The organism is Pseudomonas sp. MIL9 (assembly GCF_016887925.1).
Lineage (GTDB): Bacteria > Pseudomonadota > Gammaproteobacteria > Pseudomonadales > Pseudomonadaceae > Aquipseudomonas > Aquipseudomonas mohnii.
Genome location: NZ_JAFEHE010000028.1, coordinates 1 through 57,671, shown reverse-complemented (window position 1 = coordinate 57,671; position 57,671 = coordinate 1). Strand labels below are relative to the sequence as shown.

At 56.4% G+C, this 57,671-nt stretch carries 49 protein-coding genes and 3 pseudogenes (1 of these 52 running past the window's edge); 29 read left to right on the top strand and 23 right to left on the bottom strand.

The features are described from left to right. The 8 genes from JQF37_RS26100 to JQF37_RS26065 form a co-directional block, all read left to right on the top strand. On the top strand, nucleotides 1-825 hold the 3' portion of the coding sequence (locus JQF37_RS26100) for a cystathionine gamma-synthase family protein (protein ID WP_130208798.1). It extends 453 nt beyond the left edge of the window; 825 of the gene's 1,278 nt are visible here — the last part of the coding sequence; the start codon falls outside the window, past its left edge; the stop codon is at nucleotides 823-825. Between the two features lie 150 nt (nucleotides 826-975). Continuing rightward, entirely contained in the window at nucleotides 976-2,406 is a 1,431-nt protein-coding gene (locus tag JQF37_RS26095) for an amino acid permease (protein WP_130208796.1), read from the top strand. Nucleotides 2,407-2,466: 60 nt separating this feature from the next. Then, entirely contained in the window at nucleotides 2,467-3,357 is an 891-nt protein-coding gene (locus tag JQF37_RS26090) for a LysR substrate-binding domain-containing protein (protein WP_130208794.1), read from the top strand. A 16-nt stretch (nucleotides 3,358-3,373) separates the two neighbouring features. Next, nucleotides 3,374-4,753 (top strand): threonine synthase, encoded by a 1,380-nt coding sequence (gene thrC, locus JQF37_RS26085; protein ID WP_130208792.1) that lies wholly within the window; start codon nucleotides 3,374-3,376, stop codon nucleotides 4,751-4,753. A 22-nt stretch (nucleotides 4,754-4,775) separates the two neighbouring features. Beyond that, nucleotides 4,776-5,213 (top strand): Lrp/AsnC family transcriptional regulator, encoded by a 438-nt coding sequence (locus tag JQF37_RS26080; RefSeq protein ID WP_130208790.1) that lies wholly within the window; start codon nucleotides 4,776-4,778, stop codon nucleotides 5,211-5,213. Nucleotides 5,214-5,746: 533 nt separating this feature from the next. Beyond that, nucleotides 5,747-6,031: a hypothetical protein gene (locus JQF37_RS26075; protein WP_204149853.1), complete on the top strand. Its 285-nt coding sequence runs from the start codon at nucleotides 5,747-5,749 to the stop codon at nucleotides 6,029-6,031. 144 nt (nucleotides 6,032-6,175) lie between these two features. Beyond that, entirely contained in the window at nucleotides 6,176-7,225 is a 1,050-nt protein-coding gene (locus JQF37_RS26070; RefSeq protein WP_130211610.1) for a homoserine dehydrogenase, read from the top strand. Nucleotides 7,226-7,229: 4 nt separating this feature from the next. Further along, on the top strand, nucleotides 7,230-8,642 hold the full coding sequence (locus JQF37_RS26065; protein ID WP_130211611.1) for an aldehyde dehydrogenase family protein: 1,413 nt from the start codon (nucleotides 7,230-7,232) through the stop codon (nucleotides 8,640-8,642). A gap of 112 nt (nucleotides 8,643-8,754) precedes the next feature. On the opposite strand, the gene JQF37_RS26060 is transcribed toward JQF37_RS26065, so the two are convergent. Both JQF37_RS26060 and JQF37_RS26055 read right to left on the bottom strand, forming a co-directional pair. Continuing rightward, nucleotides 8,755-9,189 carry a DUF2721 domain-containing protein gene (locus JQF37_RS26060; protein ID WP_189340536.1) on the bottom strand — a complete coding sequence of 145 codons (435 nt, stop codon included), beginning with the start codon at nucleotides 9,187-9,189 and terminating at the stop codon, nucleotides 8,755-8,757. 67 nt (nucleotides 9,190-9,256) lie between these two features. Continuing rightward, nucleotides 9,257-11,647: an arylsulfatase gene (locus tag JQF37_RS26055; RefSeq protein ID WP_204149850.1), complete on the bottom strand. Its 2,391-nt coding sequence runs from the start codon at nucleotides 11,645-11,647 to the stop codon at nucleotides 9,257-9,259. 326 nt (nucleotides 11,648-11,973) lie between these two features. On the opposite strand from JQF37_RS26055, the gene JQF37_RS26050 reads away from it, so the two are divergent. Continuing rightward, nucleotides 11,974-13,089, top strand: coding sequence for a formylglycine-generating enzyme family protein (locus JQF37_RS26050; protein ID WP_130211614.1), 1,116 nt, complete (start codon nucleotides 11,974-11,976; stop codon nucleotides 13,087-13,089). A gap of 131 nt (nucleotides 13,090-13,220) precedes the next feature. Here the strand turns inward: JQF37_RS26050 and JQF37_RS26045 are convergent, their stop codons facing one another. From JQF37_RS26045 to JQF37_RS26030, 4 genes are all read right to left on the bottom strand, one after another. Beyond that, nucleotides 13,221-13,463: a hypothetical protein gene (locus JQF37_RS26045; RefSeq protein WP_130211615.1), complete on the bottom strand. Its 243-nt coding sequence runs from the start codon at nucleotides 13,461-13,463 to the stop codon at nucleotides 13,221-13,223. Nucleotides 13,464-13,729: 266 nt separating this feature from the next. Beyond that, on the bottom strand, nucleotides 13,730-14,107 hold the full coding sequence (locus JQF37_RS26040) for a c-type cytochrome (RefSeq protein WP_130211616.1): 378 nt from the start codon (nucleotides 14,105-14,107) through the stop codon (nucleotides 13,730-13,732). A 254-nt stretch (nucleotides 14,108-14,361) separates the two neighbouring features. After that, on the bottom strand, nucleotides 14,362-15,261 hold the full coding sequence (locus JQF37_RS26035) for an EamA family transporter (protein WP_204149849.1): 900 nt from the start codon (nucleotides 15,259-15,261) through the stop codon (nucleotides 14,362-14,364). Between the two features lie 182 nt (nucleotides 15,262-15,443). Further along, the gene (locus JQF37_RS26030) at nucleotides 15,444-16,523 is read right to left on the bottom strand and encodes an SDR family oxidoreductase (RefSeq protein WP_204149848.1); all 1,080 of its coding nucleotides are present in this window, start codon (nucleotides 16,521-16,523) and stop codon (nucleotides 15,444-15,446) included. 72 nt (nucleotides 16,524-16,595) lie between these two features. Here JQF37_RS26030 and JQF37_RS26025 point away from each other — a divergent pair, with 72 nt between their 5' ends. Next, nucleotides 16,596-16,985: a MerR family transcriptional regulator gene (locus JQF37_RS26025; protein WP_204149847.1), complete on the top strand. Its 390-nt coding sequence runs from the start codon at nucleotides 16,596-16,598 to the stop codon at nucleotides 16,983-16,985. Between the two features lie 197 nt (nucleotides 16,986-17,182). Further along, entirely contained in the window at nucleotides 17,183-17,761 is a 579-nt protein-coding gene (locus JQF37_RS26020; protein WP_198131866.1) for a DUF4337 domain-containing protein, read from the top strand. A gap of 22 nt (nucleotides 17,762-17,783) precedes the next feature. On the opposite strand, the gene JQF37_RS26015 is transcribed toward JQF37_RS26020, so the two are convergent. Next, nucleotides 17,784-19,379 (bottom strand): winged helix-turn-helix domain-containing protein, encoded by a 1,596-nt coding sequence (locus JQF37_RS26015; protein ID WP_204149852.1) that lies wholly within the window; start codon nucleotides 19,377-19,379, stop codon nucleotides 17,784-17,786. 259 nt (nucleotides 19,380-19,638) lie between these two features. Between JQF37_RS26015 and JQF37_RS26010 the strand changes: the two genes are divergently transcribed. Together JQF37_RS26010 and JQF37_RS26005 are read left to right on the top strand one after the other, a co-directional pair. Further along, entirely contained in the window at nucleotides 19,639-20,400 is a 762-nt protein-coding gene (locus tag JQF37_RS26010) for an SDR family oxidoreductase (RefSeq protein WP_204149846.1), read from the top strand. An 82-nt stretch (nucleotides 20,401-20,482) separates the two neighbouring features. Then, nucleotides 20,483-20,896, top strand: a complete 414-nt coding sequence (locus JQF37_RS26005) for a cupin domain-containing protein (protein ID WP_204149845.1) — start codon at nucleotides 20,483-20,485, stop codon at nucleotides 20,894-20,896. Nucleotides 20,897-20,980: 84 nt separating this feature from the next. Here the strand turns inward: JQF37_RS26005 and JQF37_RS26000 are convergent, their stop codons facing one another. Continuing rightward, entirely contained in the window at nucleotides 20,981-21,874 is an 894-nt protein-coding gene (locus JQF37_RS26000; RefSeq protein ID WP_204149844.1) for a LysR family transcriptional regulator, read from the bottom strand. Between the two features lie 126 nt (nucleotides 21,875-22,000). Here JQF37_RS26000 and JQF37_RS25995 point away from each other — a divergent pair, with 126 nt between their 5' ends. After that, nucleotides 22,001-23,197, top strand: coding sequence for an MFS transporter (locus JQF37_RS25995; RefSeq protein WP_204149843.1), 1,197 nt, complete (start codon nucleotides 22,001-22,003; stop codon nucleotides 23,195-23,197). 81 nt (nucleotides 23,198-23,278) lie between these two features. Further along, nucleotides 23,279-23,476, top strand: coding sequence for a DUF2986 domain-containing protein (locus JQF37_RS25990; protein WP_204149842.1), 198 nt, complete (start codon nucleotides 23,279-23,281; stop codon nucleotides 23,474-23,476). Nucleotides 23,477-23,603: 127 nt separating this feature from the next. Here the strand turns inward: JQF37_RS25990 and JQF37_RS25985 are convergent. After that, nucleotides 23,604-23,930, bottom strand: a pseudogene (locus tag JQF37_RS25985) (SDR family NAD(P)-dependent oxidoreductase); the annotation flags it as partial. On the opposite strand from JQF37_RS25985, the pseudogene JQF37_RS25980 reads away from it, so the two are divergent. Continuing rightward, nucleotides 23,928-24,380, top strand: a pseudogene (locus tag JQF37_RS25980) (helix-turn-helix domain-containing protein); the annotation flags it as partial. The pseudogenes JQF37_RS25985 and JQF37_RS25980 overlap by 3 nt on opposite strands. 131 nt (nucleotides 24,381-24,511) lie before the next feature. Here JQF37_RS25980 and JQF37_RS25975 read toward each other — a convergent pair. The 8 genes from JQF37_RS25975 to JQF37_RS25940 form a co-directional block, all read right to left on the bottom strand. Next, nucleotides 24,512-24,910, bottom strand: coding sequence for a hypothetical protein (locus JQF37_RS25975; RefSeq protein ID WP_204149841.1), 399 nt, complete (start codon nucleotides 24,908-24,910; stop codon nucleotides 24,512-24,514). A gap of 205 nt (nucleotides 24,911-25,115) precedes the next feature. Next, nucleotides 25,116-26,021: a LysR family transcriptional regulator gene (locus tag JQF37_RS25970; protein ID WP_204149840.1), complete on the bottom strand. Its 906-nt coding sequence runs from the start codon at nucleotides 26,019-26,021 to the stop codon at nucleotides 25,116-25,118. Nucleotides 26,022-26,027: 6 nt separating this feature from the next. After that, nucleotides 26,028-27,230, bottom strand: a complete 1,203-nt coding sequence (locus tag JQF37_RS25965) for a low temperature requirement protein A (protein WP_204149839.1) — start codon at nucleotides 27,228-27,230, stop codon at nucleotides 26,028-26,030. Between the two features lie 72 nt (nucleotides 27,231-27,302). Next, nucleotides 27,303-28,076: an SDR family oxidoreductase gene (locus tag JQF37_RS25960; RefSeq protein ID WP_204149838.1), complete on the bottom strand. Its 774-nt coding sequence runs from the start codon at nucleotides 28,074-28,076 to the stop codon at nucleotides 27,303-27,305. A 502-nt stretch (nucleotides 28,077-28,578) separates the two neighbouring features. Next, nucleotides 28,579-29,181: a protocatechuate 3,4-dioxygenase subunit alpha gene (pcaG, locus tag JQF37_RS25955; RefSeq protein WP_103404972.1), complete on the bottom strand. Its 603-nt coding sequence runs from the start codon at nucleotides 29,179-29,181 to the stop codon at nucleotides 28,579-28,581. 12 nt (nucleotides 29,182-29,193) lie between these two features. Beyond that, a complete protein-coding gene (gene pcaH, locus JQF37_RS25950) occupies nucleotides 29,194-29,913 on the bottom strand; it encodes a protocatechuate 3,4-dioxygenase subunit beta (protein WP_047530324.1) in 720 nt (239 codons plus the stop codon). A 126-nt stretch (nucleotides 29,914-30,039) separates the two neighbouring features. Beyond that, nucleotides 30,040-30,969 carry a pca operon transcription factor PcaQ gene (gene pcaQ / locus JQF37_RS25945; protein WP_204149837.1) on the bottom strand — a complete coding sequence of 310 codons (930 nt, stop codon included), beginning with the start codon at nucleotides 30,967-30,969 and terminating at the stop codon, nucleotides 30,040-30,042. A gap of 186 nt (nucleotides 30,970-31,155) precedes the next feature. Next, on the bottom strand, nucleotides 31,156-32,079 hold the full coding sequence (locus JQF37_RS25940; RefSeq protein ID WP_204149836.1) for a LysR family transcriptional regulator: 924 nt from the start codon (nucleotides 32,077-32,079) through the stop codon (nucleotides 31,156-31,158). Nucleotides 32,080-32,213: 134 nt separating this feature from the next. Between JQF37_RS25940 and JQF37_RS31550 the strand changes: the two genes are divergently transcribed. The 4 genes from JQF37_RS31550 (at nucleotide 32,214) to JQF37_RS25925 (ending at nucleotide 35,967) form a co-directional block, all read left to right on the top strand. Then, nucleotides 32,214-33,011 carry an MFS transporter gene (locus JQF37_RS31550; protein ID WP_239142535.1) on the top strand — a complete coding sequence of 266 codons (798 nt, stop codon included), beginning with the start codon at nucleotides 32,214-32,216 and terminating at the stop codon, nucleotides 33,009-33,011. Between the two features lie 45 nt (nucleotides 33,012-33,056). Next, on the top strand, nucleotides 33,057-33,527 hold the full coding sequence (locus JQF37_RS31545; protein WP_239142534.1) for a hypothetical protein: 471 nt from the start codon (nucleotides 33,057-33,059) through the stop codon (nucleotides 33,525-33,527). A 67-nt stretch (nucleotides 33,528-33,594) separates the two neighbouring features. After that, nucleotides 33,595-34,353 (top strand): creatininase family protein, encoded by a 759-nt coding sequence (locus JQF37_RS25930; protein WP_204149835.1) that lies wholly within the window; start codon nucleotides 33,595-33,597, stop codon nucleotides 34,351-34,353. Nucleotides 34,354-34,866: 513 nt separating this feature from the next. Beyond that, a complete protein-coding gene (locus JQF37_RS25925) occupies nucleotides 34,867-35,967 on the top strand; it encodes an acyltransferase (RefSeq protein WP_204149834.1) in 1,101 nt (366 codons plus the stop codon). Between the two features lie 251 nt (nucleotides 35,968-36,218). On the opposite strand, the gene JQF37_RS25920 is transcribed toward JQF37_RS25925, so the two are convergent. Both JQF37_RS25920 and fos read right to left on the bottom strand, forming a co-directional pair. Then, on the bottom strand, nucleotides 36,219-37,592 hold the full coding sequence (locus JQF37_RS25920) for a transposase (RefSeq protein WP_204149833.1): 1,374 nt from the start codon (nucleotides 37,590-37,592) through the stop codon (nucleotides 36,219-36,221). 104 nt (nucleotides 37,593-37,696) lie between these two features. After that, entirely contained in the window at nucleotides 37,697-38,107 is a 411-nt protein-coding gene (gene fos / locus JQF37_RS25915) for a fosfomycin resistance glutathione transferase (protein ID WP_059181040.1), read from the bottom strand. A 453-nt stretch (nucleotides 38,108-38,560) separates the two neighbouring features. Here fos and JQF37_RS25910 point away from each other — a divergent pair, with 453 nt between their 5' ends. The 4 genes from JQF37_RS25910 (at nucleotide 38,561) to JQF37_RS25895 (ending at nucleotide 43,996) form a co-directional block, all read left to right on the top strand. After that, on the top strand, nucleotides 38,561-39,277 hold the full coding sequence (locus JQF37_RS25910; RefSeq protein ID WP_204149832.1) for a hypothetical protein: 717 nt from the start codon (nucleotides 38,561-38,563) through the stop codon (nucleotides 39,275-39,277). A 1,122-nt stretch (nucleotides 39,278-40,399) separates the two neighbouring features. Then, nucleotides 40,400-41,581 carry an LssY C-terminal domain-containing protein gene (locus JQF37_RS25905; protein ID WP_204149831.1) on the top strand — a complete coding sequence of 394 codons (1,182 nt, stop codon included), beginning with the start codon at nucleotides 40,400-40,402 and terminating at the stop codon, nucleotides 41,579-41,581. 143 nt (nucleotides 41,582-41,724) lie between these two features. Continuing rightward, a complete protein-coding gene (locus JQF37_RS25900) occupies nucleotides 41,725-42,858 on the top strand; it encodes an LssY C-terminal domain-containing protein (RefSeq protein WP_204149830.1) in 1,134 nt (377 codons plus the stop codon). Further along, complete coding sequence (locus JQF37_RS25895) at nucleotides 42,845-43,996, top strand: hypothetical protein (RefSeq protein ID WP_204149829.1); 1,152 nt, start codon at nucleotides 42,845-42,847, stop codon at nucleotides 43,994-43,996. The genes JQF37_RS25900 and JQF37_RS25895 overlap by 14 nt, the downstream gene beginning before the upstream one ends. A 525-nt stretch (nucleotides 43,997-44,521) precedes the next feature. Here the strand turns inward: JQF37_RS25895 and JQF37_RS25890 are convergent. Next, nucleotides 44,522-44,953 (bottom strand): RidA family protein, encoded by a 432-nt coding sequence (locus JQF37_RS25890; RefSeq protein ID WP_204149828.1) that lies wholly within the window; start codon nucleotides 44,951-44,953, stop codon nucleotides 44,522-44,524. Nucleotides 44,954-45,333: 380 nt separating this feature from the next. On the opposite strand from JQF37_RS25890, the gene JQF37_RS25885 reads away from it, so the two are divergent. Then, complete coding sequence (locus JQF37_RS25885; RefSeq protein WP_204149827.1) at nucleotides 45,334-45,915, top strand: TetR/AcrR family transcriptional regulator; 582 nt, start codon at nucleotides 45,334-45,336, stop codon at nucleotides 45,913-45,915. Between the two features lie 190 nt (nucleotides 45,916-46,105). Next, nucleotides 46,106-46,942: an NAD(P)-dependent oxidoreductase gene (locus JQF37_RS25880; protein ID WP_204149826.1), complete on the top strand. Its 837-nt coding sequence runs from the start codon at nucleotides 46,106-46,108 to the stop codon at nucleotides 46,940-46,942. 1,108 nt (nucleotides 46,943-48,050) lie between these two features. On the opposite strand, the gene JQF37_RS25875 is transcribed toward JQF37_RS25880, so the two are convergent. Both JQF37_RS25875 and tnpB read right to left on the bottom strand, forming a co-directional pair. Continuing rightward, nucleotides 48,051-49,595, bottom strand: a complete 1,545-nt coding sequence (locus tag JQF37_RS25875) for an IS66 family transposase (RefSeq protein ID WP_130211639.1) — start codon at nucleotides 49,593-49,595, stop codon at nucleotides 48,051-48,053. A 16-nt stretch (nucleotides 49,596-49,611) separates the two neighbouring features. Then, nucleotides 49,612-49,971: an IS66 family insertion sequence element accessory protein TnpB gene (gene tnpB / locus JQF37_RS25870; RefSeq protein WP_223272752.1), complete on the bottom strand. Its 360-nt coding sequence runs from the start codon at nucleotides 49,969-49,971 to the stop codon at nucleotides 49,612-49,614. Between the two features lie 223 nt (nucleotides 49,972-50,194). Between tnpB and JQF37_RS25865 the strand changes: the two genes are divergently transcribed. From JQF37_RS25865 to JQF37_RS25850, 3 genes are all read left to right on the top strand, one after another. Then, a complete protein-coding gene (locus JQF37_RS25865) occupies nucleotides 50,195-50,944 on the top strand; it encodes a hypothetical protein (protein WP_204149825.1) in 750 nt (249 codons plus the stop codon). Nucleotides 50,945-51,123: 179 nt separating this feature from the next. Next, on the top strand, nucleotides 51,124-55,047 hold the full coding sequence (locus JQF37_RS25860) for an amino acid adenylation domain-containing protein (protein ID WP_204149824.1): 3,924 nt from the start codon (nucleotides 51,124-51,126) through the stop codon (nucleotides 55,045-55,047). A 251-nt stretch (nucleotides 55,048-55,298) separates the two neighbouring features. Continuing rightward, complete coding sequence (locus tag JQF37_RS25850) at nucleotides 55,299-56,513, top strand: MFS transporter (protein ID WP_204149822.1); 1,215 nt, start codon at nucleotides 55,299-55,301, stop codon at nucleotides 56,511-56,513. 410 nt (nucleotides 56,514-56,923) lie between these two features. On the opposite strand, the pseudogene JQF37_RS31540 reads toward JQF37_RS25850, so the two are convergent. Further along, a pseudogene (locus JQF37_RS31540) lies at nucleotides 56,924-57,133 on the bottom strand (hypothetical protein). Nucleotides 57,134-57,671: the final 538 nt, after the last annotated feature.

Here is a 57,671-nt window from a genome sequence, read left to right as displayed (position 1 = left end):
ATCGCCAAGGGTTGCCAACTGGTGTACCTGGAAACACCCACCAACCCGACCCTCAAAGTATTGGACATCCAGCGCCTGGTGGCTGCTGCCAAGCGTGTCGGTGCCGTTGTGGTGGCGGATAACACGTTCGCCACGCCGTTGAACCAGAACCCGCTGGCGCTGGGTGTGGACGTGGTCATTCACAGTGCGACCAAGTTTCTCAGCGGGCACGGCGACGTGCTGGGCGGCCTGGTGTGCGGCAGCGAAGGGCTGATGGCCAAGGTGCGTCACTACCGGGAAATCAACGGTGCAACGCTCGACCCGTTCTCCGCCTACATGATCATTCGCGGGATGAAAACCCTGGTGCTGCGCATGCGTCAGCAGCAACGCAGTGCCCGGGCCCTGGCGGAGTACCTGTGCACCGAACCGTTGGTGGAGTCGGTCAATTATCCCGGCTTGCCCGGCCACCCGAATCACGCGGTGGCGTGCGCGCAGATGTCCGGCTTTGGTGCAATCGTCAGCTTTGTCGTGATGGGCGGCATGGACACGGTCAAGGTGCTCTTGCCACGCCTGCGTTTCGCCCACTGCGCAGGCAATCTCGGTGCGGTGGAAACCATCTATGGCCCGGCCCGGACCACCAGTCATGTGGAGAACACGCTGGAGGAGCGACTGGCCCTGGGTATCTCCGAAGGATTGGTGCGGATTTCTGTCGGCATCGAGGACACCGACGACCTGCTCGACGACCTTAAACAGGCTTTTGCCTTTGTCAGAAGTTCGGGCAACTCAGCGGTACAGGAAAACACTCAACTTTCAATCAATGAAACGTGTGCAGGGATAGCAGGTTGAAGATTTAACGTTAATGCCTCACTGCAAGGATTTAAGTGGGGAGTTCATGAAGTGGAATAATAATAAAACCTAGTGGCGACTTTTTTTACTCTGCCCTGTTAGTCGTAGCAGACGTTAATTCGTGCCCTAATAACTTTCATGAGAACAACCATGTCCATAAAAGAACAACAACTTGATACGCGCTCGGGTTTTAAACAGGAAATGCAGACCCGCCATATTGTCATGCTGGCATTAGGCGGCGTCATTGGTACCGGGCTGTTTCTCACGTCCGGGTATACGGTCAACCAGGCCGGTCCCCTGGGCGCGGTGATTGCTTACATCATCGGCGCACTCATGGTTTACATGGTGATGATGTGCCTGGGCGAGCTGGCGGTGCAGATGCCGGAAACCGGTTCGTTCAGTACGTACGCCACCCGGTTTCTCGGGCCGGGTACCGGGTATACGGTGGCCTGGTTGTATTGGCTGACCTGGACGGTGGCCATCGGTTCCGAGTTCACCGCCGCCGGTATTTTAATGGTGCGCTGGTTCCCGGAAACGCCTGTATGGATCTGGAGCGCGTTATTTGCAGTTATGGTGTTTCTGACCAATGTGGTTTCGGTTCGCCTGTTTGCCGAGACCGAGTTCTGGTTGTCGCTGGTTAAAGTGGTGACCGTGATCGTGTTCTTGATGATTGGCGGTGGCGCCATTCTCGGTCTGTTGCACATTGAGCAAGGCCACAGTATCGGCTTGAGCAACTTTACCCGTGAAGGGCTTTTCCCTACCGGGTTCATGCCGATCGCAATGACATTACTGGCTGTCTCCTTTGCCTTCTCCGGCACTGAATTGATTGGTATTGCCGCCGGGGAAACCAAAGATCCACAGCGCAACGTGCCGCGTGCCATTCGCACGACCGTGCTGCGCCTGGCGATCTTTTTCGTGGGGACCATTTTCGTTCTGGCGACCCTGTTGCCCCGTGAACAGGCCGGTCTGGTAGAGAGTCCATTCGTGACGGTGTTTACCTACATCGGGATTCCATACTCGGCCGACATCATGAACTTCGTGATCATCAGTGCCTTGCTGTCGGCCGCCAACTCCGGGTTGTACGCCGCGTCGCGGATGCTCTGGACGCTGAGTGACCAGGGGCACCTGCCCAAGCAGTTCTCGGCCCTGACCCGCATGGGCACGCCGCTCAACGCGATTATCGTCAGCATGGCCGGTGGCGCTGCTTCGTTGCTCAGTAGCGTGTTTGCGGCCGATACCATCTATCTGGCGCTGGTGTCGATCTCCGGGTTGGCGGTCGTGGTGGTGTGGATGAGTATCGCGGCGAGCCAGATTGCTTTCCGCCGTCACTATGTGGCCAATGGCGGTGATATCCGCGACCTGAAATTCCGCGTCCGGGGCTATCCGTGGGTGCCGTTGGGCGCGCTGGTCTGCTGCAGTCTGGCGTGTGTCGGGATTGCTTTCGATCCTGAGCAACGGGTGGCGTTGTACTTCGGTTTGCCCTTCATCGCCTGGTGCTACTTCGTGTATTACATTACGCGCAAAAGCCGCGAGCGACGCTTGTCGGCTGCCCCCTTGGCACAACCGTCCGATGCGTTCTAGCCAGCGTCGACGGGATGGGCAAGCGTGCTCGGTGGAGGGGGCGTCCAAGAGGTTCAAGCCATGAAGCAAAAGACGTTACCCCCACTGAACTGGCTGCGGGCATTCGAGGTGTCTGCCCGCTGTTTGAACTTCACCCATGCCGCCGAAGAACTGTGTTTGACCCAGGGCGCCGTGAGCCAGCAGATCCGCCAACTGGAAAGCCACCTTGGGGTTGCACTTTTCAAGCGCCTGCCCCGTGGCCTGGGACTGTCGGAGGAAGGCCAGGCATATCTGCCGGTGGTGCAGGACGCGATCACGCGACTGGCCGTGGGGACCAACGAAATTTTTGGTCAACACAAACGCCGGCCGATCAAGGTGCGCGGCAGCCTGGCGTTTTTCGTGCACTGGCTGGCGCCCAAACTGCAGGCGTTCAGCCAGGTGCATCCCCATGTGGATATCCGCTACATCAGCAATATCTGGGTCAAGGAGCTGGATGGCGAAGACGACATGGAGATTCGCTGGGGCCACGGTCAATGGCCTGGGCTGGTGTCGCAGCGACTGACCTGGGACACGCTGTTCCCGGTCTGTTCGCCGGGCCTGATGGCGAAGTCACCGCTGATCGTCCCTGCGGACGTATCGAACCATCCGCTGTTGCATGTGCTGGGTTACGAGGAGGGTTGGGGCTACTGGTTGAACATGGTCGGCGCGCACAGCGTCGACTTCTCGACCGGCATGCAATTCGACACGTTGATTTCTACCCTGCGCATGGCCGAGCTGGGGCAGGGGATTGCCCTGGCGCGGTCCTCGATGGTCGATGACATGCTTCGGGATGGGCGATTGGTCGAACCCTTTACCCAGCGTATCGACGCCAGCGAGTCTTTTTACCTCGTGCGCGATTCCGGGGCCGAGCAGCACCCCGACGCGGCGATATTTTCCACCTGGCTGGTCGAGCAGGCCCATCGTTTCAAATAAATCGCCGGAGCCAACCATGCGTTATGTGAGTACCCGGAATTCGGCCGTGCAGGTCGATTTCGAAAAGGTCGTGTTGTCGGGAGTCGCCGAGGATGGAGGGCTGTTCGTACCGCTCCAATTGCCGCTGTTTGAATCACAGGACATTGCCAATTGGTCGACCTTGTCCTATGACGAGCTGGCCTACAGAGTGATCAGCCCGTTTGTGGGTGAGGCGATCGCCGAGGCTGACCTCAAGCGCCTGTTGAAAGAGGCCGGCAGCCAGTTCAGTCATCGCTCCCTGGCACCTTTGCATCAGGTCGATCGTAACGAGTGGGTGTTGGAGTTGTTCCACGGGCCGACTCGCTCTTCGAAGGATTTCGCTGCTCAGTTGCAGGCACGGCTGGTGCAGCACTTTCTGCGTAAACGCGGGCGTAGCGGGGTGGTGATCGGTGCCACCAACGGCGATACCGGGCTGGCGGCCATCGAAGCGTTCAAGCACTGCGAAGAAACCACCGTGATGGTGTTTTACCCCGAGGCGGGCGTGCCCCAGGACCAACTCCGGCATCTGCAGGCCGTGGCACACCCGAGGGTTCATCAGTTTGCCGTCAATGGCAGCTTCGACGAGTGCCAGAGCATTGTCACGCGGCTGTTGCGACAGTGGTCCTATGCGCAGCACGAGGCGATCAGTTTCAACTCCAGCAATTGGGTCAGTGTGCTGGCGCAACTGGTGTTTTATTTCCACGCGGTGCTGCAACTGGGAGGCGGTCAACGACCGATCGGTTTCAGCGTGCCAGCCGCGAGTTTTGCCGAGGTGTATGCCGGCTACATCGCGCAGAAAATGGGTCTGCCGATCACCCAGCTGATCGTGGCGACCAACCAGAATGACGCGTTGCATCAGTTGTTTCAAAAGAACCACTACAGCCGATCGCGCGCCAACAAGACGTTGTCGCCGGCCATGGACCTGTCGGTTTTTGCCAATCTGGAACGTTTTGTGTGGGAACTCTACGGGCATGACGATCAGGCGGTAAGTGCCCTGATGGCGGGTTTCGAGTCCAGCGGCGAGATGGTCATCGCCAAAGAGTTCTGGTTGCAGGCGCGGATGATCATCGACTCCTACGCGGTCAGTGATGAGCAGACGCTGAAGGAAATCACCTCGCTGTATCGCGACACCGGTTACGTCATCGACCCGCATACCGCCACCGGCGTCCTGGCGGCCAGGTTGTATCGTCGAAGCCTGGTCGCGCCGATGGTGACCCTGGGGGAAATCTCACCGGCCAAGTCAGCGGCGCTGTTGGGTGAACTGGGCATCAGTCTGGCGGTGCCGCAACGCGAGGTCGCGGCACAGGGCCATGTGCAGCTTCACCGGATTGAGCCGGACGACCTCGATACCATTCATGCGCTGCTGAACGCGCTGTGACGACGCGGTAACAGGAGGCCAAGTGAAGCGAATTCTGGACCCTCTCGATGAGCACATCATCGCGCAGCTACGGCTCAATGCCAGGGCTGCACACGCCGAGTTGGCGGCCAAGGTCAACCTGTCGCGCAACGCCGTGCGTCAGCGTATCGAGCGACTTGAACGGGACGGTGTCATACAGGGCTATACGGTGAAAACCGGCGAGGGGCGACAGGCCGCCTCGGACATCAACGCGGTGATTTTCGTGTACCGCTACGACCGGATGCGCGGCGCAGAAGTGCTGCAAGCGCTGCGGGAAATTCCGGAGGTCCTCCAGTGCGATGTGATGAGCGGCGAGTTCGACTTGATGCTGCGAGTCGGCGCGTCGAGCCCGCAACGGGTGCACAAGGTCTGGACTGAAATTGCCGCATTGCCTGGCGTGGAAAACACCGTGACGTCCTTCGTATTGTCGTCAGTCGTATAGCCCGTTTTGCGTGCTGCCAAAAGCCAACCTGCGTTGGCTTTTTTTATGCCTTCATTGATTTGGAGGTCGCTTCATTTTTGTAGGAGCCAGCCTGCTGGCGATGGTCGTTAACGATTACGCGTATGGCCTGGATAAACGCGGCGCACTGGAGTCCATCGTCGGAACGCCGCCCGGAGCCGGCTCGCTCCTACAGGATTGCGTTACCTGTGCCTGGGTACATTCCCGTGTGGGAGCCAGCCTGCTGGCGATGGTCGTTAACGATCACGCTTATGGCCTGGATAAACGCGGCGCACTGGAGTCCATCGTCGGAACGCCGCCCGGAGCCGGCTCGCTCCTACAGGATTGCGTTACCTGTGCCTGGGTACATTCCCGTGTGGGAGCCAGCCTGCTGGCGATGGTCGTTAACGATTACGCGTATGACCTGGATAAACGTGGCGCACTGGAGTCCATCGTCGGAACGCCGCCCGGAGCCGGCTCGCTCCTACAGGGATTGCGTGAGCTATGCCAGGGCACCGCCCCCTGTGGGAGCTGGCTTGTCGGGTCGCCGCATCGCAGCGATGGTCGTTAACGATTACGCGTATGGCCTGGATAAACGCGGCGCACTGGAGTCCATCGTCGGAACGCCGCCCGGAGCCGGCTCGCTCCTACAGGATTGCGTTACCTGTGCCTGGGTACATTCCCGTGTGGGAGCCAGCCTGCTGGCGATGGTCGTTAACGATTACGCGTATGAGCTGGATAAACGCGGCGCACTGGAGTCCTTCGCCAGCAGGCTGGCTCCTACAGGTATTGCGTTTTCGGTGTTTCCCGGGATCGCGTGAAGATCCTTCTTCATGCCTGAAACTTTGCTCCGGCGCTGGTCAAAACGCCCACAAAATAGAGCAATTTGGCCTATTTCACTGCCCTGGCCCGACCCCTAACCTAGTGCTCAACAACCCATCACCCGGATCAGGGGGCATAACAAAATGACTGAATACAAATTGGCGCTGGTTGGCTTTGGCGGTGTTAACCGGGCGTTGGCTCAGCTGATTGCCGAACGTAACGAACGGTGGAAAACCGAGCTGGGTTTCACCCTGAAAATTGTTGGCGTGACCGACCTTTTTCTCGGTTCGGTCGTTGGCCGTGAAGGATTGGACGCCGGCGTGCTGGCCCGATTGCCAGCCGCCAACGGTGCCTTGGCGCAGCTGGCGGGTGGTGAAGTCAACGCCCTCAATGAAGCGGTGATCAAGGATTCGGGAGCGGACATCATTGTTGAAGCCACCTTTACCAACCCGGTGGATGGTGAACCGGCGACTTCGTTCTGCCGTTGGGCGCTCGAGGGTGGCAAGCATGTCGTCACCACCAACAAGGGGCCCATTGCCTTGCACGGTAGCGAGCTCAAGGCACTGGCCCGACGCAACAACGTCGCCTTCGAATACGAAGGTTCGGTGATGAGTGGCACGCCAGTCATTCGCCTGGCCAGGCAGGCGCTGGCGGGCAGTTCCATGGTCGGTTTCGAGGGGATTCTCAACGGCACATCCAACTTCGTTCTCACCTCCATGGAAGGTGGTCTCGGGTTCGCGGAGGCCGTCGCCAAGGCGCAGGAACTGGGTTACGCCGAAGCCGACCCGACTGCCGATGTCGAGGGGCATGACGTGCGCCTCAAGGTGGTGATCCTGGCCAACGAACTGCTGGACGCCAGGCTCACGGTCAACGACGTTACCTGCAGCGGCATTTCGTCCCTCAGCCTTGGCGACATCGAACAGGCCCGGCAGGACGGCGCTCGCTGGAAGCTGATCGGTGCGGCCAAACGTCATGCCGATGGCTCGGTCAGCGCCAGTGTCGAACCACGTCTGTTGAGCAACGATCATCCGTTGGCCAGTGTCTGCGGCGCGACCAATGCCGTGTCTTTTACCACCGGGCTGCTTGGCGCCGTGACGGTTTCGGGGCCGGGAGCCGGTCGCACGGAAACAGCGTTCGCGTTGCTGTCGGACATCATCAGCATCCATCAATCCCGTGCACACAACCAGGAGTAAGCCTGTGAAACTATCGCGCCTGGCCCTGGATATCGTGGAGCCGCCCATTGAAGTCTTGAACCCCTTTGACGGCGCCGTCATTGGCAGCGTAACCAATGTCTGCGCATCGCAGGTTCCGCAATTGCTGGAGCGCGGGCGTCAGGGTGCCCGGGCTTGCGCCGCGCTGGCGCGTCATCGTCGGGCACGCATTCTCGAACAAGCGGCCATGAACATCGAGCGTGACGCCGGGGCGTTTGCCAGGCTGATCGTCGCCGAAGCCGGAAAGACCCTCAAACAGGCGGAAAAAGAGGTCAAGCGCTGCATCAACACCCTGAAGTTGTCGGCCGAGGAGGCCAAGCGCAATGCCGGCGAAGTGGTGCCTTTCGACGCGTATGAAGGCTCCGAATCGCGTCAGGGCTGGTTTTCTCGCGAGCCCTTGGGCCTGATCGTTGCGATCACGCCGTACAACGATCCGTTGAATCTGGTGGCACACAAACTCGGTCCGGCCATCGCGGGCGGTAATGCGGTGATTCTCAAGCCGTCGGAGCTCGCGCCGTTGTCGGCCATCAAGCTGGTGTCCTGTCTGGTCGCGGCAGGTTTGCCGGAAACAGTGGTGACAGTCGCCACCGGCGGTGCGGAACTGGGCAAGGCGTTGGTCGCCTCCCGTGAAGTGCGGATGATTTCCTTCACCGGCGGCTTTGTCACCGGGGAGCAGATCGCCCGCACGGCCGGCTTGAAGAAACTGGCCATGGACCTGGGCGGCAATGCGCCGGTGATCGTCATGGGTGATTGCGACCTTGAAGCCGCCGTCGAGAGTTGCCTGTCCGGCGCCTTCTGGGCGGCGGGGCAGAATTGCGTAGGCACTCAGCGCTTGCTGATTCAGGCATCGATTTATGAAGCCTTCCGGGAGCGTTTCGTCAGCCAGGCCCGAGCGCTTGTAACCGGCGACCCGATGCTGGCCGATACCGATATCGGGCCGATGATTACGGCGCAAGCGGCACAGAATGCCGAGCAAGTCGTGAATGAGGCGTTGCAAGCGGGCGCGACTTTACTGTGCGGTCATCGACGCCAGGGATCGTGCTACGCGGCGACTGTACTGGAAAACGTCGACCATTCCAGTCGACTCTGGCGCAATGAAGTGTTCGCTCCGGTGGTGGTCTTGCAGTGCTTTGAATCGTTCGACGAAGCCATCGATCTGGCCAACGAACCCGAATACAGCTTGCATGCGGGGATCTTCACCAATGACCTGGCGACGGCGATGAGCGCCGCACGGAGGATCGAAGCCGGAGGGGTGATGATCAATGACTCTTCCGACTACCGCTTCGATGCGATGCCGTTTGGCGGTTCGAAGTACGGCAGCCTGGGGAGGGAAGGGGTGCGTTTTGCCTATGAGGAAATGACCCAGCCCAAGGTGGTGTGCTTGAACACATTAGGGTAGGTGATTCACGAAGGTCTGGTCAGGTCGTATTGCGTTGGGCAGGTTTGGTCACCTGCCCAACGCGTTTTGCTGTATCGATCTTTGAGGACCTGGCAGGTGACATTTGAATCGGCTAAAGGTGTTCATCCGCCGAACTGACACTGGTTTTTGCCTCTTGGGCGAATCGATACAGACCCACACCGAGGAAGTAGGTGGCAACGACGAACAGTAGACCGGCACCATAGGCGTACTTGAAGCCGATGAACTCGGTCAAGAAGATGATGGCGAGCAGCAAGGTGGCGCACAGTCCGCCACGTAAAGATGACAGGATGCCGGCGTTCAACAATTCAGCCCGCCGCCGCAATCGCTCCAGATCGGCCTTGAGGTGCGCACGCCTCAGATCGTCTTCGGGGATCGCATTGAGTACCCGTGTACGTTCAATGACAGCTGATAACCTCGAAGTCATTAACGAGACGAACGCCGCTATTGCACCGAGGAAAAACGTAGGGGCAGTGGCTTGTGCAAAGATGTGCGACAACCGCACGGCGTCAGGGATGAATTCGTTCAATTGAGGGGCCCCCCAGGTTCGTCGGCGCACGTGCAACCTGAATCACCCCGTATATTGAATTCATGCCTTACTCTTTGCCGCTCTCAATGGCTTGCCGGGCCTGCTTCAGTTTCTCGATATCGGCCTGGCTCAGCTCGGGGCGGTCAATCTTCAGCGTCAGTCTGTTCAGCTTGCCGGTGAAAGTGAAGGGCGGCATATAGTCAGCGTCGTTGACCCCGGTGAGGGTGTCAGATCCGATATCCAGGCTTTCATCCCAGGCCAGGGTGAAGGGAAGACTGTGCTCCATTTTGTGTTGGTCCACCACCTTGCCATCCACCTTGAGCGTGCCCATGCCGCCGAGACCGACGCCCGAAAAACTGTTGAACGCCAGCGTTGCAGCGCCAAGGCCGTCATACTTGAAGTCGAACTCCAGCACATGTTTGCCCGGTGTGAGCGCGTCGGCGCCCGCCCAGCGTACCCGCTCCAGATCGATCAGGTTCCACAGGAACACCGGTTTGCTCTTGAGCAGGTAGAAGCCATAGCCAGCGAAACGTCCGCCCTGGGTGATCAACATGCCTTCGGCACCGTTATCGCCAACTTCCACCTCGGCTGTGAAGGCGTAGGAGGTATTCAGCACGCTCGGCGCATCACCATTGGGTGTGCCCGTCAGAGGATGTGCCCAGGTGAACACGTTGCGCCCGGCCGTAATGCTCGGCCTTGGCGATATCATCCGCGGCAGCACTGAAGTGTCGAGCGGCAGTACCTGATATTTGCGGGCTTCATCCATGAACATGGCCTGCAGTTGCTTCAGTTTCTCCGGGTTCTGCAACGCCAGATCGGTGGACTGTGAGTAGTCCTCGTTCAGGTTGTACAGCTCCCATTGCATCTGCATGGGATCGGAGGCTTTGGCGGTCATATTCCAGGGTGCCCGCACCACTTTGGTACTGGCCATCCAGCCGTCGTGGTAGAGCGCGTGGTCGCCGAGCATTTCGAAGTATTGAGTCTTGTGGGCAGAGGGCGTCTGGGCGTTTGCCTTGTCGAAGGTGTAAAGCAGGCTGTTGCCTTCGATGGGCTTCTGGGCAATCCCATCGACCCTGTTCGGCGCACTGATGCCGGTAGCCTCCAGGATGGTTGGCACAACGTCGATGACGTGGTGGAACTGGGTACGGATGCCACCCTTGTCAGTGATCCGCGCGGGCCAGGAAATGGCCATGCCCTGACGCACGCCACCCAGGTGCGAAGCGATCTGCTTGACCCATGTAAAGGGCACATCAAAGGCCCAGGCCCAACCAGCCGCCATGTGGTTGTAGGTCTGGTCGCTGCCCCAGGCGTCATAGTATTTCTTCAGTTGCAACTCGACCGGTATTTGCACGCCGTTGAACATGGCGACTTCATTAGGTGTGCCGAACATCTGCCCTTCAGCGCTGGTGCCATTGTCGCCGGTGATATAGATGATCAGGGTGTTGTCCAGTTTGCCCATGTCCTCGATGGACTGGATCACGCGGCCGATCTCGTGGTCGGTATAGGCCTCGTAAGCGGCGAACACCTCGACCTGGCGGATATACAGCTTCTTCTGGTCGGCGCTCAGGCTGTCCCAGGCGGGCAACAGATCGTTGGGCCAAGGGGTCAGTCTGGTATCCGGCGGAATCACACCGAGCTTTTTCTGGTTGGCAAAGATGGTCTCGCGCAGCTGGTTCCAGCCGCCATCGAAGAGGTGCATGTCGCTGATCTTCTTGATCCACTCCTGCGTAGCGTTATGGGGCGCGTGGGTGCCGCCGGGTGCGTAGTAGACAAAGAATGGACGGTCCGGGGTCAGGGCGTTCATGCGCTGCATGTAGTCGATCGCATCGTCGGCCATTGCCGTGGTCAGGTTCCAGCCAGGCTTGCCCTCGAATGGATAGATTTGGGTGGTATTGCGAAACAGGTTGGGCTGCCACTGATTGGTATCGCCACCGATAAAGCCATAGAAGTACTCAAAACCCATGCCGGTTGGCCATTGACCGAAGGGCCCGGCCTGGCTGGCCTGGAAGGCGGGGGTGTTGTGATCCTTGCCGAACCAGGAGGTGTGGTAACCGTTATCTTGCAAAATGCGGCCGATCGTCGAGGTGTTTTTTTCGATGATGCTGTCATAGCCGGGATAACCGGTGGCCGTTTCGGAAACAGTCCCGAAACCGACTGAGTGGTGGTTGCGTCCGGTAATGAGTGCCGCGCGGGTCGGTGAGCACAGCGCGGTGGAGTTGAATTGGGTGTAGCGCAGGCCGCTGGCAGCAATGCGATCCATGGCTGGCGTCGGGATCACCCCGCCAAAGGTGCTGGATACCCCGTAGCCGGCGTCATCGGTGATGATCAGCAGCACATTCGGCGCGCCCTTGGGCGGCACGATGGTCGCTGGCCAGTAGGGTTTGGAGCTTTGCGCAATGTCCGTGATCGTGCCCGCGAACGGTACGTCGGGCGCCGGCAGCTGGTCTCCGGAAATCACTCGAGTGGAGCTGGTTCCGCCAGGGGGACCATCGAATTGATCCGCCTGAGGGTTATGGGTGTCGATCCCGAGGATAAGGCATAGCAGCAGGAGGCAGGCCGTTCGCCTTGCGGGGGCTGAGCACAGAGGGTTCATCATTGGGCTCCTGTAGGGAACACAGTGCTGCAAGTCGGTGGTCGCTCGGGTAAGAAGCGTGGGCAGTTAAAAGTGGGCCGTGTTTGTTTTGCGGTTGTTGATTTTTATCAACTCAATCAATTTTTCCAGGTGTGCTCAGTCAACCATCCGCCGCACAATCCTTGCAGTTCGGGAAACCCGGGAATGCATCGATGCAGATCAAGAACAGACGCTGGGGCATTGCCATCGCAGCCGTCGGACTCTTGTCCGTCGGCGTGGCGTTTGCGGTTTATCAGCACATGCGTGATCCATCGCCGATGACCCTGGGCGATGGAAAAAATGGCCCTCGGGAGATGGTCTGGATGCCTGCCGGTGAATTCTTGATGGGCAGCGACAGCAAGAAGGCGAAGCCCAGCGAGGGGCCAGCCCACAAGGTCAGGGTCGATGGTTTCTGGATTGATCGCCATGATGTCACTAATGCCGATTTCGCCCGTTTCATCGCGCAAACGCACTACATCACCACGGCCGAACGCAAGCCTGTATGGGACGATTTGAAAGTACAGCTACCCGCGAGTACTCCAGAGCCAGACGACAGTGTGATGGTACCTGGCGCAATGGTTTTCACCGGTAGCGACCGACCCATCCCGCTGGATGATTTCAGCCAGTGGTGGGCATTTGTACCCGGGGCGAACTGGCGTCATCCGTTGGGCCCGGACAGCACCATCGAGGGCAAGGAAAACCACCCGGTCGTCCAGGTTTCTTATGAAGATGCAAAGGCTTACGCACAGTGGGCACATAAACGTCTGCTGACCGAGGCTGAATGGGAATACGCGGCAAGAGGCGGACTGGAACAAGCGGAGTACGCATGGGGCAATGATTTCACGCCGGGAGGCCAAAAAATGGCCAACACCTGGGATGAGGTACAACCGTTTCCAGTGACCGGCTCAAGCAATAAATTCAAGATCGGCACCAAACCGGTAGGCAGCTACAAATCCAATGCCTATGGGCTGTACGACATGTCCGGGAACGTTTGGCAGTGGGTCGCCGACTGGTATCGTTCCGATGCATTTGAAGTTGAACTCAAACGACGATCGGCGGATGAAGTGGCGCTTAATCCAGCGGGGCCGGCCGAAAGCTATGACCCCGCTCTCGGGCCCACGGCCCATGCACCGCAGCGTGTGGTTCGGGGTGGATCATTTCTCTGTAGCGACAGTTACTGCACGAGCTTTCGCACCAGTGCCCGGCAGGGTGCGGATCCTGTGAACGCCATGTCTCATCTCGGGTTTCGCCTGGCGATGAGCAATGATCAGTGGAGAAAGATCCACTGAATAAGTTGCTCCAGACGAAGCGGTGGCGGGTCCGATCGGTAGCTTCTGGCTGTTTGCTGCCTGACACGAAGTGCTGATCGACCCAGAGCGGACGTCGAGGGTGAGCTTCTGAGAATGGTCGCTAAGACGATTTACGCGGCAAAAGTAAGCACTCTTGCCTCTTGAGTATCCGCTATGAACGCATTGACTTGCTCTTGCGGATGCGGGGAAAGTTCTGGGTATTCATCTGCAAGGTATTCGATGACCGTATCTTCTTCCCAAGGGCCGAGCGATGTCATGTAGTCAGGGTACTGATTTTGAATTTCTCTCCATGATTGGTAAGGATGCTTGGAGAGCAACATGACCGTTCGGGTGTAGATAATATGAATCTGCACGAATCTATTTCCGTATGTTGACGTCTGGGACACCGCCAGGCGAGTTTAAATCCTTTTCAAGATTGCCTTCCTGTTGGCAGCTTCTGCCTGAAGAAAAGTGGTGGGCTGGACGTCCGCTTCTGGCCGCTTTCTGCCTGTCGCGGTGCCGCTGAGGGACTCTGCATTAACACCGTGAACACCAGGACAACATCCGGCCACAGCCAGTAAACTACGGGCCGGAGCTGGATCAGGGAAAGGTGTTAGCACAGGACCAGGCACTTCAAAGGTCATCGATTTTGTGAAATCACACCACCCATGTATTGATTTAAATCGCGCAAATCCTTAACGCTCCATGAGTGCGGCGATAGCTTTACTCCATTCTCACGCAAGGTTCTTGGAATTAAGTCGCCATTTGGGCGAAGTATTATCGAAGATACAATCACGCCCGGATAATCAGTTAATCGTTTTTTGAAAGCGGACGTTGTTAGATCGGGTGTAGACGGATTGCTTTTATTAGCCAGCGGTCCTGTTGCTTTGAGATCCATTCCGTGGCACATGCTGCATCGCTGTAGATAGAGATTTTTTCCATTAGCATTATCCGCGAAGGATAGTGATGTTTGAGTCAGCGATAAAATTCCTAGCGAAGCGATGAATAATATTTTCATTGTTTTTATCTTCCTTGATGGGGTCAGCGTCGATTGGACGCGATTTGGAGCGCGGCAAAGATATCAGCCATCGCGTCGGCACACACGGTCATTCCTGATGCCCGTTAAATCAACACGTTTTCCCGGCGCATCCCGGTGACCATTCTTGGCCGATTTCTTCCTGTCACGATGGGCAGAAATCGGCCAGGAGCAGTCTGCCGCTCAAAACACTTAAAAACCACTGATTGTTAAAGTAATCAGGATCCGAAAATAGCTCACTCGGTCGAAGTGACGGATGCTTTGCTGCCCAAGCGGATCAGTTCATTGGAGAAACACAGGCCGACGATGATCAGTGCCGCTCCCGCGTACAGGCTTTCGCGCGGTACTTCATTGAGCGCCACAAACGCCAGCAGTGCGGCGAACAGTGGCTCGGTCAGCTCCAGCGCTTGCACTTGGGATGGCTTGAGATACTCGATGGCCTTGGTGGTGCAGAAGAAGCCCAGGATTGTCGGCAGCGTGGCCAGCGCCAGCAGCGCGGCGATCGCCAGCGGCGACAGCTCGCCCATCGCGAAACCATCGGCCGCAGCCGGCATCAGCAGGTACAGGCTGCCAAAGAACAACAATTGTCGGGTGAAGTGCAGCCCCCCCGACACACCCATTCGCTTCATGGCAACCGAAAAGGCCCCATAGCCGCAGCCGGCCATGCAGGCGAGCGCAGCACCTTGCAGGGTAAAGCCCTGCTGCAGGTCGCCGCCGAAGATCACCGAGATCCCGGCGATAGCCAGTGCGGCGCCAACGGTGGCGTTCGCGGTGATGGCATCCTTGAGGAAAATGCGCCCCAGAAGGATCGAGGAAATTGAGGCACTGGCCATCAGCACCACCACCACACCTGCCGCGGCGTAGTGTCGATAGGCGGACGTTTCGAAATGGAACAGCACAAAGATGCCAAGGAATGCGCAGATAGCCGCCTGAGTCCATTTGGTCGACGTCGCCGGGCGCTTGAGGAAAAACAGTAAGATCGAGAGAAGCACGCAACCCAGTACGGTCTTGATGACAGCGACACTGCTGGCGGTGAAACCATTGCTCATGAGTACTTTGCTGAGTACACCGATCGTTGCGTTCAGTGCCGCAGCGGAGAGTGCAAATATGACGCCTTTGCTGAAAGTAGATTGCATGGATGACGATCCCTGTCGCTGAATTGTCGTTCGATAGAATGCCGCCCTGCATCGACGGCGCAAAGTTTGAGGATACGAAGATCCCGCCAATCCCGGTATTTATTCCGGCATGAATCTGCATGACTTACCTTAGGTAAGTCCAATTAAATCTAGGCTAACGGCTTTGTCGCCCCCAAGAAGGGTCAGCAGGCCTTGCCCTTCGCCATGCAATACGAGTTGACGAACATTGCAGTGTGCTGCAAAGACTGGCGTATATCCGGTTTGGCTATTCCATGCCTGTTGGCAAATTGCTCGACCGCCGCTGTATCAAAACGAGTGGTCTGGATAAAGTCCAAGGCTTCGGGTTTTGAATTCAAAAAACGCGCGACGGGAGGAATACTCAGTAGCAACTTCAGAAAACGCAGCGAAATGTAATGCTTGGGAGACTTTAAGCCCAAAGGTTGCGCCACCTGTACCAGGAGTTCTCGCAAGTTGGGAGTCTGGTCATCTAGCGCCAGCAGTTCCTGACCCACCATGGCAGGATCAAAGGCACAAACCGCCATCAGTTCAACCAGGTGATCCACGGTAACCAGCGGTAGCCAGTGCTCGGCGGTACCGGGCACGGCAGTCAGCTTTCCCTGTGCAAGGTTGCGTATCAGCTCCACCAGCGGCTGACCGTCAAGGATATGCCCGGTGCGGCTGTGGCCACAAACCGTCGCGGGGTGGACAACGGTCATCTCCCCGCCCTTGGCGGCCATGACCTCCAGGGTCGCAAAATGCGCCTCCAGCTTGCTCCCCTCGTAACCACCGACATGCCGGTAGACGGCGGGCCAATTCGTCAGCTCCGGATAACGAGGATCAATCCCGATGCGTTGCAGATGTTCATGATTTTTCAGCATGTAGCCGCCGATCATCACTAACCGGCTTTTTTGCTCAGCCGCCAACAGCGCCACGCGCTTTGCCCCTTCTACATTCACCGCACGAGAATGCTCCACTGAAAGCCCCCAGGCGAAGTGGGCGCCCAGGTGGAATATGACGCTGGCGTGCCTTAGCACTGCTCGGTCAGCAAGACTGAGCCCGAGGTTGTCCCGTTCCAGATCGCCAGCGACGGCAAATACCCGGGTTGCATTCCCTCCCAAATTGTCGACTTGCTCCCGCAGTGTAGCCAGTCGCTCTGGGCGACGCATCAACACCCGAATGGTGTGACCTTTTGCACTCAGGTGCGCCACCAAATGTTGACCGATGAAGCCGGTACCCCCCGTGACAAAGCACTCCACGCTCATTTCCTGCTCCTGGTTAAGGTGAGAAATCAAGCGTAAACTATCGACCCAACTCTATAGTCAAGCGGTGTTTTCATGAAAATCGGCGAACTCGAGGCCCGCAGCGGTGCCAGCCGCCATACGCTGCGTTACTACGAGCAAATCGGCCTGATCTCAGCGCTGCGGGGAACTAACAACTATCGCGTTTACACAGCGCAAACTCTGCAGGATCTGGTCTTTATCCAGCGCGCGCAAAGCATGGGGTTTTCCCTGGGGGAAATAGGCGAGATTCTGGATGCGCAGCGCAACAAGCTGATCGATTGTGCTGACGGCGCTAAGTTAATTGAAAAGAAGATGGCAGAAATCAAAAAGAAAATCGCCGACTTCCAAAGCATTTATCGGTATCTGGATGAAGAGCGTGCAAACCTCGAAGCCAGTGCTGCCAAGCAACTTGAGCTTCAGCAGCTGAATAACTCTTCCAACTGAACTATCAGCATCCGGGAAGCGGAAGCTGCAGCCTGCTTCCGGTTTCAAGCCCGTCGCTTACGCATTTTCTAAAACCTTCTGGCCAGACCCCGGACAGTAAGCGTCCGCCCGAAAGCCCCTCGCTGGATCTACTAGACACATGATGTCTGCTTTAGACTGCCTGTCCACCGCCACTCACTCCTCCTAGATCGACACCCATGCCTGAAGAGTTCGAAGTTCCCAGTCCACACGAGCAGCATATCGAGCACGCCACCCATCATGCGCACGTACAAGGCGACGGCTTTGCCAGCAAGATTGCGGTGATGACGGCGATCATGGCGACCGTCGGCGCCATGATGAGTTATCAGGCCGGCTCAACGGAGAGTGAGGCGGCCATGGACAAAAACAACGCCGCCATCCAGAAGACCGAAGCCGCCAACGAGTGGAATTACTACCAGGCCAAGTCCAGCCGGCAGAACCTGTCGGAGCTGGCGAGCCATCTCCCAGGGCTGGATTCCGCCCACTACGCCGCTGAGGCGCGGCGCTACGGGGAGCAGAAAGAGGAGGCGCGCAAGAAGGCCGAAGCGCTCGAGCAAGGGGCGCGCGAGTGGGACGAAAAGTCAGAGCGGGTGCTGCATCAGCATCATCGCTGGGCCCAGGCGATGACGGCAATCCAGATCGCCATTTCGCTGGCGGCCATTACCTTGCTGACGCGCAAGGAATGGCTCAAGCGGGTCTCGTTTGGGGCCGCCGGTGTTGGCGTCATGTTGGGTTCACTGGCCTGGCTGCACCTCTAAGCGCGGCCTGAATGTTCCACGGTCATTCAGGCAAACCGGCCAACCGCAGTCCATCGACGAAGCGCGCGAAATCTTCGGGTCGCTGGATCGGCAGCCAGTCTTTCAGGTTGCCGAGGCGCAAAGCGGGATCCAGCTCCCGGAGACGCTGCATCGCCAGCCTCGCTTTATCCATTCGTCCGCTGAGGGCATGACTGGCCGCGATCACTGCCACCGGGGGCAGGAAACCGGGCAGGTTGCCCAGCGCCTTTTCCGCCCATTGCGTCGCGAGATCGAAGCGTCCGGTGAAAAAATGCGCGAGCGCCATTCCGATCTGCATCCTGAACATTTCCGGATCCAGCGGACTCAAGCGAACGGCATGGGCCAGATGCTCGATGGCGGCGTCCGTTTCACCGCGCAGTGCACGCAGGATGCCGCCCAGGAACCAGGCGGGGGCGAGGTTGGGATTGAGCAGGCGTGCCCTGTCGAGCAAGGCAATGCCGCCGTCCACATCACCAGTGAGATGGCCCAATGCATGTCCACCTCGGGTCAACGCGACCGCATCATCCCGGCCAAGCGTCACCGCCAGACGCGCAAGCCGTATGCCCTCGGCGATCTCTTGCGTCCGATCAGTCATCCAGCCGTTGATCTTGCGCCAGAAGTGGCACCAGGCTGCCATGCCATAGGCCGATGCAAATTCCGGATCGAGCTCGATGGCCTTGTAGAACAGCGGCAACGCCTCATCGAGGGCTTCCCGGGTGCCGTTGTGCAGTTTTGCCATTGCGCGCAGATAGTAGTCGTAGGCGTCCAGGCTTTCCGTCGGTTTGCGCTTGGCGCGTTCGATTTCTGCCCGTTCCAGTTGCGGCGCGATGGCGCCGACGACGCTTTCGGTGATTTGGTCCTGTAGCTCGAAGAGGTCGTTGAGCGTGCCTTCGAAGCGTTCTGCCCAGATATGCGTCCCGCTCGTCGCGTCGATGAGTTGCCCGGTGATGCGCACTTTTTCCCCGCACTTGCGCACGCTGCCTTCCAGCAGGTAGCGAACGCCCAGCGCCTGGCTGACGCCCTTGGCATCCACTGTCCGCCCCTTGTAGGTGAAGCTTGAATTGCGCGCGATGACGAACAGCCAGCGGATACGCGACAGGGCCGCGATCAGATCTTCCACGATGCCGTCGGCGAAATACTCCTGCTCCGGATCGCCGCTCAAATTCTGGAAGGGCAAGACGGTAATCGAGGGTTTGTCCGGGAGGAGCAAGGAGGGGGGCATTGCTTTCGGCGCTGTGGCCGAGTGCTCATCGATGACCGTCAGTTGCGGCTGCTGCGTTTCGCCGTTCCCGCTGACCTTGATCTGGCCGACGAAGCGGTAGCCCTTGCGGGCAACGGTGCGCACCAGGCGCTGTTCCTCACCGGTATCGCCAATGGCCTTGCGCACTGCATTGATGTGGCTGGTGATCGTCGATTCCGAGACGATCCGGCCGTTCCACACCGCCTGGAGCAGATCGTCCTTGCTCATGACGCGATCAGGGTTGTTGACGAACAGCAGCAACAGATCGAAAACCTGCGGCCCGACGGCCACGACTTGCCCGCGCAAGGTCAGTTCCCGGCGCTCCTCATCGAGCAGGTAGTCTTCAAACACGAATGGCAAGGTGAGGATCCTCTGGCAAAGCGCCCTCAACTCCGTGTCCCAGGCGACTGACGATTGGTATTGGGGATTGATGATACGGCAGCCCCAAAGCCGCCGCACCGTCGGCGGCAGAGACGACGTCCGGCATCGATGTCCTTGGACGTAAAACCAAGCTTTCGTGGAGGGAAAATCACGGCAGGCACAAGGACTTCGTAGGCGCGCGCAGGCAATCTCCCCTTACACCGACGCAATGCTTGCCGTCGACACGTGGAGAACGCCCATGAAAATCGTCGTCATCGGAGGCTCCGGCCTCATCGGATCAAAACTTGTGAAGAACCTGCGCGAGCGTGGCCATGACGTGCTCGCAGCCAGCCCCAGCACGGGCGTCAACAGCATCACCCGCGAGGGCCTGGCCCAGGCGATGGATGGTGCCGACATCGTCGTCGACGTGGCGAACGCGCCGTCGTGGGAGGACCAGGCCGTCCTCGAGTTTTTCGAAACTTCCAGCCGTAACCTGCTGGCCGCTGAAGCGGCCGCCGGTGTTCGGCATCACGTTGCGCTGTCGATTGTCGGGACCGAACGGCTGCCCGAGAACGGCTATTTCCGGGCCAAGGTTGCCCAGGAAAGCCTTATCAAGGCTTCCGGCATTCCTTACTCCATTTTGCGTGCCACGCAGTTCTTCGAATTCGTCGGCGGCATCGCCGATTCGTTTACCGTCGGCGAAGAACTTCATGTATCGCCAGCGCTGATCCAGCCGTTGGCGTCCGACGACGTGGTGGCGGCACTCACCGATGTAGTGCTGGCAGCGCCGCTCAATGGCACGGTCGAAGTCGCGGGGCCCGAGGCCATGCCGATTGACGAGCTGGTCAGGCGCTTTCTGCGGGCCACTCGGGATACTCGCCGGGTCGTACCGGACGTGCACGCGCGCTACTACGGCGCCGTGCTCGACGATCAATCACTGACCCCCGGCCAGCATCCGCGCCTGGGCGCGATCCGTTTTGAAGACTGGCTCACCCGGTCAATGGCCGAAGCCGGTCGCTGAAGCCACCAGCGGCCCCTCAGGAAGGCGTCGCCCCGGTCATGGGGCGCGCCGTCATCACACTTACCCTCGAAGGAGTATTGCCATGGTTACCCGATATCTATTGGCTGCGGCTTTCGCAGCACTGTCGATCGGCACAGCGTCGGCCGCCGAGCCGCCCCCCGGCAAGGTGACCGTCGTGTTTGACCGTCCCATTCCCAACATCCCCGGCAAGAGCATGAAGGGTGTGGTCGTCGAGTATGGGCCGGGCGCTGCGTCGCCATCCCACACCCATCCGAAAACGGCCTTCATCTATGCAACGGTGCTGGAGGGTGCGTTTCGCATCAAAGTCAAAGGCCAGCCGGAAAAGATCTACCACGTCGGCGAAAACTTCGTAGAAGAGCCGGGTTCCGTACACGAAGTCAGTGCCAACGCCAGCGACACCGAACCGGCACGCCTGTTGGCCGTGTTCGTCCTCGACACTGGCGAAAAGACGCTCGTCACCCCCATCAAAAAGTGAGCCGATCAACCCGCTGATAAAGGCTCGACAGCTGGGCGGCAGGCCTCTGCTCTATCCATGTACTGAACCGGGGCTTTTCCGCCTTTAGACGCCCTCGCGCAGCGCATTGGAAACAAGCGAAAACGCCGGAGAGGGTTGCCGTCGGCTGGGGTAGTACAAATAGTATCCAGCGAACGGGGGGCACCAGTCTTCCAGTACCCGCATCAGCCTGCCTTCCTGAAGATGTGGTGAAAATTCCTCTTCGGGCAGGTAGGCAATGCCCAGTCCCGCCAGCGCCGCCTCCACGATGTGGACGGAGGTGTTGAACGTCAGTTGTCCGTTTACGCGCACGTTCAATTGCTTGCCGCGCCGCTCAAAGTCCCATACGTAAAGCCCGCCGGAGGTCTGCATGCGCTGGTTGATACAGTTATGGTCCATCAAGTCCCGTGGGTTTTTCGGAATGGCACGGGTGGCAAAGTAGGCGGGTGTGGCAACGACAGCCATTCGTAACGGTGGCCCGATGGGCACGGCAATCATGTCCTTGTCGATGGTGTCGCCCAACCGGACCCCGGCATCAAAACGATCAGCCACGATGTCCCTGAATCCGTAATCGACATCGAACTCGACCCTGATATCCGGGTATTGGTGCAGCAATGGAGTGAGCTTGGGCAGCAGGGTTTTGCGCAGGACGTGATCGCCGCAGGTGATTCGTACCAGGCCGGCTGGCTTGTCGCGCAGTTCTGTCAGTACATCCAGTTCCGCTTCGATTTCATCGAAGCGGTGGCCGATGGCCTGCAACAACCGCTCGCCAGCGACCGTAGGCGAGACGCTGCGCGTGGTACGTGTCAGTAACCTGATCTGAAGGCGCGCTTCCAGGCCGCTGATCGCCTGACTCAGGGCAGATTGGGTAACACCCAGCAGCGAGGCGGCGCGGGTGAAACTCCCTTCTCGCGCCACGGTGACAAAGGACAGTAAATCGTTGAGGTTCCTTCTGACCATATCGCCACTGCCCTTGAGTTCATTGATTAGTTGTACTTATAGCCTTATTAAGTATTCATTAGCTAGTCGCTGGAAAGTCCTTGCCTCACCATTCCAGTCATGAATATGAATGAAAGTGAGGCCCTGATGGCCACTGTTATCCCGATACCTGAGGCCAATGAACAACCCGCGTACTGGAGCGGGGTGTTTGCAATGACACTGTGCGTTTTCGCGTTGATCGCTTCGGAATTCATGCCTGTCAGCCTGCTGACGCCGATGGCCGATGATCTGCATGTCACTGAAGGGCTGGCCGGGCAGGGCATCGCGATCTCCGGCGCGTTCGCGGTACTGACCAGCCTGTCGATCCCCTGGTTGGCTGGAGCCGTCAACCGCAAGACGCTGTTGTTGGCCCTGACCGGGATGATGGCTTTATCCGCTGTCGTGGTCGCAATGGCGCCGGACTATCAGACATACATGGTTGGCCGTGCGCTCATCGGTGTGGTCATCGGTGGTTTTTGGTCCATGTCCGCTGCAACGGCCATGCGCCTGGTGCCCGCCAGCCAGGTGCCCAAGGCCTTGGCCATCTTCAACGGAGGTAACGCGTTGGCGACTGTGATCGCCGCACCGCTGGGCAGCTACCTGGGGGCGGTCATTGGCTGGCGCGGTGCTTTCTTCTCTCTGGTACCTGTAGCGGCGATCGCCCTGGTCTGGCTGTGGACCAGTCTGCCGGTCATGGAGGCGGGTGAGCGCACATCGGGCTCCGCGAATGTCTTCAGACTGTTAAGGCACCGTGCCGTGGCATTGGGCATGGCCGCATGTGCAGCTTTTTTCATGGGGCAGTTCGTGCTGTTTACCTATCTGCGGCCGTTCCTCGAAACAGTGACGATGGTTGATGTTTCTACGCTGTCGTTGATCTTGTTCGTGATGGGCGCAGCGGGTTTTATCGGCACCCTGATGGTCGGTTCGTTCCTGAGGCGCGGCCTGTTCCGGACACTCGCGACCATTCCCTTGCTGATGGCTGTGATCGCCTTGGCGCTGATCCCCTTTGGAGCCTCGGTCATTGCCGTTGTCATGCTGCTTGGATTCTGGGGGCTCGTGGCTACGGCGGCGCCTGTCGGCTGGTGGAGTTGGATAGCGCAAGTTCTGCCCAGGAATGCCGAGGCCGGAGGCGGCCTGATGGTGGCCGTGATTCAGTTGGCCATCGCTTTGGGCTCGACCGTTGGCGGCTTGCTGTTCGACCGCCATGGCTATCAGAGCACTTTCGTGGCGAGCGCAGCGGTGCTGTTGCTGGCGGCACTTCTGACTTATTTGACATCAGGTTCCAAGGCGCCCCGGGCCGCCTGAGCCACGCAAAGAGCACGCCAGTGATCTGGCTCGGCATTGTTAGCTGATATCATTCGGCAACTGAAAAACCGAGTAGAAAACATGAATCGTCAAAAGAAACTAAAGCAGTTATTCAAGGCCCAGGCCAAAAAGGCGAGCGCCAAACTGGCACCGGTCAAAAAGAACAAATACATCAGTAAAGCCGACCGCTTGAAGCTGGCTGCCGAAGCCGGTCCAACCGACGATTCCCAACCGCACGCCATCATGGAACGGGCATCTGGATCGGTCAGTGAGACCTGATTGTCCGGGGATTCGCTGAGCTGGATTGAGCTTGACGATTTTCTCTGCCCGCACGCCAGACTCGACAGGCGCCTGACCAGGCCTGCACAAAGTGCCCGACCTCGCAGAGGAGGTCGGGCGGCCGGGCTCAGGCGACGGGGATGGGGTTGTCGATGATCGACTGATTGAACTGCTCCACCAGGCCATGTTCGTTCGGCCCCACATTGGCGCGCAATGCGCGGATGCTGTCGACGATCACCTCGGTGGTCGCTGTCTCCAGCTTGTCCAGGGTTTCGGCAATAAAGTCTTTCAACGGCATCGCACGAGGGTCGCCACTTTTGTGAATCAGGTCGGTATCGACCCACGGCGGCGCGATTTCGAGGACCTTGACGCTGCTGTCGCGCAGCATGAAACGCTGTGACAGGCTGTAGGAGTGAATGGCGGCCTTGGTCGCCGAATACAGCGCGGTGACGGCATGGTCGAAAAGGATCTGGGAACGGACGTGGCGCGTTCTGTGGCACACAAGCTGGTCATGCATCAGCGCCGCTCCGGCGGGCAGTCACAGCACTCGGAAATGCTCGATCTCGCACCGAAATCCGACCGCATCCAGAACGCGCTGAACCATGCCCGACAACACCCGCACCGGCCGCTCAGTGTCGAGGAGCTGGCAGAGGCCGTGCACCTCAGCCCTCGCCAGTTCACCCGCATATTCACGGCTGAAACCGGGCAATCCCCAGCCAAGGCCGTCGAGCGGCTACGCCTTGAAGCGGCGCGGGTCATGGTCGAGCAAAGCCGCCATTCTCTGGATGTGATTGCCAAGGAAACCGGCTTTCGTAACCGTCGTCATATGCGCGAGGTGTTCATCCGCGGCTTTGGCGTCCCCCCTCAAGCCATACGACGAGATGTTCGAAGCATCGTGACTTGATCAGGTGAGTTGGTGGGGGGGAAGGCCGCCGTTGCTCGGGCAATCAATCGGAGTTGACCTGCCGGGTCACGGTTTTTGCAGGTTGGCTACCCATTGTCTGCGTAGTCGGCGGCGTGTCCCCTGGCTTCGCACTAGCGGCGATAGTAACGGTGATCGTCCTCGTAACGGTGCCGCATGGCCCGATCCTCGTGACGCTCCCAATCACGACGGCGTTCAGCTTCCCGGCGGGCTTGCTCTCTGCGCCAGTTTTCCCTGCGCCACTCGTCGCGGCGCCAATCGTCCCTACGATCGTGCCAACGGTCGTCATGCCAGTCCCGGTCGTCATGGGCAAGCAACGGCCCTGGCTGCTTGCCGGCCATACCGGCCAACGTCGGCCAAGGGTTGTCGGCAGCGTGGACAGGCGCCTTAACGGCTGCGGCTTCAGGTGCGAAAACAGGGGTTGAGGTCTTCATCGGTGTGGCGGATGCCGAGCCCATTGCCGCGAACGCGAACAGACCGAAGAGCACCTTCCGTGGGACAAGGAATTTCATGAACGAAGACAACCTCTGATTGGCCATTGGACGTGTGGCCATCCGGCTGCGGTAAGCCAGCAGGGGGCGTGCTTACCGAGTGGATGTGCCTATCCACATAGACCGATAAACAGAGAAAAGTTCTAGGGAGCCGTTGCTGAAATAGCCACGGCCACGACCCTTTTGACCTTGAAGGTCAAGCGCTACCCCCATGGAACCGGGTGGGTCAAGCCTTCAGGTACGGCGCCATCAACGTGGTAAACCAATCGATGAAAGCGCCGAGCCGACGAGAGCGCTGACGCCGGTTCGGGTAAAGCACCGAGACGGTCATGGGCGCGGGACGGTAAGCGGCCATGACTTCCACCAGGTCGCCGCGTTCCAGCAAGTGCTGAACATCGAACAGCGGTACCTGAATCAGGCCAAGCCCCGCGCAGCACGCAGCGATGTAGCTTTCAGCGTTGTTGACCACCAAGCGCCCTGGCAGATCCAGCGAGTGTTCGACACCGTCGACGCAATACTCCCACGGTGCTTCCTGTGTGGTCCCGCCGGCCATATAGCCGATACAGCGGTGCTTGTCTTGCAGGTCGGCAGGCTGTGTGGGGACACCAAACTCGGCCAGGTACTCGGGGCTCGCGCAGTTGATCAGCAACACCTGACCCAAAGGCTTCACCACCAGGCTGCTGTTCTGTGGTGTCCCAAACCGAATCACGCAATCGACCCCCTCCAGCACCAGGTCTATCGCGCGATCAGTGGAGCCCAGACCCAGTTGCAGTCGCGGATGGTGCTTCAGGAATTCGGGTAGCGCCGGAATGAGCAGGCGTCTGGCAATGCGGTTTGGGACATCAACCTCGAGACGGCCCATGACCTGTTCTTGATGGCTCTGGAACAACTGGTCGATGTCATCGATATCCAGCAATACCTGACGCGCGCGCAGCAACAACTGGGCGCCATCGGTGGTCAGCGACACCTTGCGCGTCGTACGGTGCAGCAGACGGGTGCCCGTGTTGGCTTCCAGTTGTTGAATGGCCGCTGACACGGTCGCGCGCGGCAGCTTCAGTAACCGCGCGGCCTGAATGAAACTGCCCAGCTCTGCCACCTGAACGAAGATGCGGTATTGCTCGATTCTATCCATAGGCCTTCAATGCTCGATGACAGCGCCTGCCTGTTTCTCACGAAACCGCCGGACCACTCGCCATTCGACAAAACATACGATCAATAAAACCAGTGTGGTCAGCGTGCCGACCATCAGCAGATCCGTGGCGTAGGCCAACGGCACGAGGGCCAGTAACAGGACCATGCCGGCGAGGTGGGACTTGGCGATCACCTGATACACCTCGCGTTTGTAGAGCAGGCTGTCGAACAGAAAAATCATCGGCCCCAGTATCAGGGTCAGCACGTAGGCCGTGCTCAAGTGCTGGTCGGGGTGGGCCATCACCAAGTCGTTGCCGACTGCCGTAGCAATGATGCCAGCCACCAGAATCGCGTGGATGTAGTGGAAGTTGGCGCCGGTGCGCCCAGGGTCGCCGGAGACGGTGATGCGGTGGATAGCGTCTTTGCTGGCAGTGCCGAAGTACAGCCACCACATTGCCAGTGTGCCCAGCAGAGTGGTCAGCAAACCGAGCAGCACGGGAATCCCCCAATGATCGGTCTCCGCGAGAACGGCGCCGCTGGCCAGCAGCGTTTCACCCAGGGCGACGATCACAAACAACTGGCAACGCTCGGCCAGGTGCGCACCTTCGATGGTCCAGTCACTGGTGCGTGAGCGCCCGAGTCCCGGCAGGGCAAAGCCGAACATGGGCGACACGTACTCGCCTAGCACCGCGACCAGCCACAGGCCAATTCGCCATGGCCCCTCCAAAAACGCGCCGGTCAGCCAGAACGCAGCCGCTATTACCATCCAGCCGAGCATGCGCCGGAAGTTCGGTGCCAGCGGGTGTTCACTGGGCAAATGCAGAACGATATAGGCCGTACGCCCGACCTGGATCAGCACATAGGCCAGCGCAAACACCAGCCCTCGATCGCCAAACGCTTCGGGAATGCTTGCCGCCATCAGCAACGCAGGAAACATGATGGCGAAGATCAGCCCGCGCACCCTGGGCATTTCCGGATTGAACCAGTTGGTGACCCAACAGGTGTACTGCCAGCCGAGCCATACGGCAAACCACATGATCAGCGTCTCCACCACGCCCAGCAGCGTCAGGTGATGGAGCAGGCCATGGCTGAGTTGGGTCACGGCGAATACATACACGAGATCGAACAACAGCTCCTCGAACGTCACCCGTGCGTGGTGACCGTCACGATGGCGAAGCAGCGGGTGACCCGTAGACGAGTTGGCACTCATAATGACCCCATGGCCAGGTGGTTCAGGAAACTATCAGCGCGCTGTCACGGGGTGCAACCGCTTTATCGCTCGTCACTTGGTGGTATAGCCGCCATTGATCAGAATCGTCTGGCCCGTCACCCACCAGCCCTCACCGACCAGATTCCGAATGAACGGAACCACATCTTCAATATCGGTCAGGCCGGTGCGCGAGAAAGGCGACAGCGCCGCAGCGCTCTTGTGATAGTTGACGGCATCTTCGCCCTCGGCGGGGTAGAAAAAGGGCGTATCCATGGGGCCTGGGCCCACCGCAGTCACCGAAATGCCACGAGGTCCCAGCTCTTTCGCCGCCGCCCGAGTGAACTGTTCGACGGGCGCTTTGCTGCCGGCATACGCCGCATAGAACGGCGTGAACGCTCCGAGCAATGAGGTGACGATCGTGCAGATCTTGCCGTTGTCGTTCAGATGCTTACCGGCTTCCTTGATAAAAAAGAAGGCAGTCTTGGCGTTGACCGCCATCATCTCGTCGTACTCCACCTCGTTGATCTCAGCCATCGGCTTCTTCAACACCTTGCCGACCGTGTTGATCGCAATATCCGGTCGTCCCACTGCCAGCACTGCATCGTTGAACAGCTTTTCCACGGCACCGGCGGTGGTCAGGTCGGCCTGCAAGGCCACGGCCTTGGCCCCAAGGGCTTCAATGGCGGCTACGGTGGCGTGCGCATCGGCCTCACTGGAAGGGCTGTTGTAATGCACGACCACCGCCTTGGCGCCATGCCCGGCCAGGTCGCGGGCGATCAACCCTCCGAGGTTTTTTGCGCCACCGGCGATCAGTACGACTTTGCCGTTGATTGAATGATTCGGCATCGCAACGCTCCTTGAGCTGAGAAAGGTGTGACCCAGTCTAGAGCGGCGATCGGCAAAGATAAGCAGGGACGGGCTGGATGCACTGTTCAGTATTGCCAGCCAATCACGACGTCATGCGGACACGCGTTCAACGATCAACCGTCAGGTTGCCTGTAAAGACCGTCATTGCACGTTGCTACGTGAAGACAGAATCGACCAATGGTTGACGCTTACTTTAATGAATGAACTGCACCGGTTTGGGTGATCAGGATCGAAACAATCATTCCTGCCAGGCCCATCAAGCACCCAATGCCGACAGCGTAGGCAATCGTACGCCACGGTTGCCAACGGGCCTAGAAGTACAGGTACCTTGTTTCGCGCGATACTGAATTGAACGGCTCGCATCGCCGGCTTCGAGAAGTCGCCAGGGCCGGTCGCTTTACCCAGCGTCGGGGGGAGGGTCTTGACGGGCACAGATAGCCTCCCGCAGAGGGGAGGCCGTTTCTACACGGTGCCTGCGTCGTCAGAAGTCGAAGAACACGGTTTCCGCTTCACCTTGAACGTGAATGTCGAACCGGTAGGCCAGCTTTCCGTCAACCGTGCAGCGCCTGGCAATCAGCGATTCGCGCCGCTGGGGTTGTTCGATCAGATTCAGTACGGGGTCCACGGCATTCGCCTGGGCTTCGTCGTCGAAGTACAGTCGGGTCTGCAAGTGGATGTTGATACCCCGGGCAAACAGCGACACGTTGATGTGCGAGGCCATGGCAACGCCCGCGGCGTTTTTCACCACGCCCGGTTTGACGGTGTTGATCGTCCATTCACCGACATCGGTCGTGGCGGTACGGCCAAAACAGTTGAACGGTTTTTCCAGGTCGTAAGCGCTGTCATAGACGCCATCGTGATTGGCCTGCCAGAACTCCAGGAACGCGTCACGAATCAGGTGGCCGTTACCGTCATAGACATGGCCCAGCAGCAAAATGTGTTCACCTGGCGCGCCAGGCTTGGCCATGTCGTTCCAGATTTCCTGTTCGCGCGGCGCATTGCCGGCAGCCTCCAGGGCCAGGCCGATGTGCACATAGGGGCCGGCTGTTTGCGACGGGGTTTCAGGCAGAAGTTGAACGGGCATACGCAGGCCTCCTCAGCGGTTTTCGAAGTGGGTCTTGCGCTGGCCGCGCAGGACGATATCAAAACGATAAGCCAGGCAATCCATCGGATTGGCCATGCTCATGTCCAGTCTGGCGATCAAGCTTTGCACCGCTTCATGATTCGAGATCGATTTGACGATCGGGCACATGGGGATCAGCGGATCACCTTCGAAATACAGCTGGGTAATCAACCGCGTCGCAATGGACGGGCCACTGATGGAGACATGGATATGGGCTGGCCGCCAGTCGTTGGGGCCGTTGCGCCAAGGGTAGGGACCGGGTTTGACGGTACGGAAGCTGTAGTTGCCATCGCGGTCGGTCAGCGCACGGCCGACACCGCCGAAATTCGGATCAAGCGGGGCCAGGTAGCTGTCCTTCTTGTGCCGGTAACGGCCACCGGCATTGGCTTGCCACATTTCCACCAGGGTATGGGGAATCGGCTTGCCGTGCTGATCACACACGCGACCGGCGACAATGATGCGTTCGCCAATGGGCAGGCCACCGTGATTGAAGTTCAACAGCAGATCGTTATCGTGCTGTCCCATTTTCAAATGGGAAAAGTCCGGGCCGCTGGTTTCCGACAGGGATTGGGGAATGCTCACCAATGCCTGGCGCGGGGAGCGCAGGATCGACGTCTTGTAGTCGGGGGTCAGGGCCTTTGGATGCCAGTTACGGTCACGAATGACGAAGCGGCTGTCGTGCGCATCAGACATGTCGTTTTTCCTGTTGTTATGGTTGGACGGAGGCGGGCACTGCGTGGCAGTGACTCGTGACCGCAGTTTCCTCCTGTGCGACCTGATACAAAATTGAAAAAAACGACTCTATCCATATCCAAATGGTTATGGATATTGTCCTTCGCGATATTCCTGGCCGATCTCGCGCAGGGCTTCCACGCACCACTGCGCCGCTGGCGTCACGGGTAATGCAGGATTGGTGCACAGCCCCACCGAACCGCCCGGTTCGCGCATGCCCAGGTCCAGCTCCACCAGCTCACCTTGCCTCAAGTCCTGCCTGACCGCGTCATGGGGCGCCACCCAGATCGCCTGACTGCATTGCACGTAGCGCCGACTCAGGGCGACCGAGAGGGTTTCCAGGCGTTGGCGCGACGGCGTTATCCCGTGCTGCACAAACAGGCTGTCGGCGAATTTGCGGATCGTCGTTCCCGCCGACGGCAAGACCAGCGGATAGTCTTCAAGATTTTTATGCCCCTGTGGAGCGGTGAGCGCCGGGTGACCGGCACGCACCACCAGGGTCATCGACTCGCTGTAGAGATGCTCGAACGTCAGTCCGGAAATCAACGGGCTATCGGTCATTCGACCCACCACCAGGTCCAGTTCGCCGACCCGCAATTGCGACAGCAAATAGGCACTGGGCCCGGTCATGACACTGACCACCAGGGCAGGGTGTCGGTCGTGCAGGCGGCAGACCACTTCAGGAACCAGCAGGCTTTCGACGGTGGACAGCACGCCGAGCTGCACGGTAATCGGCTCATGCACACCGGAACGCAGACTGTTGACCCCCTCGCGCAGCGATTGCACGCTCGGCCCGGCGTAGCGCAGAAAGGCCGCACCGGCCTCGGTCAGCGTCGAGCCCTTCTTGCTCCGCTCGAACAGGGTGGCTTCCAGCAGGGTTTCCAGTTCCTTGAGGGTTTTGGAAAGCGCCGGCTGGCTGATCGCCAGCTTGTCGGCAGCACGTGCCAGGCTGCCCTGGCGCGCTACTTCGAGAAAACACACCAGATGACGGAATTTGATTCGGGTATCGATGTTCAATCAGGTGTTCTGCCTTGGTGGTGTGGCAAGCATTCTTGCGGGTGCCTGCGGCTGATAATGGGGCGGTTAGCGGGCGGCGTGGCCGACCTGGAAAGCGGCTCGAACCGCGATCAGACGAAGCTTATTGCAAAACGAATCGCTTGAACCAACGGTACGTCAATCAAGCGTGTGTCATGGCCGACCGCGTCACACCGCTTCACCCGGCGTGAACATCGGCAAGCGTTGCAGCATCCAGTTGAGCAGCTCTTGAGCGGGGGCGGCCAGGGGGCGGCCGGACTTGACCAACAGTTTTGCCTCGACGCCGAGAAAAATCGGGTGGTCGATGGGGACCGCCGCCAGGCTGCCCTTGGCAATTTCCCGATAGGCCGCGAACTCTCCCAGCAACGAAGCGAAATCTCCCGCAGCGATCAGGCGCTTGAGGGCTGCCAGGGAGTTGCTGACCAGCGCCGGGCGGATCTCGATTTTCTCCGCATACTCGAGCATTTTTATCGCATGACCGATGCCGAACGTGGTGGGCGTCAAGACCAGTTGGCAGGCGAGCAGGTCTTCGACGGTGGCCGCACGACCGTTCAAGGCCAGTGGATGATCGGGGCGCACCAGCAGCATGACGGGCTGGGATGAGGTTGCACGAAAATCGATCTGCGCGTGTAGCGGCGGATTATAGGCAAGGCCGATATGCGCGCGGTTTTCTGCCACTTCGTTCATCACGTCATCGACGGGAAGAATGTCCAGGGTGACATCGAGCTTCGGGTACTGCTTGCAGAACGGCGCGAGCACGTTGTCGACCAGGGCATCGACATAACCCTCACTGATCACCACACGCACATGACCTTGCTGCAGGCCCTTGATCGCTTGTAACTGGTCTTCGAGCTTTTCCTGGTGAGATCGGTAGCCACGCCAGAACTCCAGCAAGTGCGCGGCGGCCTCGGTCGGCTGGACACCGCGGGCCTGCCGTTCGAAAAGCCTCGCGCCTAACTCCTCCTCCAGCAACTTGATCTGCCGGGTGATCACGGAAGGGGACGTATTGATGCTGTCTGCCGCACCTCGAATCGAGCCGTGGACCAGCACCTCATGAAAATACCGAAGCCGTTGTTGATTGATCTCGCGCATGTCGGGCATCCCTGAAAGCTGTGTTGCCTATAGAGCAACGGTACGCGAACTTAGTTGCTCTTGCTGGGTTTTTGTCGTCCGGGCACCATCCGTTGGCACCACCACTGGCCAACAAGAATAAATGGGAGACCCGTATGTCAGCCTTTGCACCGACGGCAAGAAGTGGCGCCCTGAATGCGCTTTACCGCAAGCTCAACTGGCGGCTGCTGCCGCTGTTGTTCATTTGCTATGTGTTCGCCTATCTGGACCGCATCAATGTCGGCTTCGCCAAGCTGCAGATGCAAAGTGATCTCGGGCTTTCCGACGCGGCTTATGGCGCAGGGGCAGGGATATTTTTTCTGGGGTATGTGTTGTTTGAACTGCCCAGCAACCTGATGCTTCCCCGGGTGGGTGCGCGCAAGACGTTCAGTCGCATTCTGGTGTTATGGGGCATCACCTCGGCCTGCATGCTGTTTGTCCGTGACGTGCCGACGTTCTACCTGATGCGTTTCCTGCTGGGGGTATTCGAAGCGGGTTTCGCGCCGGGGATGATCTATTACCTGTCTTGCTGGTACGGTCCGACACGTATGGCCCGCGCGATTGCCATCGTGTTCATCGCCGGGCCCATCGGCGGCATAGTCGGTGGTCCGCTTTCCGCCTGGCTGATGACCACGCTTTCCGGCGTTGGCGGTATGGCCGGCTGGCAGTGGATGTTTCTGATTGAAGGCCTTCCGTGCGTGTTGCTCGGTATCCTGACCTTCTTTGTCCTGTCCAATCGGCCCTCGGACGCCAACTGGCTGAGTGCCGAAGAAAAGAAGCTGCTGGAGGCAGAGCTGGGTACATCAGCGGGGCAAGTCCATTCGTTCAGGGCCGTTTTGCGCGACCCGAAAACTTACGTCCTGGCATCGGCTTACTTCTGCATCATTTTCTCGATCTACGCCATGAGCTTCTAGCTGCCGGCCATCCTCAGGGCCCAGGGTGTTGATGACACGCTGCGATTGGGTTGGTATTCCTCCATTCCTTATGTCGGGGCTGCAATCGGCATGTATCTGATAGGGCGCCGCTCGGATCGCGTCGGCGAAAGGCGCTACCACTGTGCAGTGCCTGCGGGCATCGGGGCGGTTCTGCTCCTCGCGTTTCCATTTGCAGAAGGGCATTTGATGGTATCGCTGGGGCTGCTGACCGGGGCCACAACCACGATTTTCATGGCGTACACCGTGTTCTGGGCCATGCCCTCCGAACACATCAAGGGCGAAGCCGCGGCGGGCGGCATCGCCTTCATCAACACCATCGGCCTGTGCGGTGGCTTCTGGGGGCCTGCGGTCATTGGTTGGGCCAAAACGGCCACCGGCACCATGAACCTGGGCATCGTTGCCGTTGGCTGCGCATCACTTTGCGCAGCAATGGTCATCACTCGCAGCCGATCGCTATCGGGTGAACACTCTGCACCTCAATACAACTCTGTGTGATCAGCGAACTGCAACTTCAACTGAATCGTCGTGTTCCGCAAGGAACCTTGCAATGGAGAGAACTCAAATGCTTTTACACCTGTCGACCTGGGCCGAAATTGGCGAATTCCTGCAACGCAGTCGTACCATCGTTGTTCCGATCGGTTCGAATGAACAACACGGTCCTACGGGCCTTTTGGGCACCGACTGGATGTGCCCGGAAATCATTGCGCACGAAGCCCAGAAATCAGCGGACATACTGATTGCTCCGACCTTCAACATTGGCATGGCCCAACACCATCTGGGTTTTCCGGGCACCATTTCACTGCGTCCCTCAACCTTCATCGCCGCCATCGGCGATTGGGTGCGGTCGCTGGCCGCGCACGGCTTCGAGAAAATCCTCTTCCTCAATGGTCACGGCGGCAATGTCGCCTCGATTGAAGCGGCATTCTCCGAGCTTTACGCCGAGGCGAGCTTCGCACGACGTCCGGCGGGGTTTGCGCTGAAGCTGTGCAACTGGTGGGACCTGGAAGGTATTGGCGAGCTGGCACGGGAGCAGTTTCCAACGGGCCATGGCGTGCATGCCACCCCGTCGGAAATTGCCGTGACTCAATGGGCGTACCCGGACGCGATCAAATCGGCCGAGTATTCGCCGCAGATCGCGGCGTGGGGCCCCATCCGCGAAGCGCAAGACTTCCGCGCACGTCATCCGGATGGTCGCATGGGTTCGGACCCGGCCCAGGCAACAGCGGAAAAAGGTCGCGCGCTGGTGATGATGGCAGCCAAGGGCCTGGTGCAGGAACTGGACGCCTTCAGCCGGGAGTCGACCCCCGACGGCAATCGCTGAGGCCCGTCATCGAGGCCAGCTGACGCGGATTCATTGGCTGGTCAAACGAGTTCGTGGTTTCACTTGATCAATATCAGCAAGTCGACCTGCAACCCGGCAGGCATTTTCTGAGTGATTGAAAGTTGTTGCGGATCGAGGGTTCGATAGCACTCGTCAATCGGCACTTAAATTGATGTATGTAACCGGGAGATTATTATTGGCCGGTTGTTGTCCGTCCCGAAGGGCAGTAATCGAGCCAAAGTAGTCAACTAAATCGCGCCAGATCTTTGGCATTTTTTTGTTCTGGTTGGGGATAGATGCATAGGCCAGGAATAGAGGAAAAGTGTGTGTCGGAGTGGGGCCGGTCATCGGCCAGGATTGCGAATATGTAACATGTCTTTTTTTTCATGTTCAGCAGTCGCGTTGAGGCGACGTCTACACTCAGTCCTTATCGGACACATCTACCACAACTGGCAAATTTGCCAGGATGGTTATCGGGTCCTGCCACCGCGCACAAATTCCGAGAGCCTTTCAATGAAACTGAATTACGCTCTGCTCAGGGACAATAACAATGCGGATTTGCTGCGCCTCGTCGCTGCATGTGCGGTCATCTGGGGGCATGCTTACGCTCTCGTTCCTGGGGCCGCGACGACAGAGCCTATCGGGGGTTTGCTTGGATTTGACTATTCGGGATCGCTGGCCGTTGAATTCTTCTTTTTCTTAAGCGGTATTCTTGTAACGAATAGCTGGATAAACAATAGTTCACCGCTTAATTTTATACTGGCACGGTTTTTTCGGGTGTTCCCAGCCATCCTGGTTAGTGCGGCCGCTTGTGTCTTACTGCTTGGACCGATGCTCACCACACTACCGTTGAACAGTTATTTTGCTGACAGTGCCATTTTTTCAGAAATATTCCGGCACCCCTATATCCAATACTCATTGCCTGGCGTGTTTGAAAATAGCAACTTCCCGCTGACCAACGGATCAATTTGGACAATCCGATATGAGCTTATTATGTACGCCATGTTGCTGGCAGCAGGGCTCTGTGGGGTATTCCGTCATAGGCTCTTCGCGACGTTGGTTCTCATCGCAATTCTTGTTACTTCAATGTTTTTCCCGGAAGAAATTCAACTGATTGGTCTGATGAACATAGATATTGGTGGGCGTCTCCCGGCCTTTTTTGCTTTTGGTGCTCTCCTTGCGCTTTATAAAGACCAGGCAAGTATCAATATCCGTGTGGTTTCCGGCTTAATCCTCTTTGCTTGGATATTTCGGCATGGATCGGCGTTCCAGTTTGTGTTTTATCCGGCATTTTTGATGACTGCGCTTTGGCTGATGACCACCGACCCCATCAAGGCATTGCGGCTTCCAGGCGACTTTTCGTATGGTGTGTATGTCTTCGGATGGCCAATACAAAAGGTTATAGCCGCCGAATTCCCTAATTTCAGCATTCATGCAAATCAGGCTGTTACGATCGCCGTTTCTCTTGCGTTGGCCAGTATTTCCTGGTTCGTAATTGAAAAACCCTGTATCCGATTTGGACGCCAGTTAGGTCGGTATTTTGCAGCGCATAGCAGCAGTCGAGAAGCCAATTCAGAGGCGACGCTAGCGACTGAACGCAGCCCCAGCGAATAACTACTGGCATGTGAGTTGTAACTGCGCCAAGAGGAGGGCGGGATTATGTTTCCTTCAGGGAGCATGCTCTGGGCGGATGTCCGTTTCTGGCCGATTCTGTTGAAAAAGTCGGTTTTTCAGCTGACCTGAACTCAGACACGACCATCGCCCAAGAACCGACTCACCACATTGAGTGGTTTTTCGGCCCTTCGTTGACCTTTGCTACTCAGTCAGTGGGTTAGTTTGAGGTTTTTTGCTTAGTGCAGGCGCACCTATCCCGTGACCGGTGGACCTTGAGAGGTAAATTTGGCCAGCCGGCGCAGGTTCTGCACCGCAGCGGCCAGCGTGAACTCATCGGTCGCACCGCTCATGCCACGTAGTCGCAAGCGATCCAGTTTCAGGATGCGTTTGAGATGGGCAAACAACATTTCGACCTTTTTACGCTCGTGGCGAGAGCGCACGTACTCCGGCGTCGCTGCGATGCGCCGAGCCACATCACGAGCGGCTTCATGGACGCTGCGAGCGATCTTGCGAAACGCAGTGTTGGGGCAACACTTGGCCTTCATCGGACAGGCTACGCAGTCGGCCTGTCTGGATCGGAAGATGATGGTGTTGGCTTTTGTGACGTGCGAACGCTCGTTTTTGAAGGCTCTCCATTCGCTGCGCAATGCGTTGCCGGCCGGACAGCGGTATTCCTCAGTCTCTTCATTCCAGTGGAAATCGTTACTCGAAAAGCTGTCGTTCTTGCGCTCGGTTTTGTCCCACACGGGCACATGCGGTTCGATGTCTTTTTCCTCCACCATCCAGGCCAGCATCGGCGCGGTACCGTAAGCGGTGTCGCCAATCAGGCGTTCCGGCTTGACGTCGAACTGCGCTTCGACCCGATCGATCATCGTCTTGGTGCTCTCGACTTCTGCGGTTCGATGAGCCGGTGTAGGTTCCACATCCATGATCACGCCGTGCTCGGTATCGATCAGATAATTCGTGGAGTAAGCGTAGAACGCTGGGCCACCTGGTGCTGCGGTCCAGCGGGCTTGAGGATCAGTCAGCGATAGGCGCTTCGGTAGCGTTTCGGCCAGAGCCTCTTCATCGAGTGCCTCAAGATACTCACGCACGGCGCGGGTGCTCAGGGCCGGATCGCTCCAGTTGACCGGTTCATCACCCGGTACACCGCGCTGCCGGCTGGCATCCGCTTTGATAATGCTGGCGTCTACGGCAAAGCCTTCACCTTTGACCAAGCCTGCGTCCATGCAACGACGCAGCACTTCATTGAACAACCAGCGAAACAGATCACTGTCCCGAAAGCGGCCGTGTCGATTTTTGGAAAAGGTCGAGTGATTGGGGACTTCATCTTCAAGGCTCAATCGGCAGAACCAGCGATACGCCAGGTTCAAATGAGCCTCTTCGCACAACCGCCGCTCGGAGCGAATGCCGTAGCAATAGCCCACGATCAGCATGCGGATCATCAGTTCGGGATCAATCGAGGGACGCCCAATCGGGCTGTAGAGGTCGGCGAGGTAATGGCGCAGGTCGTTCAGATCAAGACACCGATCAATGCTGCGCAGAAGGTGATTGGCGGGAATGTGATCTTCAACGTTGAACGAGTAAAACAGTCGTTCCTGCCCACTCGATAACTGTCCCATCATGCTGCGTGCTTCCCTGCTTCCCTGCTTCCCTGCTGGCCAATGTAGAGATTTTGCCGCAGGCCAGATAGCAGAGTTACTTTTTCAATAAAATCAGACGAAAACGGTCAGTCAAAAAACTCCATACCTGCATACGGATGGCGCCGACATTCCTCAAGCCTTGAAGCGAGGCTGCCTACATGCACTTCCAGACGATGCCCATCGGGATCCGAAAAATAAAACGAGTTACCTTCACTCGAATTGGATTTCCACTCAATAACGTTACGAAGCCGCAAGTAAGCGGTGACTTCTTCAAAATCATCCTGCCCCACCGAAAACGCATAGTGGGTGTAATCAGGCTGTTTTTCCGCCACACGACTCTCATCGAGAGACAGACAAAGCCAGAGATCACCGAGGGAAAGATAAGCCCCCGTCTCCCAGCGGGCAGCCAATCTAAACCCAGGTAGAGCCTCATAAAACTCAATGCTGCGAGAGAGGTTCACAACCGCCAACGTAAAATGATTCAAGCCAGTCAACATGAGCATCTATCCAGAATCAGTCCACGAGAACGGTTGAGGATATCAACATCGACTTTTTCAACACAATCGGCCAGAAGCGGACGCTCACCTGAGATAAATTTCGAACGTCCCAACGCCTGGAATGAGCCCCTCGTAGCCGCAAAACAAAGCCTGTTAACATGCCTCTCAATGCGTCGCACATTGACCTATCCGAAGAAGATCTTTAAGCGCCGCCTGATAGAGCGTCAATGGCTGATTGTCCGTATTGAATAATGCCGTATAACATCTTATCTACACGCCGGATTGCTGAATCAGAATAACAGGGCAGACCGTACGCGCGACACATCGGGAGAGAGAAAAGGCCGCCGCCATGCTTTCTTTGCCCCAATCCAATGCGAACCCGCGAACTTTGAAGGCAAACGCCTGCCCAAACCCCGTCATCACCAAGGTTGCGCCACTAACAGGGAGAAAATAATGAAGCAGGACGCCAGCAAGCGCTCATCCATTCATACCGGCTTGGGTACTGTCATCGCACGCCTGGGACTGTTGCTCATCGTGCCGTTGGCTGTCGGGGGGTGCACCTTCAAGAAAACCGATGTCCAGAACCCGGCCGAGATGGCCAAGTACGACCCCGCCAGTACGGCGCGCATCCGCCTCATCAGCGGGCAAGGGGCATACGCAGGTTTCGTATCCGGCCAAAGTTGCGAGCAGTATTTCAACGACACTTACAGAAAAGCGCTGGCCGCCCGCGAGCGGCCGCAAGGATGGAATCCTTCGCGTATCGTGCCCAGCGGTCAGAGCACGGATATCTTCGGCATGTGGCCTTCCGACTACCAGAACAATGTCATCGGCATACCGGCCTCCCCGGTCAGCGCGAAGATCGATGAGACGCGCAGGTACTTCGATGAACGTGTGGTCCCGGCCGGGCAGCCGCTGATCGTGTTTGTGGCGTTCGTCACGTCCAGGTCCAGTTGCTCTTCAGCGCCCGTGAGTTTCGTGCCACGCGCAGGCGCCGACTATGAAGTCCGGCAGGCATTCCAGTCGCAAACATTCCAGACAACGTGCCGCAATGAGGTGGTTGAGTTGAAAGCCGGCGAGGAAAAACCGATGTCCCCGAATTACTGCATCCAGGACTCGTCGGGCGATTATCACACCCGCAGCGTTACCCCTGTCAGCCAGGCCGGGCAATAAGCCGACCGGGCCTGGTATAGGATGGCTGCTGTTTGTGCAGCCACTTTCGCGCTGGCCCTTTTGCGCTGAAAAAAGGGCGTTATCAGCCAGCCTAGCTACGCCGAAGCGACGACTGGCGTGTGAGGGCTCCTAGAGAGGGACCTTGGAGAATGAGACAAGGGAGCCCCCCAGCCCCATCAACAAATTCCGAAAATGGCCCATAGCTAGCCTGTCCCGAATGTCTGCTTTTGGCCGATTCTGTTGAAAAAGTCGGCCATGGTTTCCACGGCAGAAAAGTACGCGCTTGAGATTGAAAACTTTACTTTGAGCAGAGGATTCCGGACTCAGATTTCGCGTAGCTGCGCGCAAAAAAGGCATTTTCAGCAGTCAACACGTGGACAGTCTAGAAGGACCGACTTTTTCAACACAATCGGTCGATTTCGGGCAGTCGTGACAGGCTGAATTCGGCCGATTCTGTTGAAAAAGTCGGCCATGGTTTCCACGGCAGAAAAGTACGCGTCCGAGATTGAAATCTTTACTTTGAGCAGAGGATTCCGTACTCAGATTTCGCGTAGCTGCGCGCAAAAAAGGCATTTTCAGCAGTCAATACGTGGACAGTCTGGAAGGACCGACTTTTTCAACACAATCGACCCAAAGCTGACGGTTACGAAAGTCATAAATCGACCCAGGCTGTGTGAAAACGCCCTAAATACTGTCGGGAGTTTCTTGCATGGCACTGGGAGGTCTCAGCGGTACCCGGCAGCAGCGTGCCGAGAGGGGCGGGGCGGGAAAGGGCAACCATCGACGGCGCTGGAGCCATCGGTGACGTATCACCTGCAGAGGCCGAAGCGGCCTGCAACCGATAGTTCGACTATTCTTCCATGGCGGCGAAACTCACCCCAAAAAGCCTGCGCAATTCCCGGGGCGGGTCCTGATGAAAAGCTGCGACGTAGAAACCAATGTCCGTAGTAGCTACGGATTACGTAGGCGCGCCAGCGAAGATTGGTAAAGCTCAGTTGATGAGGTTACGCGATGCATCGCATGGTGAGACACGTTCTCTCAGCAACGGCCGTCGCAGCGGCGCTCGCTGGCTGCGCCTCTCAGCCTCCGCCAACGGCGAGCCTTGACTACAAGAGCCGCGCCGTGACGCGCAGCGATGGTGGCTTGCGCGTGTCGACCGCCGTACTCTCGGCCGCCGAAAGCGAAGCGGTCTACGGCGTGCCTCTGGCGAATAGATCGATACAGCCGGTCTGGGTCGAAGTCAAAAATCAGGAAGACCGCGCCTACTATCTGCTTTCGCCGGGCCTCGATCCAAATTTCTTCCCCGCATCCGAGGCGGCCGAAGCATTTTTCTCAGGGGCGCCGCAGGACGAGCGGAATGCGCTCGACCGGCACTTTCGTTGGCTGGCCTTTCGCAACCCTGTCGCACCTGGCGCGACAACCTCGGGCTTCGTGTTGACCAATCTCGACGAGGGGTTCAAGTTCGTTAACCTCGATCTGGTGGCAGACGGGTGGTCGAGGCATTTCTCTGTCCTGGCCATCGTTCCGGGCCTACGCACCGATTACCACATCAGTGAAGTGTTCAGGCAGGGCATCTATCCGCCCCAGGACATTGTGAACTACACGGATGACGCCAGCTTCCAGGTGGCGCTGGAGGCTCTGCCGTGCTGCGTCACCAACGAGGAGGGTTCCAGAAACGGCGATCCGCTGAACCTCGTGGTCGTCGGCGGGCTCGATGATGCCTTTCCCGCATTCGCACGTCGCGGCTGGCGTGGGACCGAGGAGAAGTGGTCGGGGTCGATCATGAAAGTGGTCAATTCGGCGCTTTCCGGCGAGCGCTATCCCTATGCGCCGGTGAGCGATCTCTATCTGTTTGGGCGGGCTCAGGACCTTGCCTTGCAAAAGGCGCGTGACAACGTCCACCAGCGCAATCACCTGAGGCTGTGGCTGAGTCCGATGCAATATCACGGCAAGCAGGTGTGGGTCGGACAGATCAGCCGTGATATCGGCAGCCGGATGACCGTGCATACCGCGACGCTGACCACGCACAAGATCGACCCTGACGTCGACGAAGCGCGCAGTGCGCTGACACAGGATATGGCGTATTCCGTGACGCTGGCCAAATTCGGTTTTGTGAAGGGGGTGGGGGCCGCGCCCCAGAGCGCGCCGCGCGAGAACCTGACGACCGATCCTTACTACACGGATGGGTTGCGCTGTGTCCTGGTATTCGATCACACGCACACCTCCCTGGCGCAAATCGAATTCTTTCTATCACAGGGCATCTACGAGAATGGCGGACAACCACCGGGGCGGGTCAAGCCATGAGCCGCTTGCCATTCGCGCCTCGCGCCAGGGGTACTCTGCGATGTGCAATACGCTGCTTGTGCACCCTGAGTTGTGCAGCGACTCTTGCGCTCGCCGTTGCTTGTTCGACCTGGCAGGCGCCTGCCGATTTCAGTACCTCCGGATTGCGTGAACGTGCGCAGACGGCCACCAGTCACGAGATACGCGTCAGCGCCGCCGTGCTCAGTGCCGAAGACAGGCGGCAAATGCTGGGGGTAGAGTTGGACAAGACGCGCGTGCAGCCTGTGTGGGTCGAAGTTCAGAACCGGACTGCCGAGCCGCTCATGTTGCTGCGGCCGGGAACCGATCCCGATTATTTCTCGCCACTCGAAGTCGCCTGGTCCATGCACGGGATATTCGCCCCGGCAGCGAACGCGCGCATCAATGCACACCTGGACCAACTCGGGTTCAAGAATCCCGTCCTGCCAGGCGAAACGAAAGCGGGCTTGCTGTTCATCAACCCGGAGCGCGCTACGCGGCTGCTGAATATCGATCTGCTGCAGAGAAAGACGCTGATCCCGTTCTCTCTCTTCTTGCGAGTGCCGGACGATGCCGGGGAAAAATGGTTTGCCGAAGGCTTGTTCCAGCCTCACGGTTCCGAGATCAAGGACTATGACGATCTGGCCGCGTTGCGTTTCGCGCTGGAGCGCCTTCCTTGCTGCGCCGCTGACGCGAGCGGCAGGGCGAACGGCGATCCGTTCAATGCGATTCTCGTCGGCGAGTTCGCCGATATCGCCACCGCCTTTGTGCGTCGCGGCTACCGGCGTTCCACGCACCCCGCGGATGCGGTCGAGCGTGCATTCGGCCGCATGCCCGATGCCGTGGTGCGCAAGCAATCGCAAGCCGGAGCGCCGGCGACCTGGGTGCGTGTGTGGATCACGCCAATGCGCTTCGACGGTCACTCCGTCTATCTCGCGCAGGTCGCACGACCGACCGGCGGACGCTTTGCACCGCGCGAGGCGCAAAACCTTGTTTTGCATAAGGACGTCGATGAGGCGAGGAATTTCCTGATCCAGGACATGATGTATTCGGCCGGTCTGGACAAGCTCGGGTTCGTCACCGGCGTCGGTCCCGTATCCCAGGCACAACCGCGAACGACGTTCAGCGGAGCCCATTACTTCAGCGACGGTCTGCGTGCGGTCATGTTCTTTGCGACGCGGCCGCTCAGCCTGTCGCAGGTGCAGATGCTCGATTGGGAACCGTATCTGGACTGGCGCCAATCGCCTGCACGCAAGGAGATCGACGATGCCCGCAAGTAACCTGTTCGGCCGGCAGGATGACTCGGCCGGCTGTTTGCGCGGTGCCCACCCGTTGTTGCGCAGCGCTGGCATGGCATGGCTGATGATCGCTGGCTGCCATGCACTCACCGCCTGCGCACCCGCGCCGCTGATGGCCTACTCGACGGACACACCGCCGCTGGTGCTGGTCCCTGCGGCGCAGGCCGGCGTGCAGGACAAGCGGGGGCGCTTTCGCGAGATTTTTTGCTCGATCCTCAATACGCGAGGAAGCGAACTTCCCGATAGCCGCCCTTGCGAGGAGGCATTGACGCGCGTCGGTATCGAACCGGGTGGCACTGGCAAACCCGTCGAACTCGGTCAATCGAAACGCCGTCTGATCGGCACTGTGGTGGCCGGCGTCGGCTACGAATGCTTCGAGCAATGGCTGCAAGCGCCCGGCAGCGTAGGGATTCATCTGCGTCAGTTCGGCTATGACCTGGCGCAGATCAAGGTCGACGCCTTATCGAGTTCCGCAAAGAACGCTCGGCAAATACGCGACGCGATCATGGCGATGCCAGCCGAAGCCGGACCGCCGCGCCTCGTCCTGATCGGTTATTCGAAGGGCGCGCCCGACATTCTCGAAGCGATGGTGAATTACCCGGAAATCCGCGGCCGCGTGGCGGCAGTGGTCAGCGCAGCCGGCTCGGTCGGGGGCTCGGCGCTGGCCAACGATGCCGAGCAGTACCAGGCGGACCTGTTGCGACACTTTCCCGGTGCGACCTGCGATTCGGGCGACGGTGGCGCGATCGACAGCCTGCGACCCGCAACGCGCAAGAACTGGCTGGCGCAGTACCGGCTGCCGTCCGAACTGAACTACTATTCGCTCGTTACCTTCCCGCAGCCGGATCACATCTCGGCCATACTGAAATCGAGTTACAACAAGCTGGCGAGCATCGATGCGCGCAACGACAGCCAGGTGATCTTCTACGATCAGATAATCCCTGGCAGCCGCCTGATGGGCTATATCAACGCCGATCATTGGGCCCTGGCAGTGCCGATCGCCCGAACGCATTCGACCCTGGGTTCTCTATTGGTGACACAGAATGCCTATCCGCGCGAGGCGCTGGCGGAGGCGATGCTGCGCTTCGTCGAAGAGGATCTGGCGGCATCTTCGCGCTGATCCGTTCTCTCCCAAACGACCGCTTTTGGCCGATTTTGTTGAAAAAGTTGGACATGGTTTGCGCAGTTGAAAAGTTCGGGGCCGAGATTGAAATCTTCACCTTCGGCAGAGTCTTCCAGACGCAGATTTCACGTAGCTGCGTGTAAAAAAAGCGTTTTCGCCGTTCAAGGATCAGGACGTTTCGGATGACCGACTTTTTCAACAGAATCGGCCGATAGCCGCCTATTACAAAAGGCAGCAATTGACACAACGCGTGGGCCATAAAGAGCAGCGTCGCGAGCGCGAGCCAGCCAAAGGAGGCGCCGACGATCCGGTCGATATCTAGGTCGGGGCGAATAATATCTTGAGCAATATTCAGCGAGCCGGTGAGGCGATGGCCTCACCGGCTGGCGGGTAAAATTTTTCTAAAACTGCACCCTAGATACAACTGCGTGTCGTCGTGGGTGTTGCCAGAGCTTCGATATACAAAGGGGTGAATCGGCCATGTATAACAACACAAAAAATTTTAAGATGCTCTCTTGGTCCTCAACGGCCAACCGCAATAACATCAACCTCTACCAATGTACCTGGTAGCGGCAGGGCGACAACCTGAACAGCGGTTCGAGTTGGCTTGTTTGGCTGATCTGAAGACCCGAAAAACATATTGTAACCCTGCTGGAAGCCTGAGAAATCAAGTTTCCCGTCAAACTCTACGGTTCCCACAAGAAAGACTCGAATTTGAATAATATCCGCCATGGACAAATTGCGCGCTTGCAGGATTTTATTGATTTTATTGAACACCGAAAGGGTCTGTGTTTTTGTGTCGCCGTAGGATGATACTGTGCCTGGAGGTACTTCAATATCAGACAAATCCGCCAGAATACCGCTGACGTACGTAAGAGAGGATGTGGCCGGGATAGTCACAGTCTCTGAATACGCCGCAGTTTCAAGGCCGGTGCGCATGATGTCCATATTCATATATAAATCCTTTGCTGATAGGTTTTTAACGTCAGCTAGCCGCTCGATTTACGGTATCGAGGACGCGACTGTTCGGGGTAAGTGTGAGAGTTGAATGAGCTTTAGTTAAAATCAAGTGCACAGAATTCACTCAAGGCCCGAGCTTTTTTTACGCTGCACGATTTCAAACCATGTTGCAAGAAGATTCGAAACAATCCCCAGAGCTGAAAAGAGCTTGCGGGATTCACTGAGTTTTTTTGCTGTGAAGATTGTTCCTTGAACCATTGCGCTGTCTGGGGTAGACGCCAGGAGCCCGGATTTCAACGCGGGAATCGGCTGTTGACTATCTGAAAAAGAAGCTTTAGATTATTTGGAACGATCATTCCAGAGCGCGCAACCTTATGAGACCCAAGGAGTTTGACTCAGATGCCATAGCCGAAGCGGCTATGCGTGTTTTTTGGCTGCGAGGGTATAGCGGGGCAAGCATTCAGCATCTTGTAGAAGGAACAGGGCTCGGACGCGGAAGTCTCTACAATGCGTTCGGTAGCAAACTAGGTCTCTACGAGTTTGCGCTACGTCGTTATTACCAACTCACTGCGCCAAACATCTCGATTTTATCCGAGGAAGGGTTGGTACGAGATATCGTGCGCAAATTGCTGATGAAGATTGTTTCGGAAGAACTCAATGATAAAGAGAGTCTGGGATGCATGGTCGCCAATGCCTCGTTGGAGTTGGCAAGGCATGACCAAGACATAGCAAATTTGGTCGCCCAAAACTTTACCCGTATGGAGCGTGCCCTCAAGGAGTTGATAAAACGAGGCCAGGAGAGCGGTGAAATATCAGCAGAAAAAAAACCGGGCGCGCTCGCCAGATTTTTTGTCAGTACCATTCAGGGTATTAGGGTGCTCGGCAAAGGAAGTCAACAAGAAGAACGCGCGGAAAGACTGGAAGATATTGTTGATGTCGCAATAAGCGCTCTTTGAGAGCAACGATTTGGCAGTGGCTAGGTGAGTAGATTTTTTTTGCCCAGTATTGTACCGATCGTTCCAAAATGCAGTCTGTTTTAGACAAATGTGTTAATTGGATGTAAACGGGCGCTGAGCACATCAAATGCTAAAGCGTCTTTGCTGTACTGATTGATAAACTTAAGCTAACGATCGATAGGGATATAAAATGACTAACTTTTCGCAAGCATCCGCTCAATCCAAAACGGTTGCGGTACTTGGGACTGGCATTATCGGGGCTGCGGTAGCGCGTAACCTCCAGAAAAATGCATTTACCGTAAATGCGTGGAATCGTACTTATGAGAAAGCAACAGCTCTTTCGGTTTCGGGCGTCGAAGTGTTTGAAAAAGCAGAAGATGCGGTACGTGGTGCGAGTATTGTCCTGACTGTGTTGAAAGACGGTCCTGCAGTACTTGAGGCGATGAAAGCCGCGCTGCCAGGCCTTGCAAAAGGTACAGTTTGGCTTCAGTTGAGCACCGTAGGTGTCAAAGCGAATGAAGAACTGACTGCATTTGCCGAGCAACATGGTTTGGAGTTCTATGACGCACCGGTTCAAGGCACTCGTGGACCTGCGGAACAAGGGCAACTGATCATCATTGCATCCGGCAGCCTGTCGCAACGTGAAGCGATTCAACCCATCTTCGATGCGATCGGCAAACGCACCTTGTGGGTTTCTGAACAAAGCGGTGTTAGCAGCAAGTTGAAATTGGCCCTTAATAGCTGGGCTTTCGCTCTCACTCACGGCATTGCAGAAAGTTTGTCTATCGCGGAGGCGCTAGGCGTTGATCCTGCTCTAGTGGTTGATGTTGTGAAAGGCGGTCCTATGGACAGCATGTATTTTCAGCTGAAGGCGGCGTCGATTCTGTCCGGCGATTACACCGTTAGCTTCTCAGTGGCGAACGCTGTCAAAGACGCTGAGCTGGTCGTTGAGGCAGCCAAGGAGGCTGGCGTAAAAGTAGATGCTGTAGCGGCCGGGCTCAATCGTTTCAACGTATGCGATCCATAAACCCCACCTACCCAGTGGTGGGGCAACGGTCTGCCGTGGTATCTGCGGCGAGCAGTACCACGGCAGTAACGCTTCGTAGTCCTCGACCGACGGTATCCGCTCCATGAACCCCGCATTCCAAGCCGCCATCTGATGCCCGAAGCTATGCTCCCGACTTCTCTACTTGTGGCACAAAATTGCCAAAATTTGTATTCGTCCGGGCATCCCGTCTTGCACCCTGGAGAGCAGGAAAACAGAGGGAACACGTAGGTCAGTTCGTATAATTACATTAGACGGTGTTTTAACTGGTTTCCGTCCCCCCAATTTGGCACTGATTCGAGTGTGTTTTCAGCCTCCCTCCATCGGTTTGCCACGCCATCGGGTGAGGCGGGCGGATTTATGCGCCGAAATGCTCTCGACTTGTTCTCGCGATATTGCACGAGTGATCAATACCGGCATCGCGCGGGACTTGTTTCTGAAATCCCAATCGGCTGTGCGTCTTTATCAAGCTCCGCATAATTATATTGGCCATGTTTTAGCTTTGGCTTGGCCCCCATTTCGTGACCAGGAAACTGGAGCCCCATGCTGGTTTGACCGGTGCAGGCGTGAATGAACCTGAATTGGGTCCATGTGCGCCACGGCAATATCGCCCTCGGTGCGATATGAGTGCTGATCTGGTTTGTGTCGGGGCGTTAGGGTGGGCATCCGGGTTGAGAGGGTGTGGCGTAGGTGCGTCTACGGTGTTTTCAGTTGAAAGTCGTCGAGAAATAAGCGGCGTTTTTAGGTGCGGATCAGGGCTTGTTGAGTGCTTATAAGGGTTGGGTGAGTGTGGGGCGGGGCGTTCTCGGGTTTATATGGAGTGGTGACGGTGCAGGTCGGGGCAGAGAGCGCACCCAAAGCACCCAAACTGCCAAGAAGGGTGTTGCCGGAGGGAAGCCTGCTCGGCTCCTTCCGAAGATAGCTGAGCTGTCCGAGAACTTTGCGGAACAGTTTCGTGTGTTTGCCATCACGAGAGGCGGCATCCTCCACCTGATTCATCACGTGCCTGGAGAACTTGGCGGTACATCGAAGGACGTCGAAAGGTCCTAGCCTACGATACGATCCATACACCCCATGGTAGGGTTCAGGCTTAACGTCGTATCTCTGGCGAGCAGTTCCACGGCAGCAGCGCTTCATAATCCGCCACCGACTGCGCATGTGGTAACTGCTCCAGTACGTGGCGCAGCCACGTATAAGGCTCTTGGCCGTTGACTTTGGCGGTCTCCACCAGGCTGTAGATCTGAGCACTGGCGGTGGCGCCTTTGGGCGTGTCGCTGAACAGCCACGCCTTGCGACCGATAACAAACGGTTTTATCGCTCTTTCGGCCGTATTGTTGTCGATCGGTAAAAAACCGGCTTCCACGTACCGCTCCAGCCGGCTCCAGTTGCTGGCAAGATAGTTAACAGCCTTGCCCAGCACACTTTGTGGCGTGACTTGGGGCTGCGTTTTCTCCAACCAGCTTTTCAACTGAGCCAAGATCGGTACGCTCTTTTGCTGACGGCCGATTAAACGCTGTTCATCATCGCCGTCCTTGAACTCGCGCTCGAGGCCGTACAGTTTGTTGATCATTGTTAGGGCGATATCGGCACGTCCCGTCTTGCCCTTGGGCTGCACTTTTTGCGCGTCGACAAACTTGCGCCGCGCGTGGGCCATGCACGCCAATCGCTCCACACCTGGCTGTAACGCCAAGGCGTTGTAACCCGCGTAATCATCAGTCATGACGTAGCCACGATAACTTTCCAGCAGGCGCAACGGCACTTCCTGCGCACGGCTGGAGGTGTAGTCGAACAACACAACTTTGCGATCCGGCGACCCGCTGGCTTGCACCCACATCCAGGATTGGCTGGTTGGGTCTCGATCCGGTTCTTTAAGTACCTGGACGCGAGTTTCATCACAGTGGATGACCCGACTTTCCAGCAGCCGATCTCGCATTAGATTCAATAACGGCTGCAAATGCTCGCCGCATTGGATGACCCACCGCGCCAAGGTTTGGCGAGGGATGTCCACACCATGCCGGGCAAGCACGGTTTCGAAACGGTGTAGCGGCAGGCCGTCGACGTATTTAGTGGTCAACAACATCGCCAAGACACTCGGACTGGCCATGCTCTTTTCGATTAACTGAGCCGGTTTGTCAGCAATGACCGGCGCCGCTTCACAACCACGACACCCGTAGACTTTGCGGATGTGTTTGATCACGCGGATTTGCATCGGCACGATATCCAGCTGCTCGCTAGTTTCTTCGCTGACGACATGCTTGCGGCAACCACAGGCACACGTCAGTTCGTGCTCGGGAAGTTCGTGGATGACTTCGATGCGCGGCAGATCAGCAGACAGGGGCTTGCGCTTGCCACGACGCGAAGTCGGAGCAACAACTTCTTCGTCAGCGTCGCCGATTGAAGACATCGGCTCGCTTTCGGGCTCGTTGAACAACGCCAGTTGAGGGGTATTGGGTTCAACGGTCTGCTCGGATTTGCGACCGAACAAACGGTCGCGCAGCAGTTTGATCTGTTCTTTCAAATCGACGATATGAGTTTGGTATGCCTCAGCAGTTACTTGCTGACGACTGAGCGCCTCAAGCAACATTTGCTTGAGCAGAACAGGGTCATCAGGGAGGTCTTCGGGCATCAAATTCATGCCCGGATTATACCCGTCAGGCGACGAGTCTTGGAGTTAAAACCTTATGCGGACGGTTGCGCCAGAGATCAAATCCATCCAGTAGCCAGTTCAGTTCTTGGACGGTCAGCACGATAGCCTCGTCCACCTCATCGGGTGAAGTTTTGAAACGCTCGGACTCCAGGCGCTTGAGCCAAAGGCAGAAGCCGTTGCGCTCCCAGTACAACACTTTGACGCGGTTACGGTAGCGATTCAGAAAAACAAAGAGCACGGGGTCGAACACCGCGACCTTGATATCCAGTTCGACCAGCGCTGCCAGGCCATCGATGGATTTTCGAAAATCTACCGGCTTTGGGTAGAGGTACACTTTTTCAACGCTGGAATTGGGACGCATCATGGTGACGGGCTCCTGATGGAAATCGGGAGCACAGCATCAGCTGTCAGCTATCCGCTTGGAATGTGGGGTTCATGGAGCGCTTACGTTTCAACCGCGCTCTGCAAGCCGGTCATGGCGACAAGGACATGGCCGCTTCATACCTTGCTAAATAATAGCAGCAGTACTGTGTAGATCCCACGAACTAGATAGGCCGATGCTAATACCATCGGCTTTGAGATAAATTATGTTTGATGCACTTGGATATCGCCTGAAAGTAGGGATTGTACTCCCTTCAACTAACACTTCCATGCAGCCAGAAACAGACTCTCTCAGGGTGCAGGGAGTTACAAATCATGCAAGCAGGATGCTGATTCAAGACCAATTGATGGACAAGAAAGCTGGTTTCAATAGTGTCTTGAACAATATCCGAACGTCCACGGGGGATGCTATCCATAGCTTGCTCACGTGCAAGCCAGACAGGGTGATTATTGGTGTTTCACCCGAGAGTTACTGGGATGGCCCCGGGAGCCATGAACGTGTAATGGATTCATTTTTGACCATGACCGGAGGTGTACCCGTAACGACCAGTCCAGACGCCTATCAAGCGGCATTTAGAGCCTTTGGCAATATCAAGCGTATCGCGGTAATTACCCCGTACCTGCCAGTGGGCGATAACACCGTCAGCAAGTTCTTTACGGATAATGGTTATGAGGTCGTTGCAATTCAGGGGCTTGGAGCCTACAGCCCAGCCCAGATATCGCACATCTCCCAAGAGAAAATATTTCAGACTATCAAGGAAGTTGATAGCGCTGATGTGGAAGCCATTGTCCAGGTCGGTACAAATGTCGCAATGGCTCGTGCGGCTGCGATTGCTGAGGCTTGGTTAAACAAACCAGTCATCTCCAATAATGTTGTGCTCTATTGGCATGCTCTGAGACAGAGTGGCCTCATAGACTCTTTCAGCGGATTCGGATCTCTTCTAGAAAATCACTAATAAATTATATAAACAGCTCTGAAGCTTTCGTTTCGGAACTCTGCGTCATGAAAATCGGCGCGACGACTGCTAGTCCGATTAATGTTCGAATGAAATATCTGACTTGGCGGTCATGTTAATGATGCGTCTAGCTGTGCTGTGCCGATTTTTCAAATACTAAAATAAAGGAAAGGAATCAAATGAAGGTTGCAGATTCAATCATTGTAGGGAAACAGAAATCCGATGAAGAAAAGTATAAAAAATTTTCAGATGGTAGTGACTTGACACTGGTGGATTTGTTTCTACATCAATGCTCGGAGTCTCCAGAAGTTGTAGCGGTGATTGGAGAGGAAGGAGCGTTGACCTATTCAGAGTTGGATGTAAAGAGTAAGTTGCTTTCTGATGAGTTTGTAAGTTTCGGTGTTCGAGTAAATGAATGTATCGGTATTTATGCTGAGCCCTCAATGGATATGATGATTGGTACATGGGGAATTCTCCGTGCCGGGTGTGCCTATCTGCCGTTGGCTCCAGAATATCCCGATGAACGAGTCCGTTATATGATCGAGGACTCGAAGATCAAAGTGATTTTTACCCAGATTCATTTAGTCAAAAAGTTGAAGGAACTGGCTCTTTCTGACGTGATCATTGTCACGCTGAATGACGTCAAGCTGAAATCAAATTTTGAGGCCGACTCCTCAAATGCGCGGACTAAAAGGCTGGTAGGTAGCTGCCTCGCCTATGTGATTTACACGTCGGGTACAACCGGAAAACCGAAAGGCGTCGAGATTGAGCATCGTAGCATTCTTAACCAGCTACTGTGGTTGAATAAAGAATACAAAATTGATAATAAAAAAACGATTTTGCGTAAAACACCCATGAGCTTTGACGCTGCGCAGTGGGAAATTCTCTCTGTCGCATTGGGCTCCAAAATAGTGATGGGCAAGTCAGGTATCTATCGAGATCCCTGCGCGATGATAGATACCATACAACAATTTAAAGTCAGTACTATTCAGTGCGTTCCTACATTATTACAGGCACTGATTGATGAGCCAGAATTCGTAGCGTGTACAACTCTTTTGCAGATTTTCAGTGGAGGTGAAGCACTCACGCGAAAGCTTGCGAAAAGCTGCCTCGAGGTGATGCCGGGGTGCAGCCTGATAAATCTTTACGGCCCTACTGAGTGCACGATCAATGCTTCAGCTGTCACGGTCGATAACCAGATGGTTTTAGATGGCCCTAAGGTAATCTCCATCGGTTTTCCCGTTAGTAACACTAGTTATTATATTGTCGATGGTCATGAAGTTGTTCCGAATACAGAAGTTGGCAGGGTCGGTGAGTTGTATATTGGCGGTCTGCAGGTCGCACGTGGCTATTTGAATAAGCCGGAGCAGACGGCCGAAAAATTTATAAAGTTATCGGTGGGCGATGCCAAACAAAAGATTCGACTTTATCGAACTGGCGACCTCGCAAGCTGGAATAGGGATCACAGTGTTCAATTCGTTGGCCGCGTCGATAACCAAGTAAAACTACGGGGTTATCGTGTTGAGTTGGACGAAATTCGTGTGGCCATTGAGAATCATGATTGGGTAAAAAGCGCTGCCGCTATTATTGATAGTGATTCACACACGGGGGGTCAGACTCTAATCGCGTGTTTAGAGTTGAATCCACGTGAGGCAACGCTGATGGATCAAGGAAACCATGGTGCTCATCATCAATCGAAGGAAGGTCGAGTCCAGGTCAAGGCACAACTGAGCAACCTTGGGTTGCGAAGCGATGCGGAAAATGCAGGGAAACCGGTCATCGTTCTTCCTCATAAAATGGCATCAAAGCAACAAAGGAAGCAAGCGTTTGCTCGGAAAACATACCGTTTTTTCGAAGGCGAAGCGATCTATAAAAAAGATATTGTAGAATTGCTGGAGCACCGCGTCATCGCAACAGAGTCGACAAGTATAAGCGAAGTTTCCATTAGCACGCTCGGAGAAATACTTCGAACGCTCGGCCCCTTTACAAGCCAGGAGCGTTTGTTGCCGAAATATGCTTATGCGTCGCCAGGTGCTCTTTATGCGACGCAGCTTTATCTCGAAATTCACAATGTCGCAGGCATTGTTTCAGGTTACTACTATTTTTCACCGGTTGACCATGAACTCGTTTTAATTCAACCGATCGAGGGAGGGCGCACTCACGGATTAACCATCCACTTTATGGGCAAAAAGTCAGCCATCGAAGCGGTCTACAAAAATAATGTAATTGAAGTTCTGGATATGGAAGCAGGGCACATACTCGGATTGCTAGACTATGTTTTGCCCGCTTATGGATTAGGCATTGGAACTGGACATTTTACGCCTAATGTCAGCGTGTTTCTGGATTGTACAAGTGATAATTTTTATATCGGCAGCTACGATGTCGTGCCCTCGGCAGATAGTTGTTTTGGTGGGCCGGTAGAGTTACTGGTCCAGACCCATGCTGGTAAAGTAATGGATCTAAACGAAGGTCAGTATCGATATTCAGAGGGTGAGTTATTGAAGATTTCCTCTGATTTGATATTGAAAAAGCATGTGATTGCAATTAATCAGCAGACGTATGAAAACTCAAGTTTCGGTATCTCAATTGTCAGTAAAGCTTTCGACGGTTGGAGTAACTATGTTGATCTCGGCAGAAGACTTCAACAACTACAACAAAATGGAATTAGTATCGGGTTGATGTCCTCTGGATACAGCAGCAAGACCGGAAATGATTTGCTGACCGCCAAGAGATTGAACGCAATCTTGAAAGATGCAGATTTCGGCTCTGGCCCTTCGTATTTTGCCCTGGCTGGTCGAGTCAGTGAAGAGCAGATTCGTAGTGAAGGGATGAAAGAAGATGCTGTGCATTCAAAAGGGCCGGCGGAAATAATAAAGCAGGATTTGATCAGTTTTTTGCCTGAGTACATGATTCCCAATAAGATTATTGTCCTTGATAAATTGCCACTGTCCTCCAATGGGAAAGTTAATGTTCAGCTGCTTAAATCTCTCGTTGAGGGGCAGCGCGTAAAAAGAGCATATATCTTGCCTCGCTCTGTCATGGAGAAAGAAGTTGCGCGGATATGGCAAGATGTTATGAGTTGCGAGTCATTGTCAATAACCGATGATTTTTTTGAAGTGGGCGGGAACTCGCTACTTGCTGTTGTGTTAATTAACAAGATCAATAAGGCTTTGAAAGCTTCGCTGCCTCTGCAGACCATTTTCTCAGCTGCAACGGTTGAATCACTCGCCATGCTTCTCGAGGAAAGGAAAATACAGCAGATTTCTCGTTTGATTAAATTAAATGTTGAATCAACCGGTGCGCCAATTTATTGCTGGCCAGGGCTTGGCGGATACCCCATGAATTTGCGCTTGCTTGCAACAAGTAACGGTTTGAACAGGCCATTTTTTGCTGTGCAGGCACTGGGTATCAATGAAGGGGAGGTTCCCTATTCAACGATCAAGGCGATGGCGGCGCAAGATATTAAACTGATCAAGGAACATCAAAAACAAGGTCCGTATACGCTGTGGGGGTACTCTTTTGGCGCGCGAGTCTCCTTTGAGGTTGCGTATCAACTCGAGCAGGCAGGGGACATTGTTGATAATTTATTTTTGATTGCTCCAGGTTCACCTGAAGCACGGAAATCAGCAAATTCTATATCGGTGCACTCGACAAACACGCTTAATCGGGATTATTTGACAATTCTCTATTCTGTTTTTGCCAGTTCTATCTCAGGCCCTGAACTCGCTCAGTGCTTGTCGTCGGTGACTACGAATGAAGACTTCATCGAGTTTGTGGCCGCTCGATACCCAAGCTTAGATTCGAGTGTTATTGAAAGAATCGTAAGAATTGTTGAGTTGACCTATGAGTTTAAATACACATTCAAGGAGCTGACTGAACACACGATCATTGCCCCGATTTCAATTTTCAAGGCGGTTGGTGATGATTACTCGTTCCTTGAGGCGTCTTTAGGCGGTCTCACAGCAACTCATCAGGTGTTTGAACTTAGTTTTGATCACTATGAAATTCTAAAGGAGGCAGGAGTAAATAACCTGGTTGATGCGATTGCATCAAGAATGATGCAGCTTGAAGCAGTGGCACCTAAAGTTTCGGTTTTTTTGTAGAGGGTGCCGTCATGCCTCATGTCAATATAAAGTATTTTCGTAACGACATTTCTGAAGAGCAGAAGCGACAGATCAGCGAAAGTGTTTCGCAGTTACTGGAGTCGATTTTTTCGTGCAGTGCAAATGTAATATCAATAGCGCTCGAGCCTATTGACCCCCTTGGATGGCATGCGGAGGTTTATGAGCCCGAGGTCCTCCAGCGTGCACATCTACTTTGCAAAGTCCCAAATTATTAAAGCGGTGAATGTATTATGACAGCTCAGGACAATAGCTTTTCCAGTCGACCGATTTCCGATATCGACTATAGCGAGCGTATTCCCATTTGGAAACTACTGGCGTTTACGTTAGCGGGTTTCATTGCCATCATGACTGAAACCATGCCAGCGGGCCTGTTACCACAGATTGGGTTGAGCCTCGGAGTTTCAGAAGCGTTTGCCGGTCAGTTGGTAACCCTTTATGCCTTGGGTTCGGTTTTAGCCGCGATCCCTATCGTTGCGGCCACTCGCAGCTGGCGGAGGAGACCACTGTTTCTTCTGGCTATTTTTGGCTTGCTGGTTTTCAACTCGATTACGGCGCTTTCTTCTAATTTCGTGGTGATACTTGTCTCGCGTTTTATCGCGGGGATGGCCGCGGGTCTTATTTGGGGACTGCTGGCTGGCTACGCCAGACGTATGGTACCTAACCATCTTCAGGGGCGAGCGTTGGCCATTGTCGGTGTGGGCCAACCCATTGCTCTGTCGATTGGCGTTCCATTGGGGACCTGGTTGGGCGGCCTTTCGGATTGGAGGGGTGTATTTTGGATAATGTCAGGGCTCTCATTTGCCCTGTTGATTTGGGTCAGATCCTGTGTTCCGGATTTCCCTGGCCAGTCGTCTTCAAAGCGTCAATCCATTCGAGACATTTTTCTTACTCCGGGTATCCGGTCAGTGCTCTTCGTGATCTTCGCCTGGATCTTGGCCCACAACATTCTCTACACCTATATCGCGCCTTATCTGGCGTCTGTCGGCCTCGCCGACTATGTTGATGTGGTGTTGTTTTTGTTTGGTGCGTCTTCCGTCTTGGGAATCTGGATAACCGGGGTGTTTGTAGATCGCTCACTCAGGACTCTGACGATTCTTAGTCTTACACTGTTTGCCGTGGCTGCATTAGTCATTGGCATCGCCAATGGCAGCTCAATTATCACTCTTGTGGGTATCGCCTTGTGGGGGCTGACCTTTGGTGGGGCGCCAACGCTGTTGCAGACGGCTATCGCGGATAATGCGGGTGAAGGGACAGATGTCGCGCAATCAATGTTGGTCACCGTGTTTAATCTCGCGGTCGCCGGCGGCGGGCTTCTAGGGGGCGTGTTACTTCAGTATGCAGGTCCTGGCTCTTTCCCTTGGGCTCTATTCGTTCTTGCAGTCCTGAGTCTACTGGCCGTATGGAATGCGAGTAGTCATGGATTCCAACCTGGTCGTCGTTCATAAGTATTTTTGAACTGTCGACTGCGTATTGTTTGGCGGCTTTGTCCAGCTAATGTGGTACTCCTGTTTTACGGGAGTGCTGCAGCCCAACCGTGCTGCTTGACCTTGCGGTCGTATTTAGACAGCGGGTAAATGTCTTATTACTGTCGATCACGGCAACGTCGAACAAATGCTGGACATCGACTCTGGTCAGGCCCACACGGTTCATACCCCCTAATTCTGGTTAGTAAGCAACCTGGCCGATTGTTGCCTGTCGCGAAGGGCCGCAGTCGATCCGAAGCCAGTAGCTTTCTAACGTCTTACGTGATCGGTTGCCGAGGGCCATCTGTTCGATGGACGTGTTACCCGGCTGGGCGAGAGCGGCTGTTCAAGTTGGGATGATGGCGCAGGAAACGAGGTAGCTTTATGAGCGATCACTCGGGTGTCATAAGTACCGCAAGCGTCATTTTGATGAACTCTTCGTTCTTGTCGATCGTTTCCAAGGCGCCACGTACATTGCCACCGACCTCGGTCGCACCGCGCTGCTATACCCAAAGCGTCAGCACCATAATGGCAGCCTCCAGGGCGAGTTGGTTTTCGTTGATCTTGAATAGCAGGGAAGGTAGCAGGTCATTGTTGGGCATCGTGTTTCCTCCGTGAACGGAAGCAGCGTAGCAGGTGAAATCCGTAGCTTGGAATAATTGTTGAATGGTCGACAGGACGCCGAGGGAGGGATGTGCGCAAAACCTCCTCTGGAGGCCGCGTGTTTCCCTACAGCCCCAAGCATCGGGTGTTAGGGGCCAAGGGCCACACAGCGAGCGCTATGGTATGCGTTATCGGCATACCATGATGTAGATCGGTTCGGAGCAAGTGCATACATTAACGCTGAAATGGGACGGTTTTTCCGGTCCGCAATCTCTGAAAGGTACGCGGAAACATTGGGTTGGATTGCAGCCAAAAATGCGTAATTGCGACCCGGAAAAACTATTGAAAGGTGCAACCTGATTGATTTTCCCTTGGGACTTAAAATCCCTTGCGGATGAAAAAAGGCACTCGAAGGCCCATCCCAATGGGCGCAGCAAAGGTAATTCAGGGACTGCATTCGACCGATTCTGTTGAAAAAGTATCTCTCCTGTTTGGCCTGCGGCAAAATACGCTTATCGGCAGGCGGGAGGGTACGCA

What these genes read in the sequence shown, in the direction of transcription:
- JQF37_RS25925 (WP_204149834.1), top strand. Translation starts at nt 34,867, where the DNA reads ATGAAACTGAATTACGCTCTGCTCAGGGACAATAACAATGCGGATTTG.
- JQF37_RS25975 (WP_204149841.1), bottom strand. Translation starts at nt 24,910, where the DNA reads ATGAAATTCCTTGTCCCACGGAAGGTGCTCTTCGGTCTGTTCGCGTTC.
- JQF37_RS26030 (WP_204149848.1), bottom strand. Translation starts at nt 16,523, where the DNA reads ATGAGCGTGGAGTGCTTTGTCACGGGGGGTACCGGCTTCATCGGTCAA.
- fos (WP_059181040.1), bottom strand. Translation starts at nt 38,107, where the DNA reads ATGTTGACTGGCTTGAATCATTTTACGTTGGCGGTTGTGAACCTCTCT.
- JQF37_RS25880 (WP_204149826.1), top strand. Translation starts at nt 46,106, where the DNA reads ATGACTAACTTTTCGCAAGCATCCGCTCAATCCAAAACGGTTGCGGTA.
- JQF37_RS26035 (WP_204149849.1), bottom strand. Translation starts at nt 15,261, where the DNA reads ATGCAATCTACTTTCAGCAAAGGCGTCATATTTGCACTCTCCGCTGCG.
- JQF37_RS26040 (WP_130211616.1), bottom strand. Translation starts at nt 14,107, where the DNA reads ATGAAAATATTATTCATCGCTTCGCTAGGAATTTTATCGCTGACTCAA.
- JQF37_RS26070 (WP_130211610.1), top strand. Translation starts at nt 6,176, where the DNA reads ATGACTGAATACAAATTGGCGCTGGTTGGCTTTGGCGGTGTTAACCGG.
- JQF37_RS26005 (WP_204149845.1), top strand. Translation starts at nt 20,483, where the DNA reads ATGGTTACCCGATATCTATTGGCTGCGGCTTTCGCAGCACTGTCGATC.
- JQF37_RS26020 (WP_198131866.1), top strand. Translation starts at nt 17,183, where the DNA reads ATGCCTGAAGAGTTCGAAGTTCCCAGTCCACACGAGCAGCATATCGAG.
- thrC (WP_130208792.1), top strand. Translation starts at nt 3,374, where the DNA reads ATGCGTTATGTGAGTACCCGGAATTCGGCCGTGCAGGTCGATTTCGAA.
- pcaG (WP_103404972.1), bottom strand. Translation starts at nt 29,181, where the DNA reads ATGCCCGTTCAACTTCTGCCTGAAACCCCGTCGCAAACAGCCGGCCCC.
- JQF37_RS25990 (WP_204149842.1), top strand. Translation starts at nt 23,279, where the DNA reads ATGAATCGTCAAAAGAAACTAAAGCAGTTATTCAAGGCCCAGGCCAAA.
- pcaH (WP_047530324.1), bottom strand. Translation starts at nt 29,913, where the DNA reads ATGTCTGATGCGCACGACAGCCGCTTCGTCATTCGTGACCGTAACTGG.
- JQF37_RS26000 (WP_204149844.1), bottom strand. Translation starts at nt 21,874, where the DNA reads ATGGTCAGAAGGAACCTCAACGATTTACTGTCCTTTGTCACCGTGGCG.
- JQF37_RS25995 (WP_204149843.1), top strand. Translation starts at nt 22,001, where the DNA reads ATGGCCACTGTTATCCCGATACCTGAGGCCAATGAACAACCCGCGTAC.
- JQF37_RS25850 (WP_204149822.1), top strand. Translation starts at nt 55,299, where the DNA reads ATGACAGCTCAGGACAATAGCTTTTCCAGTCGACCGATTTCCGATATC.
- JQF37_RS25875 (WP_130211639.1), bottom strand. Translation starts at nt 49,595, where the DNA reads ATGAATTTGATGCCCGAAGACCTCCCTGATGACCCTGTTCTGCTCAAG.
- JQF37_RS26025 (WP_204149847.1), top strand. Translation starts at nt 16,596, where the DNA reads ATGAAAATCGGCGAACTCGAGGCCCGCAGCGGTGCCAGCCGCCATACG.
- JQF37_RS26095 (WP_130208796.1), top strand. Translation starts at nt 976, where the DNA reads ATGTCCATAAAAGAACAACAACTTGATACGCGCTCGGGTTTTAAACAG.
- JQF37_RS25910 (WP_204149832.1), top strand. Translation starts at nt 38,561, where the DNA reads ATGAAGCAGGACGCCAGCAAGCGCTCATCCATTCATACCGGCTTGGGT.
- JQF37_RS25885 (WP_204149827.1), top strand. Translation starts at nt 45,334, where the DNA reads ATGAGACCCAAGGAGTTTGACTCAGATGCCATAGCCGAAGCGGCTATG.
- JQF37_RS25920 (WP_204149833.1), bottom strand. Translation starts at nt 37,592, where the DNA reads ATGATGGGACAGTTATCGAGTGGGCAGGAACGACTGTTTTACTCGTTC.
- tnpB (WP_223272752.1), bottom strand. Translation starts at nt 49,971, where the DNA reads ATGATGCGTCCCAATTCCAGCGTTGAAAAAGTGTACCTCTACCCAAAG.
- JQF37_RS26050 (WP_130211614.1), top strand. Translation starts at nt 11,974, where the DNA reads ATGCAGATCAAGAACAGACGCTGGGGCATTGCCATCGCAGCCGTCGGA.
- JQF37_RS31550 (WP_239142535.1), top strand. Translation starts at nt 32,214, where the DNA reads ATGTCAGCCTTTGCACCGACGGCAAGAAGTGGCGCCCTGAATGCGCTT.
- JQF37_RS26010 (WP_204149846.1), top strand. Translation starts at nt 19,639, where the DNA reads ATGAAAATCGTCGTCATCGGAGGCTCCGGCCTCATCGGATCAAAACTT.
- JQF37_RS26090 (WP_130208794.1), top strand. Translation starts at nt 2,467, where the DNA reads ATGAAGCAAAAGACGTTACCCCCACTGAACTGGCTGCGGGCATTCGAG.
- JQF37_RS25960 (WP_204149838.1), bottom strand. Translation starts at nt 28,076, where the DNA reads ATGCCGAATCATTCAATCAACGGCAAAGTCGTACTGATCGCCGGTGGC.
- JQF37_RS25865 (WP_204149825.1), top strand. Translation starts at nt 50,195, where the DNA reads ATGTTTGATGCACTTGGATATCGCCTGAAAGTAGGGATTGTACTCCCT.
- JQF37_RS25860 (WP_204149824.1), top strand. Translation starts at nt 51,124, where the DNA reads ATGAAGGTTGCAGATTCAATCATTGTAGGGAAACAGAAATCCGATGAA.
- JQF37_RS25890 (WP_204149828.1), bottom strand. Translation starts at nt 44,953, where the DNA reads ATGAATATGGACATCATGCGCACCGGCCTTGAAACTGCGGCGTATTCA.
- JQF37_RS25970 (WP_204149840.1), bottom strand. Translation starts at nt 26,021, where the DNA reads ATGGATAGAATCGAGCAATACCGCATCTTCGTTCAGGTGGCAGAGCTG.
- JQF37_RS25930 (WP_204149835.1), top strand. Translation starts at nt 33,595, where the DNA reads ATGCTTTTACACCTGTCGACCTGGGCCGAAATTGGCGAATTCCTGCAA.
- JQF37_RS25940 (WP_204149836.1), bottom strand. Translation starts at nt 32,079, where the DNA reads ATGCGCGAGATCAATCAACAACGGCTTCGGTATTTTCATGAGGTGCTG.
- JQF37_RS25965 (WP_204149839.1), bottom strand. Translation starts at nt 27,230, where the DNA reads ATGAGTGCCAACTCGTCTACGGGTCACCCGCTGCTTCGCCATCGTGAC.
- JQF37_RS25895 (WP_204149829.1), top strand. Translation starts at nt 42,845, where the DNA reads ATGCCCGCAAGTAACCTGTTCGGCCGGCAGGATGACTCGGCCGGCTGT.